Origin of the sequence: Aureimonas phyllosphaerae (assembly GCF_900113065.1) — a bacterium.
In the GTDB taxonomy this organism is placed as follows: domain Bacteria; phylum Pseudomonadota; class Alphaproteobacteria; order Rhizobiales; family Rhizobiaceae; genus Aureimonas; species Aureimonas phyllosphaerae.
This window is the reverse complement of record NZ_FOOA01000014.1, coordinates 53,743-108,825: the sequence shown is the minus strand read 5'-3', so window position 1 is coordinate 108,825 and position 55,083 is coordinate 53,743. Positions and strand designations below refer to the sequence as shown.

56 protein-coding genes and 2 pseudogenes (2 of these 58 cut by a window edge) are annotated in these 55,083 nt (G+C 67.7%); 33 read left to right on the top strand and 25 right to left on the bottom strand.

The window, feature by feature from the left end; translation table 11 throughout:
• Positions 1–370 carry the 5' end (the start) of an NAD(P)-dependent oxidoreductase gene (locus BM175_RS16170; protein WP_090964807.1) on the bottom strand. The gene continues 569 nt to the left of window position 1, outside the view, so only the first 370 of its 939 coding nucleotides appear in the window; the start codon lies at positions 368–370; its stop codon lies off the left edge, out of view.
• Positions 371–668: 298 nt separating this feature from the next.
• Here BM175_RS16170 and BM175_RS16165 point away from each other — a divergent pair, with 298 nt between their 5' ends.
• From BM175_RS16165 to BM175_RS16100, 14 genes are all read left to right on the top strand, one after another.
• Positions 669–1,805 carry an ABC transporter substrate-binding protein gene (locus BM175_RS16165; protein WP_090964805.1) on the top strand — a complete coding sequence of 379 codons (1,137 nt, stop codon included), beginning with the start codon at positions 669–671 and terminating at the stop codon, positions 1,803–1,805.
• Positions 1,806–1,870: 65 nt separating this feature from the next.
• Entirely contained in the window at positions 1,871–3,361 is a 1,491-nt protein-coding gene (locus BM175_RS16160; protein WP_090964803.1) for a sugar ABC transporter ATP-binding protein, read from the top strand.
• A 14-nt stretch (positions 3,362–3,375) separates the two neighbouring features.
• Positions 3,376–4,335 carry an ABC transporter permease gene (locus tag BM175_RS16155; protein WP_090964802.1) on the top strand — a complete coding sequence of 320 codons (960 nt, stop codon included), beginning with the start codon at positions 3,376–3,378 and terminating at the stop codon, positions 4,333–4,335.
• Positions 4,336–4,352: 17 nt separating this feature from the next.
• On the top strand, positions 4,353–5,312 hold the full coding sequence (locus BM175_RS16150; RefSeq protein WP_090964800.1) for an ABC transporter permease: 960 nt from the start codon (positions 4,353–4,355) through the stop codon (positions 5,310–5,312).
• Between the two features lie 14 nt (positions 5,313–5,326).
• Positions 5,327–6,115 carry an SDR family NAD(P)-dependent oxidoreductase gene (locus BM175_RS16145; RefSeq protein WP_090964799.1) on the top strand — a complete coding sequence of 263 codons (789 nt, stop codon included), beginning with the start codon at positions 5,327–5,329 and terminating at the stop codon, positions 6,113–6,115.
• 65 nt (positions 6,116–6,180) lie between these two features.
• On the top strand, positions 6,181–6,948 hold the full coding sequence (locus BM175_RS16140; RefSeq protein WP_090964797.1) for an SDR family NAD(P)-dependent oxidoreductase: 768 nt from the start codon (positions 6,181–6,183) through the stop codon (positions 6,946–6,948).
• Positions 6,949–6,961: 13 nt separating this feature from the next.
• A complete protein-coding gene (locus BM175_RS16135) occupies positions 6,962–8,044 on the top strand; it encodes a 2,3-butanediol dehydrogenase (RefSeq protein ID WP_090964795.1) in 1,083 nt (360 codons plus the stop codon).
• Positions 8,041–8,814, top strand: coding sequence for an SDR family NAD(P)-dependent oxidoreductase (locus tag BM175_RS16130; protein ID WP_090964793.1), 774 nt, complete (start codon positions 8,041–8,043; stop codon positions 8,812–8,814). The genes BM175_RS16135 and BM175_RS16130 overlap by 4 nt, the downstream gene beginning before the upstream one ends.
• Positions 8,815–8,842: 28 nt before the next feature.
• A complete protein-coding gene (locus BM175_RS16125) occupies positions 8,843–9,127 on the top strand; it encodes a YciI family protein (protein WP_090964791.1) in 285 nt (94 codons plus the stop codon).
• An 11-nt stretch (positions 9,128–9,138) separates the two neighbouring features.
• Entirely contained in the window at positions 9,139–10,140 is a 1,002-nt protein-coding gene (locus BM175_RS16120) for a Gfo/Idh/MocA family protein (protein ID WP_090964789.1), read from the top strand.
• A gap of 23 nt (positions 10,141–10,163) precedes the next feature.
• The gene (locus BM175_RS16115; protein ID WP_090964787.1) at positions 10,164–11,147 is read left to right on the top strand and encodes a zinc-dependent alcohol dehydrogenase; all 984 of its coding nucleotides are present in this window, start codon (positions 10,164–10,166) and stop codon (positions 11,145–11,147) included.
• Between the two features lie 73 nt (positions 11,148–11,220).
• On the top strand, positions 11,221–12,156 hold the full coding sequence (locus BM175_RS16110) for an intradiol ring-cleavage dioxygenase (RefSeq protein WP_090964832.1): 936 nt from the start codon (positions 11,221–11,223) through the stop codon (positions 12,154–12,156).
• Entirely contained in the window at positions 12,149–13,213 is a 1,065-nt protein-coding gene (locus BM175_RS16105) for a maleylacetate reductase (protein ID WP_090964785.1), read from the top strand. Before BM175_RS16110 ends, BM175_RS16105 begins: the two co-directional genes overlap by 8 nt.
• Before the next feature lie 8 nt (positions 13,214–13,221).
• The gene (locus BM175_RS16100; RefSeq protein ID WP_090964783.1) at positions 13,222–13,554 is read left to right on the top strand and encodes a hypothetical protein; all 333 of its coding nucleotides are present in this window, start codon (positions 13,222–13,224) and stop codon (positions 13,552–13,554) included.
• 931 nt (positions 13,555–14,485) lie between these two features.
• Here the strand turns inward: BM175_RS16100 and pcaQ are convergent.
• On the bottom strand, positions 14,486–15,406 hold the full coding sequence (pcaQ, locus tag BM175_RS16095; protein WP_090964830.1) for a pca operon transcription factor PcaQ: 921 nt from the start codon (positions 15,404–15,406) through the stop codon (positions 14,486–14,488).
• Between the two features lie 91 nt (positions 15,407–15,497).
• On the opposite strand from pcaQ, the gene pcaDC reads away from it, so the two are divergent.
• The 7 genes from pcaDC to BM175_RS16060 are packed head-to-tail and all read left to right on the top strand — an operon-like array spanning position 15,498 to position 21,661.
• Complete coding sequence (pcaDC, locus tag BM175_RS16090; protein ID WP_090964781.1) at positions 15,498–16,670, top strand: bifunctional 3-oxoadipate enol-lactonase/4-carboxymuconolactone decarboxylase PcaDC; 1,173 nt, start codon at positions 15,498–15,500, stop codon at positions 16,668–16,670.
• Positions 16,667–17,389, top strand: coding sequence for a protocatechuate 3,4-dioxygenase subunit beta (gene pcaH / locus BM175_RS16085; RefSeq protein WP_090964779.1), 723 nt, complete (start codon positions 16,667–16,669; stop codon positions 17,387–17,389). The genes pcaDC and pcaH overlap by 4 nt, the downstream gene beginning before the upstream one ends.
• A complete protein-coding gene (pcaG, locus tag BM175_RS16080; protein WP_090964777.1) occupies positions 17,389–18,015 on the top strand; it encodes a protocatechuate 3,4-dioxygenase subunit alpha in 627 nt (208 codons plus the stop codon). The genes pcaH and pcaG overlap by 1 nt, the downstream gene beginning before the upstream one ends.
• Positions 18,016–18,021: 6 nt before the next feature.
• On the top strand, positions 18,022–18,756 hold the full coding sequence (locus BM175_RS16075) for a 3-oxoacid CoA-transferase subunit A (protein ID WP_090964775.1): 735 nt from the start codon (positions 18,022–18,024) through the stop codon (positions 18,754–18,756).
• Positions 18,753–19,424 carry a 3-oxoacid CoA-transferase subunit B gene (locus BM175_RS16070; protein WP_090964773.1) on the top strand — a complete coding sequence of 224 codons (672 nt, stop codon included), beginning with the start codon at positions 18,753–18,755 and terminating at the stop codon, positions 19,422–19,424. Before BM175_RS16075 ends, BM175_RS16070 begins: the two co-directional genes overlap by 4 nt.
• Position 19,425: 1 nt before the next feature.
• Positions 19,426–20,628, top strand: coding sequence for a 3-oxoadipyl-CoA thiolase (gene pcaF, locus BM175_RS16065; RefSeq protein WP_090964771.1), 1,203 nt, complete (start codon positions 19,426–19,428; stop codon positions 20,626–20,628).
• 4 nt (positions 20,629–20,632) lie between these two features.
• Positions 20,633–21,661, top strand: coding sequence for a 3-carboxy-cis,cis-muconate cycloisomerase (locus BM175_RS16060; RefSeq protein ID WP_244546037.1), 1,029 nt, complete (start codon positions 20,633–20,635; stop codon positions 21,659–21,661).
• Between the two features lie 44 nt (positions 21,662–21,705).
• On the opposite strand, the gene BM175_RS16055 is transcribed toward BM175_RS16060, so the two are convergent.
• Genes BM175_RS16055 through BM175_RS16035 form a run of 5 tightly spaced genes read right to left on the bottom strand, consistent with a single transcriptional unit; the run spans position 21,706 to position 26,642 of the window.
• Positions 21,706–23,598, bottom strand: a complete 1,893-nt coding sequence (locus BM175_RS16055) for a bifunctional sugar phosphate isomerase/epimerase/4-hydroxyphenylpyruvate dioxygenase family protein (RefSeq protein WP_090964767.1) — start codon at positions 23,596–23,598, stop codon at positions 21,706–21,708.
• A gap of 57 nt (positions 23,599–23,655) precedes the next feature.
• Positions 23,656–24,408 (bottom strand): amino acid ABC transporter ATP-binding protein, encoded by a 753-nt coding sequence (locus BM175_RS16050; protein WP_090964765.1) that lies wholly within the window; start codon positions 24,406–24,408, stop codon positions 23,656–23,658.
• A gap of 54 nt (positions 24,409–24,462) precedes the next feature.
• Positions 24,463–25,278: a transporter substrate-binding domain-containing protein gene (locus BM175_RS16045; protein ID WP_090964762.1), complete on the bottom strand. Its 816-nt coding sequence runs from the start codon at positions 25,276–25,278 to the stop codon at positions 24,463–24,465.
• Between the two features lie 29 nt (positions 25,279–25,307).
• Positions 25,308–25,964 (bottom strand): amino acid ABC transporter permease, encoded by a 657-nt coding sequence (locus tag BM175_RS16040; protein WP_090964760.1) that lies wholly within the window; start codon positions 25,962–25,964, stop codon positions 25,308–25,310.
• 9 nt (positions 25,965–25,973) lie between these two features.
• Complete coding sequence (locus BM175_RS16035; protein ID WP_090964757.1) at positions 25,974–26,642, bottom strand: amino acid ABC transporter permease; 669 nt, start codon at positions 26,640–26,642, stop codon at positions 25,974–25,976.
• Positions 26,643–26,790: 148 nt separating this feature from the next.
• Between BM175_RS16035 and BM175_RS16030 the strand changes: the two genes are divergently transcribed.
• Positions 26,791–27,705 (top strand): LysR family transcriptional regulator, encoded by a 915-nt coding sequence (locus tag BM175_RS16030; protein ID WP_090964755.1) that lies wholly within the window; start codon positions 26,791–26,793, stop codon positions 27,703–27,705.
• Between the two features lie 11 nt (positions 27,706–27,716).
• Here BM175_RS16030 and BM175_RS16025 read toward each other — a convergent pair whose 3' ends face one another.
• From BM175_RS16025 to BM175_RS16010, 4 genes are read right to left on the bottom strand one after another with little or no spacing between them, the layout of a single operon-like run.
• Entirely contained in the window at positions 27,717–28,397 is a 681-nt protein-coding gene (locus tag BM175_RS16025; protein ID WP_090964753.1) for a type 2 periplasmic-binding domain-containing protein, read from the bottom strand.
• A complete protein-coding gene (gene hpaI / locus BM175_RS16020; RefSeq protein ID WP_090964751.1) occupies positions 28,394–29,167 on the bottom strand; it encodes a 4-hydroxy-2-oxoheptanedioate aldolase in 774 nt (257 codons plus the stop codon). Before hpaI ends, BM175_RS16025 begins: the two co-directional genes overlap by 4 nt.
• Positions 29,164–29,946 carry a 2-oxo-hept-4-ene-1,7-dioate hydratase gene (hpaH, locus tag BM175_RS16015; RefSeq protein ID WP_090964749.1) on the bottom strand — a complete coding sequence of 261 codons (783 nt, stop codon included), beginning with the start codon at positions 29,944–29,946 and terminating at the stop codon, positions 29,164–29,166. Before hpaH ends, hpaI begins: the two co-directional genes overlap by 4 nt.
• 10 nt (positions 29,947–29,956) lie before the next feature.
• Positions 29,957–30,850 (bottom strand): dioxygenase family protein, encoded by an 894-nt coding sequence (locus BM175_RS16010; protein ID WP_090964748.1) that lies wholly within the window; start codon positions 30,848–30,850, stop codon positions 29,957–29,959.
• A gap of 308 nt (positions 30,851–31,158) precedes the next feature.
• Here BM175_RS16010 and BM175_RS16005 point away from each other — a divergent pair, with 308 nt between their 5' ends.
• The 6 genes from BM175_RS16005 to BM175_RS15980 all read left to right on the top strand — a co-directional run bounded on the left by BM175_RS16005 (position 31,159) and on the right by BM175_RS15980 (position 36,149).
• Positions 31,159–31,869, top strand: coding sequence for a GntR family transcriptional regulator (locus BM175_RS16005; RefSeq protein WP_090964828.1), 711 nt, complete (start codon positions 31,159–31,161; stop codon positions 31,867–31,869).
• Positions 31,866–32,684, top strand: a complete 819-nt coding sequence (locus BM175_RS16000) for a sugar phosphate isomerase/epimerase family protein (protein WP_090964746.1) — start codon at positions 31,866–31,868, stop codon at positions 32,682–32,684. Before BM175_RS16005 ends, BM175_RS16000 begins: the two co-directional genes overlap by 4 nt.
• Positions 32,685–32,785: 101 nt before the next feature.
• The gene (locus BM175_RS15995; protein ID WP_090964744.1) at positions 32,786–33,625 is read left to right on the top strand and encodes a transporter substrate-binding domain-containing protein; all 840 of its coding nucleotides are present in this window, start codon (positions 32,786–32,788) and stop codon (positions 33,623–33,625) included.
• A 103-nt stretch (positions 33,626–33,728) separates the two neighbouring features.
• On the top strand, positions 33,729–34,601 hold the full coding sequence (locus BM175_RS15990) for a shikimate dehydrogenase (protein ID WP_090964742.1): 873 nt from the start codon (positions 33,729–33,731) through the stop codon (positions 34,599–34,601).
• A gap of 46 nt (positions 34,602–34,647) precedes the next feature.
• Positions 34,648–35,097, top strand: a complete 450-nt coding sequence (gene aroQ, locus BM175_RS15985; RefSeq protein WP_090964740.1) for a type II 3-dehydroquinate dehydratase — start codon at positions 34,648–34,650, stop codon at positions 35,095–35,097.
• A 35-nt stretch (positions 35,098–35,132) separates the two neighbouring features.
• Positions 35,133–36,149 carry a Gfo/Idh/MocA family protein gene (locus BM175_RS15980; RefSeq protein ID WP_090964738.1) on the top strand — a complete coding sequence of 339 codons (1,017 nt, stop codon included), beginning with the start codon at positions 35,133–35,135 and terminating at the stop codon, positions 36,147–36,149.
• Between the two features lie 230 nt (positions 36,150–36,379).
• Here the strand turns inward: BM175_RS15980 and BM175_RS15975 are convergent, their stop codons facing one another.
• The gene (locus BM175_RS15975; RefSeq protein ID WP_090964737.1) at positions 36,380–36,991 is read right to left on the bottom strand and encodes an FMN-dependent NADH-azoreductase; all 612 of its coding nucleotides are present in this window, start codon (positions 36,989–36,991) and stop codon (positions 36,380–36,382) included.
• An 85-nt stretch (positions 36,992–37,076) separates the two neighbouring features.
• On the opposite strand from BM175_RS15975, the gene BM175_RS15970 reads away from it, so the two are divergent.
• Entirely contained in the window at positions 37,077–37,466 is a 390-nt protein-coding gene (locus BM175_RS15970) for a winged helix-turn-helix transcriptional regulator (RefSeq protein WP_090964735.1), read from the top strand.
• A gap of 67 nt (positions 37,467–37,533) precedes the next feature.
• Here BM175_RS15970 and BM175_RS15965 read toward each other — a convergent pair whose 3' ends face one another.
• The 4 genes from BM175_RS15965 to BM175_RS15950 form a co-directional block, all read right to left on the bottom strand.
• Positions 37,534–37,965, bottom strand: a complete 432-nt coding sequence (locus BM175_RS15965) for a MarR family winged helix-turn-helix transcriptional regulator (protein ID WP_090964733.1) — start codon at positions 37,963–37,965, stop codon at positions 37,534–37,536.
• A gap of 33 nt (positions 37,966–37,998) precedes the next feature.
• Entirely contained in the window at positions 37,999–38,745 is a 747-nt protein-coding gene (locus BM175_RS15960; RefSeq protein WP_425285284.1) for an IS5 family transposase, read from the bottom strand.
• 268 nt (positions 38,746–39,013) lie between these two features.
• The gene (locus tag BM175_RS15955; RefSeq protein ID WP_090964731.1) at positions 39,014–41,524 is read right to left on the bottom strand and encodes a flagellin N-terminal helical domain-containing protein; all 2,511 of its coding nucleotides are present in this window, start codon (positions 41,522–41,524) and stop codon (positions 39,014–39,016) included.
• Between the two features lie 436 nt (positions 41,525–41,960).
• Positions 41,961–42,875: a magnesium transporter CorA family protein gene (locus BM175_RS15950; protein ID WP_210185802.1), complete on the bottom strand. Its 915-nt coding sequence runs from the start codon at positions 42,873–42,875 to the stop codon at positions 41,961–41,963.
• 99 nt (positions 42,876–42,974) lie between these two features.
• On the opposite strand from BM175_RS15950, the gene BM175_RS23245 reads away from it, so the two are divergent.
• The 4 genes from BM175_RS23245 to BM175_RS15935 all read left to right on the top strand — a co-directional run bounded on the left by BM175_RS23245 (position 42,975) and on the right by BM175_RS15935 (position 46,924).
• On the top strand, positions 42,975–43,106 hold the full coding sequence (locus BM175_RS23245; protein WP_280141120.1) for a hypothetical protein: 132 nt from the start codon (positions 42,975–42,977) through the stop codon (positions 43,104–43,106).
• Positions 43,107–43,317: 211 nt separating this feature from the next.
• Positions 43,318–44,268 carry a substrate-binding domain-containing protein gene (locus tag BM175_RS15945; RefSeq protein WP_090964729.1) on the top strand — a complete coding sequence of 317 codons (951 nt, stop codon included), beginning with the start codon at positions 43,318–43,320 and terminating at the stop codon, positions 44,266–44,268.
• Positions 44,269–44,324: 56 nt separating this feature from the next.
• Entirely contained in the window at positions 44,325–45,914 is a 1,590-nt protein-coding gene (locus BM175_RS15940) for a sugar ABC transporter ATP-binding protein (protein WP_244546036.1), read from the top strand.
• Positions 45,911–46,924 carry an ABC transporter permease gene (locus BM175_RS15935; protein WP_090964727.1) on the top strand — a complete coding sequence of 338 codons (1,014 nt, stop codon included), beginning with the start codon at positions 45,911–45,913 and terminating at the stop codon, positions 46,922–46,924. The genes BM175_RS15940 and BM175_RS15935 overlap by 4 nt, the downstream gene beginning before the upstream one ends.
• A 298-nt stretch (positions 46,925–47,222) precedes the next feature.
• Here the strand turns inward: BM175_RS15935 and BM175_RS15930 are convergent, their stop codons facing one another.
• The 9 genes and pseudogenes from BM175_RS15930 to BM175_RS15895 all read right to left on the bottom strand — a co-directional run.
• Positions 47,223–47,636, bottom strand: coding sequence for a DUF7282 domain-containing protein (locus tag BM175_RS15930; RefSeq protein WP_090964724.1), 414 nt, complete (start codon positions 47,634–47,636; stop codon positions 47,223–47,225).
• A 287-nt stretch (positions 47,637–47,923) separates the two neighbouring features.
• The gene (locus BM175_RS15925; protein WP_090964722.1) at positions 47,924–48,799 is read right to left on the bottom strand and encodes a PfkB family carbohydrate kinase; all 876 of its coding nucleotides are present in this window, start codon (positions 48,797–48,799) and stop codon (positions 47,924–47,926) included.
• Positions 48,796–49,665, bottom strand: coding sequence for a MurR/RpiR family transcriptional regulator (locus tag BM175_RS15920; protein WP_090964720.1), 870 nt, complete (start codon positions 49,663–49,665; stop codon positions 48,796–48,798). The genes BM175_RS15925 and BM175_RS15920 overlap by 4 nt, the downstream gene beginning before the upstream one ends.
• Positions 49,662–50,636 carry an ABC transporter permease gene (locus tag BM175_RS15915; RefSeq protein ID WP_090964718.1) on the bottom strand — a complete coding sequence of 325 codons (975 nt, stop codon included), beginning with the start codon at positions 50,634–50,636 and terminating at the stop codon, positions 49,662–49,664. The genes BM175_RS15920 and BM175_RS15915 overlap by 4 nt, the downstream gene beginning before the upstream one ends.
• A 5-nt stretch (positions 50,637–50,641) precedes the next feature.
• Positions 50,642–51,346 (bottom strand): annotated as a pseudogene (locus tag BM175_RS23430) (ATP-binding cassette domain-containing protein); the annotation flags it as partial.
• 318 nt (positions 51,347–51,664) lie between these two features.
• Positions 51,665–52,177, bottom strand: a pseudogene (locus BM175_RS23425) (ATP-binding cassette domain-containing protein); the annotation flags it as partial.
• A gap of 62 nt (positions 52,178–52,239) precedes the next feature.
• The gene (locus tag BM175_RS15905; protein WP_090964714.1) at positions 52,240–53,295 is read right to left on the bottom strand and encodes a sugar ABC transporter substrate-binding protein; all 1,056 of its coding nucleotides are present in this window, start codon (positions 53,293–53,295) and stop codon (positions 52,240–52,242) included.
• 65 nt (positions 53,296–53,360) lie between these two features.
• A complete protein-coding gene (locus BM175_RS15900; RefSeq protein WP_090964712.1) occupies positions 53,361–54,347 on the bottom strand; it encodes a sugar phosphate isomerase/epimerase family protein in 987 nt (328 codons plus the stop codon).
• A gap of 408 nt (positions 54,348–54,755) precedes the next feature.
• A protein-coding gene (locus BM175_RS15895) for a LysR substrate-binding domain-containing protein (protein ID WP_090964710.1) crosses the window boundary here: on the bottom strand, positions 54,756–55,083 show its 3' portion. Its footprint extends 485 nt past the window's final position; only the last 328 of its 813 coding nucleotides appear in the window; its start codon lies off the right edge, out of view — the gene reads right to left on this strand; it ends in the stop codon at positions 54,756–54,758.

The following is a 55,083-nucleotide window of genomic DNA, read 5'->3' as shown; positions in this document are numbered from 1 at the left end:
GGGCCCTGAGATAGGAGACGTCCCGCTGCGCGAAGCTCTCGGCAAGCCGGCGGGAGATCGCCGGCGACACCGTGCTCATCTCGAGGAGGATCTGGCCGGGCCGCATGGATTGCACGAGGCCGTCCGGCCCGAAGGCGAGGCTCTCCAGCACGGCGTCGTTCGGAATCGTCAGAGCCACGACGTCGGCGGCGGCCGCGAGATCGGGGAGCGAGATGGCCATGTCGGCGCCTTCCGCGACCACGCTCGCCCGGTTCTGCGCGAGCGGCTCGTAGACGGTGACGGGCATCCCGCTTTTCAGAACCCGGCGGCTCATGGGCTTGCCCATCTTGCCGATGCCGATCCAGCCCACATGCAGCGTTTTGCTCGTCATCGCGCCTTCCTCCAAAGATGCGGGGCAAGTCCGCGCGGCTCCCCGCCCACTCGCCCATTCCCAATTGCTTGTCCCAGACCCAGGCCGCGTTGTTTAGAGAAACGATGTCCATTTTGGACAAATCAGTATTTGAGTCGACGATTTGCGCTGTCTAACTAGGAATGCGGGTCGAGAACGGCTTGCAGGGAGAGTTTGGACAAAAGTCATCAGTATTGATGCGGCGCAATATGTTGCGGCTGCACAGTCCGACTTGTGTCCTCATCGGAAGACTTGGCGACGCTCTGGGAGGAGTTGCAGAATGAAATCTCGATTGCTGAAGATTGCCCTGTGTGCCGCCACCATGTTTGGCGCCGTAGGGTCCGCCTTTGCCGGGCCCTACGAAGGCGCGCCGCGCACCTTCCTGTTCAATCCGGCGCAGGAGATCTGTTTCAAGGATACCTCGCAGTACAAGAAGGAGGGGCCCTACGTCATCGGTTTCTCCAACGCTGGCCTCGGCGACAGCTGGCGCGTCGTGATGCAGCACTCGGTGATAAAGGCGGCGGCCGAGCACAAGGACAAGATCAAGCAGCTCATCGTCACGGACGCGGGCCATGACGACGCCAAGCAGGTCGCCGATATCCAGGACCTGATCTCGCGCCAGGTCGACCTGCTTCTCGTCAGTGCCAACACCGAGCAGGCGCTCGATCCCGCGATCAGCCGGGCGATGCAGCGCGGCATCCCGGTGGTCATGGTTGACCGGCGCATCGCCTCCGACAACTTCATCTCGTTCGTGACGGCCTCCGACACAATGATGGGCCGCCTCTTCGCCCAGTGGATCGTCGAGAAGCTGAACGGCCAGGGCAACGTCATCATGCTGGCGGGCCAGGCAGGCTCCAGCCCGAACGAAATCCGCACCCGCGCGGCCATGCAGGTGTTCAACCAGCATCCCGGCATCAAGATCCTCGACACGGTCTATTCCGACTGGAGCCCGGTGAAGGGCAAGCAGGTCATGCAGGCCGCAATCTCCAAGTACGGCAGAGAGATCAACGCCGTCTGGTCGGCGCACGGCCTGCAGACGCCGGGCTCGATCGAGGCCTTCATCGAGGCGGGCTGGAAGGACGGCGAGATCCCGCCGCACACGACGTCCGACGTCAACGGCCCGCTGCAGCTCGCGCTCCAGCACAAGGTGCCGATGCTCGAGGTCGGCTATCCCCCGGCCATGGGAGGCGTTGGCATCGACGTCGCGCTGAAGGTGCTCGACGGTCAGACCGTGCCCTGCATCTACGAGATCAACTCGCAGATCGCGACCACTGACGGCGACGAGACCGCCTCAATCCGCCGCGACCTGCCGATCTCGGAGATGGTGGTTCCGAACGGTCCTGCCGACATGCTGGTCACCGGCGGCATGGGCCCGGACTACAACCCGACGACCTACAGCGTCGACTACCCCCGCTGAAGTCGAACGGCGGCCCGGCTCCGGCCGGGTCGCCCATCCCCCTAGTCTGTCGCGGGAGACCGGCCATGCTGATGCTGAAAGGTATCGCCAAGGGCTTTCCGGGCGTGCGCGCCCTCAACGACGTCGACTTCGAAGCGCGATCGGGCGAGATCCATGCGCTGGTCGGCGAGAACGGGGCCGGCAAGTCGACGCTGACGCGCGTGATCGCGGGCGTCCACCAGCCGGATGCCGGCACGATCACCTTCGACGGACAGCCGACCGTTTGGAAGGGTCCGGGCGACGCCAAGCGGCACGGTGTCCACGTGATCTACCAGGAATTCGTGCTCTTCCCGCATCTCAGCGTCGCGGAGAACATCTTCATCGGCCACGAGCGCCGCAACCGGCTCGGCCTCATCGACCATCGCCGCACCCGCGCCGACGCCAAGGCGCTCCTGGAGCGCTTCGGCATCGACATCGATCCGCGCAGCCGCGTCCGCGACCTGTCGGTCGCCGACCAGCAGATGGTCGAGATCGCCAAGGCGCTGATCCACGACGTCAAGCTCCTGATCCTCGACGAGCCGACCGCCGTGATCTCGGGCCGCGAGGTCGACGTCCTGTTCGAGCGCCTCCGGCGCCTGCGCGATGCCGGCGTTGCCATCGTCTACATCTCCCACCGATTGGAAGAGATCTTCGCCCTCTGCGACCGCGTGACCGTCCTGAAGGACGGCGGGTTCGTCGCCAGCCGGCCAATCGGCGATGTGACGCGGGACCAACTGATCGCGCTGATGGTCGGTCGCAACCTCGCCGAGCTCTTTCCAACGCGCCGCGGGCCTAAGACGCCGGGGGCGGTCGTGGTCGAGGCGCGCGACATCGACGTGCCCGGACGCGTGCGCGGCGCATCGATCGCGCTGCGGGCCGGCGAGATTACGGGGCTCGCCGGCATGGTCGGCGCCGGGCGGTCGGAACTGGCTCTCGCCCTGTTCGGCGCCTTGAAGAAGACCGGCGGCGAGGTTTTTGTGGACGGCAGGCCGGTCGACATCGGCTCGCCGCGCCGCGCGATCGAACTTGGGATCGGGCTCGTGACGGAGGACCGCAAGGGTCAGGGCCTTGCGATGCTCCTCGATGTTGCGGCCAACGTCTCCGCCTCGACCCTGCCGGAGTTCACCCGCTCTGGCCTTTTCGACCACCGCCGCGAGGCGACCGTGGCCGACGAGGCCATCGCCTCCTTCCGCATCGCCTGCCGCGGTCCCGGCACGCCGGTCGCGGTGATGTCGGGTGGCAACCAGCAGAAGGTGATCGTCGCCCGCTGGGCGCGCACCTCGACACGGCTCCTGATCCTCGACGAGCCGACGCGCGGCGTCGACGTGGGCGCCAAGACCGAGATCTACCGCATCATGCAGGAACTCGCCGACCGCGGCGTCGCGATCCTGATGATCTCGTCGGAACTGCCCGAGATCGTCGGCATGTCGGAGCGCGTCGTCGTGATGCGCGAGGGTGTCGTCACGGGCGAGCTCGGGCCTGGCGAGATCACCGAGGAAGCCGTGGTCGAACTCGCCACGCGCCGCATGGCCGGCTGAAGGAGGGAGAACGCATGTCCGCCATCCTGTCGCGCGCCCTGACCGGAAGCCGAACCGGCCTTCTCGTGGTCCTCGCGCTCCTCGTCGCCCTGTTTGCCGTCGGCGCCTTCGTCTCCGACCGCTTCGCCACAACGGGCAATATCCTCAACGTCTACGAGCAGTCGACGGGTCTTGCGCTCGTCAGCCTCGGCCAGACGCTGACGGTGCTGACCGGCGGCATCGACCTGTCGGTCGGCTCGGTCGTCAGCCTCCTGTCGATGCTGACCTCCGGCCTCATCGACGGGCGCGCCGAGATGGTCGTGCCGGTGCTGGCCGGCGTGCTCGCCCTCGGCACCCTGATCGGCGCCCTCAACGGCGGCCTGATCGTCGCGACCGGCGTCCATCCCCTGATCGTCACGCTCGGTACGGGGGCCATCGTGCAGGGCATCGCCCTTCTCTACGGTCTCGGACCGGTCGGCGGCGTGCCGCTGGAGTTCGACGTCTTCGCCTACGGCACCTTCGCCGGTGGCCTGTCGATCGGCGCGACAATCGCGCTCACGCTGTTCCTCCTCGTGTCGTTCTTCCTGAACAACACCCGCACGGGCCGACGCATTTACGCCGTGGGCGACGACGCGCACGCGGCCGACCTGATGGGCCTGCCGCGCCGTCGCATCCTTGTCGGCGTCTATGCGGCCTCGGGCTTCTTCGCCGCTCTCACAGCGATCTACCTCGTCAGCCGCTTCAGCGCCGGCCAGCCTTATACGGGGGCCAACTACACGCTCGCCTCGATCACGCCGGTCGTCGTCGGCGGCACCATGCTGACGGGCGGGCGCGGCGGCGTGATCGGCACGCTGCTCGGCGTCTACCTCGTCTCGCTTCTCAACAACATGCTGAACTTCCTCGACATCTCGAGCCATTACCAGCTCGTCGTCCAGGGACTCGTCATCATCCTGGCCGTCTCGGTCTACGTGGAAAAGCAGCGGGGGCTGGCATGAGTGAGGCAAGGACCACTATGGCCAAGCCGCTCGACGCGGCGCTCGCGCCCGCCCCCTTCCGGCAGCACCTCTCGCGCTATGGCATCCTGATCTTCCTCCTGGCCGTCCTCGCGGTCGGCGGGCTGGCGGCTCCGGGCTTCCTGTCGGGCGCCAACGTCTCCAACATGCTGCTGCAGTTCGCCCCGCTTGGCATCGTGGTGATCGGCCAGACCTTCGTGATCCTGGTGCGCGGCCTCGACCTGTCGGTCGCCTCGGTCATGGCGACGGCCGCCGTCACCGCCACCGCCTTCAACGGCGTCAACGCCGACGTGCCCTTCGTCTTCGCCACGGCGATCGCGATCGGGATGGCGGTCGGCCTCGTCAACGGCCTTCTCGTGACGCGTCGCCGCGTGTCGCCGTTCCTTGCGACGCTCGCCACGATGATCGTCCTCCAGGGCGCGCGCACGGCGTGGACGCAGGGCGCCCCGTCGGGGAACGTGCCGCCCCTCTTCCGCACGATCGGCGCCGGCACCTTCAACGGCATCCCCTACAACATCGTCTTCCTCGTCGCGGTGGCGATCCTCGCGGCCGTCGCGCTCCACCGCAGCGCCTTCGGCCGGCGCGTCTTCATCACCGGCGGCAATCCCGTCACCGCCCACCTCGTCGGCATCCGCTCCGACCTCGTCACCCTCCTCGCTTACGTCGTCAGCGGGGCCTGCGCGGCGCTTGCGGGGCTGGTGCTCGCCGGCTTCGTCGGGGTCGTCGACAACTTCGTCGGCCGCGGCTTCGAACTCGACTCGATCGTGGCGGCCGTGGTCGGCGGCATCGCGCTATCGGGCGGCAAGGGGACGGTCGCCGGAGCCCTGACGGGGGCCGCGATCCTCGTCGCGATCTCCAACCTCGTCGTGATGCTCGGCCTGCCCGTGCAGATGCAGATCATCCTGAAGGGCGTCGTGATCATCGTGGCCGCCAGCTTCTACGTGAAGCGCGGGCGCTGAGCGGAGCAACGGACATGACACACTCACTCGACGGCCGCATCGTCATCGTCACCGGCGCAGGCCGGGGCATCGGCGAGGCCATCGCCCGCGATCTCGCCGCCAAGGGCGCAAAGGTCGCGATAGCCGATCTCGACGGCGCACGCGCGGAGGCGGTCGCGGACGCCATCCGGAGCGACGGCGGTACGGCGGTCGGCATCGGCGTTGACGTCTCGCGGCGCGACAGCGTACGCGCCATGGTGGAGCGGACGGTCGCCGAGTTCGGTCGGCTCGACGTCCTCTTCAACAATGCCGGCATCAGCCAGACCTGCCCCTTCATGGAGGTGAGCGAGGCCGACTTCGACCGCATCATGGCCGTGAACGGGCGCGGCGTCCTGATCGGGACCCAGGAAGCCGCGCGGCAGATGATCCTCCAGGGCGGCGGCGGCAAGATCGTCAACACCGCCTCGATCGCGGGCAAGCAGGGCTACCCGCTCTTCGCCCATTACTGCGCCTCGAAATTCGCGGTCGTGGCGCTCACGCAGGCGGCCGCCCGCGCCCTCGCCGAGCACCGCATCACGGTCAACGCATTCGCGCCGGGCGTCGTGGCGACCGAACTCTGGAAGCAGCTCGACCGCGAGTTCATGGACCACGGCCTGACCGAGACGCCATCGCAAGCCATCAACGAGTTCTCGCAGTCCATCCTCATCGGCCGGCCGTCGACGCCCGCCGACATCGTGGGGACCACGGCGTTTCTCGCCTCGTCCGCCTCCGACACCATGACCGGCCAGACGGTGATGATCGACGGCGGCATGGTTCTCACCTGACCCCGGAACGGGTCCGGCTCTCCGCGAGCCAACAAGACACAGACGCAATCGAATGGGAGGACATCATGGCACGGCTCGAAGGAAAGGTGGCGATCGTCACCGGCGGCGGCACCGGCATCGGTGAGGCGACGTGCCACCGCTTTGCCGAAGAGGGCGCACGCGTCGCCGTGTTCGACGTGGTCGAGGATGCCGGGCGCGAGACGGTGGAGGCGATCCGCCGGACGGGCGCCGACGCCGAGTTCCATCGCTGCGACGTCTCGAAGGAGAGCGACGTCGAGAGCGCTCTCAGTGCCGTCGTCTCGCAGTGGGGCACGCTCGACGTGCTGGTCAACAATGCGGCCATCACCGGTGTCAACAAGCTGGCGCACGAGGTCGCGGTCGAGGACTGGGACCGCATCTTCGCCGTCAACGTGCGCGGCGTCTTCCTCTGCACCAAGCACGCCGTGCGGGCGATGATGGACAAGAAGCGCGGCTCCATCGTCAACTTCTCGTCGATCTACGGCCTCATCGGCAACGACGACCTGCCGCCCTACCACGCCACCAAGGGCGCGGTGCTCGCGATGACCAAGACGGACGCGATCTGCTACGGCCAGCACGGCATCCGCGTCAACGCGGTGCATCCCGGCTCGACCAAGACCCCGCTCTTCATGAAGGCCGGGGAGACCTATCCGGGCGGTCTCGACCACTACCTCGAGATGATGTCCGCCAAGCACGTGCTGCCGCTGGCCGAGCCCGTCGACATCGCGAACTGCGTGCTCTTCCTCGCGTCCGACGAATCCCGCTTCGTGACGGGCGCAAGCCTCGTCTGCGACGGCGGCTACACGGCGCAGTGAAGGGGAGCGTGTCATGAAAGCTGTCCGCTACCACGCCCAGCGCGACATCCGGCTGGAGGACGTCCCGGCCCCGTCCGAAGAGCTCGCGCCCGACCAGGTCCTCGTCGAGCCGCTGGTGTGCGGCATCTGCGGGACGGACCTCCATGAATACGTGGCGGGGCCGATCGTGACCCCGATCGAGCCGCACGTCTATTCGGGCGCGACGCTTCCGCAGATCATCGGCCACGAGTTCTCGGCCCGCGTCCTGAAGGTGGGAAGCGAGATCAGCCATGTCGCGCCCGGCGACAAGGTCTCCATCCAGCCGCTGATCTCGCCGCGGGACGACTATTACGGTCGTCGCGGCCTCTACCATCTCAGCGAGAAGATGGCCTGCGTCGGCCTGTCCTGGGCATGGGGCGGGCTCGGCGAACGGGCCGTCCTCAATGGCTACAACGTCTTCAAGGTCTCGGAAGGCCTGACCGACGTCCAGGCCGCCATGATCGAGCCGGCCGCCGTCGCGCTCTACGGCGTCGACCGCGGCCGGGTGGAGGCGGGGTCGAGCGTCCTCGTCTCGGGGATCGGCCCCATCGGCGCGCTGACGCTGCTCGCCGTCAAGGCGGCGGGCGCCTCGCCGATCTTCGTCTCCGAGCCGAACCCGAACCGGCGGGCGCTGGCAAAGGAACTGGTGCCCGAGGCCATCGTCTTCGATCCGCGCTCCGACGACGACATTCCCGCCGCGATCCGTGCCCGGACGGAGGACAAGGTCGGCGTCGACGTCGCGCTCGAATGCGTCGGCGCCGAAGCCTCGCTCAATCTCTGCGTCGACGCCGTTCGCCGCCAGGGCACCGTCGTCCAGGTCGGGCTGCACACCAGGCGCGCCTCCGTCGACGCGATGCTCTGGGCGCTGAAGGACATCACGGTCGAGGCGACGTGGTGCTATCCGACCGACATCTGGCCGCGCGTCGCCGCGATGATCGAGGGCGGCAGCTTCCCGGTCGAGAAGATCGTCACCGCCACGATCCGCCCGGACGAGGTCGTCGACAAGGGCTTCGAGGCGCTGCTCGACCCGACGGGTCGCAACATGAAGATCCTCGTGGAGATGGGAGGCTCGGCGTGAGCGCGGTGGACAGGCTCCGCCTCGACGGGCGCGTCGTGGTCGTCACCGGCGGGGCCGGCGGCATCGGCCGTGCGACCTGCCGCGCGCTCGCCTCGCTCGGGGCGACCGTCGTCGCGGCCGATCGCGACGAGGCGGTGCGATCCGTCGCTGAGGACCTCGCGAGGGAGGGCCTCAGCGCCGACTGGATCGCCTTCGACGTGACGGATTCCCGGTCCATCGATGCTGCGCGCGACGAAATCCTGTCGCGTCACGGACGGGTCGATCTCCTCTTCGCCAATGCCGGCATGGCTTACGAGCGGCCCGGCGCCGATCACTCGGACGAGGACTGGCAGCGCGTCATGCGCATCAACCTCGACGGCGTCTACTTCACCATCCGCGCCTTCGCCGCGAACATGCTGGAGCGTGGACGGGGCGCGATCGTCGCGACGTCCTCGATCGCCGGCGTCAAGGTGGTCCGGCCGGAACTGCATGTCGGCTACGACGTGTCGAAGGCCGGCGTCGCGCACATGTGCCGCGTTCTCGGCGTCGAATGGGCGAAACGGGGCGTTCGCGTGAACGCCGTCGGTCCCGGCTACACCGATACGGTCATGCTGGCGGAGGTCGGCATCAAGCAGCCCGAGATCATGGCCCGCTGGATGGACGACCAGCCGATCGGACGCCTCGTCTCGCCGGACGAGATCGCCAGCGCCGTCGCCTTCCTGCTCTCGGACGCGGCGAGCGGCATCACCGCGCAACTTCTCATGGTCGACGGCGGCTACTCGGCCGCCTGATCTCCCCAGTCGCAAACGGACCCCTGCCATGCATTTCATCGTCCATTGCCTCGACCGGCCGAACGCCGTCCAGGACCGCCTCGCGCACTACGACGCGCATAAGGCCTATCTCGCGTCCGCCTCCGTCAAGAGCGTCATTTCGGGGCCGCTGGTGGCCGACGACAACGAGACCATGATCGGCTCGCTCTTCCTCCTCGAAGCCGACAGCAAGGACGAGGTCCTCGCCTTCAACGCCGCCGATCCGTTCAACCGGGCCGGCATCTGGGAAAAGGTGGAAATCCACCCGTTCCTGAAGCGCGTCGACAACCGCTAGGAGCCGCCACGATGGAACCCGTCAAGACAGCGATCGTGGGCCTTGGATGGTGGGGCCGCAAGATGACCCATCTGATGTCGGGCGGCGATGCCGGGCTGGAGCTCGTGCGCGCGGTCGACCCCGCGCCGGAGGCGGCGGAGTTCGCCGCACAATACGGCATGGCTTTTTCGGCCGATCTCGAGACCGCGCTCGACGACCCCGCGGTCGAAGCCGTGATCCTCGCGACCCCGCACGCCCTGCACGAGGCGCAGATCGAGGCCTGCGTGGCGGCCGGCAAGCACGTCTTCTGCGAGAAGCCGCTGGCGCTCACCAAGTCGGGCGCGGAAAAGGCCGTGCGGCTCTGCCACGACGCCGGCCTCGTACTCGGCATGGGTCATGAGCGCCGCTTCGAGCCGCCGATCGTCGAGATCCTGGATCTCGCGCGCGAGGACGGTCTCGGTCGCATCCTGCAGATCGAAGCCAATTTCAGCCACGACAAGTTCCTGTCCCTGCCGGCCGAGAACTGGCGGCTGAAGGCGGACCAGGCGCCGGCCGGCGGCATGACGGCGACCGGCATCCACCTGACGGATCTCGCCGTGAAGCTGATGGGCCCGGCGTCCGATGTCCGCGTGTCCTGCGAGAACCTTGCGTCCAGCATCCCGCAGGGCGACACGATGAGCGCTCACGTGCGCTTCCAGGGTGGGGGCTCGGCCTACGTCTCGGCGACGCTCGCCACGCCCTTCGTCTCGCGCTTTGCCGTGTTCGGCACGAAGGGCTGGATCGAGGTGCGCGACAAGACCCATGTCGAGGCGCCGAGCGGCTGGATCGTCACGCGCGCCTCGACGGGGACGCCGATCACGGTGGCCGAGGTCGGCGCCGCCGAGCCGGTGCGCGACAACCTGCGTGCCTTTGCCCGCGCGGTCCGGGGCGAGGCGCCCTATCCGATCACCGGCGAGGAGATGATCGCCAATATCGCGCTTCTGGAAGCCATCGTCCGCTCGGCGGAACATGGCGCCGTCGAAGCCGTCCACTAGCCGCGTCCCGGGAGAGACACGACATGAAAGCCCTGATCTTCGAAGCCCCCGAGAAGCCCGTCGTCGCCGACGTCGAGATGCCGCGGATCGCACCGACAGAGGTCCTGGTGAGGACGCGCGCCGTCGGCATCTGCCACTCCGACTACGAGCTCCTCGCCGGCCGCTACATCATCCCGATCTTCTATCCGGTGACGCCCGGCCACGAATGGGCGGGCGAGATCGTCGAGGTCGGCCGCGACGTGAAGGGCTTTGCGGTCGGCGACCGGGTGGTGGGCGAATGCGTGGTGCGCACGCCCGAACGGCTCCACCACTTCGGCTTCTCGCTCAGCGGCGCCGACCGCGAATACTTCAACGTCAACCCGGAATGGCTGCACAAGCTGCCCGACGCCGTCGACGACAAGAAGGCCTCGCTGATCGAACCGTTCACCTGCGGCTTCTACGCGGTCCAGCGTTCGGGCGGCACCAATGCCAGCGAGACGGTCGTGGTCTCGGGCGGCGGCACGATCGGCCTCGTCTCGGCGGCGGCGGCGATCGGCATGGGCGCACGGGTCATCGTGGTCGACCCGATCGCCAAGCGCCGCGAGGTGGCGCTCGCGCTCGGCGCCGATCAGGCCCTCGACCCGTCGGACGGCGGCGCGGTCGAGCGCGTGATGCAGCTGACCGGCGGCCGAGGTGCCGATCTCGTCATCGAGGCGGCCGGCCACGACGCATCGCTCGCCGCGACCTTCGAGTTCGCGCGCGAGGAAGGCCGCGTCTCGATGGTCGGCATCAACATCGGGCGCAAGGTATCGGTCAATCTCGGCCTGATCCAGATGAAGAACCTCGAGGTGAAGGGCTGCATCGGCTCGCCCGGCGTCTGGCCGGCCGCGATCCGCTTCCTGGAGCGCACGGGGCTCGACCTGTCGCCGATCCAGACCCACGAGTTCGCGCTGACGCAGGCCGTCGAGGCCTTCCGTCTCGGCGCCGACCCGCAGGCCTGCATCAAGGTCACGCTGCTCGCGGCCTGACCGTCTTCCACGAAGCTCGATGACGAAACGGGAGCCGCCCGGCCCGGCCGGCGGTCCCGTCGAAGGAGACGCGATGACCGACGCAACCGATCCGACCGCTGGCGACGGCTACTTCACGGAGGAGAACTCCGCCGAAGTCGTCATCGCGCGCAACCGGGATTGCCGGGACGAGCGGCTGAAGACCGTGATGGACAGCGCGGTGCGCCACCTCCATGCCTTCGTGAAGGAGGTCGAGCCGTCGAACGCCGAATGGATGCGGGTGATCGAGTTCCTCACCGCGACCGGCCACATCACGAGCGACTGGCGACAGGAATGGATCCTCCTGTCCGACATCCTCGGCGTCTCGATGCTGATCGATGCGATCGACAACCGCAAGCCGCGGGGCGCCACCGAGACGACGGTGCTCGGTCCGTTCCATGTCTCCAACGCCCCGCACTACGAGAACGGCCAGGACATCTGCCTCGACGGCAAGGGCGAGAAGCTGCTGGTGACCGGGCGGGTCGTCGACACGGACGGGCGTCCGATCGCGGGCGCGACGCTCGACGTCTGGCAGGCCAACGACGAGGGCTTCTACGACGTGCAGCAGCAGGGCGTGCAGCCGGACTTCAACCTGCGCGGGATCTTCACCTCGGGCCCCGACGGCGCGTTCTGGTTCCGCTCGGTCAAGCCGCGCTTCTACCCGATCCCGGCCGACGGCCCGGTCGGCCAGTTGCTGGGAGCGCTCGGCCGCCACCCCTACCGTCCGGCCCATATCCATTTCATCGTGGCCGCGCCGGGCTTCGAGGAGGTGACGACGCACCTCTTCACGCCGGACTGCCCGTATCTTCACACCGACGCCGTGTTCGGCGTGAAGGCCGACCTCATCGCCGACTTCCAGACGATCGACGACGCGGCAAGGGCAGCCGAACTCGGCTTCCCCAACCCGTTCACGGCGGTGGACTGGACCTTCGTGCTGGCCCGGTCCGAGGAAACGCCGGACGATGCCGGCCAGGGCGACCGCAATGCGTGATTTCGTCTACAACGCCCATCCCGCCCGCGTGATCTTCGGCTCCGGCACGCTCACGCGGCTGCCCGAAGAAATCGAGCGCCTCGGCCTGTCGCGCGTGCTCGTGGTCGCGACGCCCGAGCAGGACGCCGATGCGCGCCGCATCAAGGATCGCATCGGGGAGCGGGCAGCCGGCATCTTCGCCGGCGCCCGGATGCACACCCCGACCGACGTCACCGCCAAAGCCATGGAGGTCGTCACGGCCGAGCGCATCGACGGGCTGGTGGCGGTGGGCGGAGGGTCGACCACCGGGCTCGCCAAGGCGATCGCGCTGCGCACCGACCTGCCGCAGATCGTGGCTCCCACGACCTATGCCGGTTCCGAAATGACACCCATCCTCGGCGAGACCGAGAACGGACGTAAGGTCACGAAGTCCGATCCCCGCATCCTGCCCGAGGTCGTCATCTACGACGTCGACCTCACCCTGACGCTTCCCGTCGCCATGTCGGTGACGAGCGGCATGAATGCGATCGCCCATGCGGTGGAAGCCCTCTATGCCCGCGAGGCGAACCCCATTGTCTCGATGATGGCCGAGCGCGCTATCGCGGCCATCGCAGCAGCCCTGCCGATCATTCACGATCGGCCGGACGACCGGGACGCGCGCTCGGAAGCACTCTTCGGTGCCTGGCTTTGCGGGGTCTGCCTCGGCAGCGTCGGCATGGCTCTGCACCACAAGATCTGCCACACGCTGGGCGGCACCTACAATCTTCCCCACGCCGAAACGCACACGGCCGTTCTGCCCCATGCCCTGGCCTACAACGCCGACGCCGCGCCGGAAACGATGCAGGCGCTGCGCCGCGCGCTGTCGACCGAGGATCCGGCCGGAACGCTGTTCGACCTGTCACGGACACTCGGCGCGACGATGGCGCTGGAGCGCCTCGGGCTGCCTGAGCGGGCCGTGGACGAAGTGCCCGATCTCATCCTCGCCAACCCGTACTGGAACCCCGCGGCGCTCGACCGGTATGCCCTGAGGAGGCTGGTGGCGAACGCCTTTTCCGGGCATCGCCCGTCCGCCGGGTGAAAGGTGCGATGCCGAACCTCAAGATCTTTGTCGACGAGACGATCTTTCCGGACTGCCGGACCGCCTTGGCCAGGGAGCTTGAATCCATTCGGTCCATGCTATGCCGGGAGCTCGGCGTTGAGGTCGCCGCGTGCCAGTTTGCCGTCCTTCCCGTCATGGCGCTGCCCGACCAGCCCGGCGTGAACGTCGAGATGCAGATCATGCCGAAACCCGATCGCACCCGCGAACGGCTCGTCGGGCTCGCCGAGACGCTGCGCGACGCGGTCGGATATGCGACACACGCGCCCGTCGCCGTGCGGATCAGCACTCTCGATCCCAGCGGCTACGTCGCCCTCAAGTAACAGACCGAACCCCAAGGGTCGGTTCGTCGCCCGAAGCCCGCGCTGCCTCACGCGCCAACGTGCGGCTGCAGCACGCCGCGGACGCCGGGGTCGCAGGTTGAGGATGGTCTGTGTGGCGACGTCACAGGCTCAAGTGTCGTCGGTCCATGTGTTCGTAAAGGGAAGGGGCTGGTCGTTCGGCGCAAAGCAGGGGCGTCGGAGCAGATGATGTCGGGATCGACGTCATGGACCGAGACGTCCGGGTCGAGCCGGCAGAGCGCCAACGGGGCGCCTCCTTCATCGTGTCCATGGAACCGGCGAAGAGGCGGACGTGCCGGTCGACCCTGCCACGGTCGATCCGGTCGGTAAGGCAGTGGCCGGTTTCGGCTTGGTCGATCGTCACATCCTAGACGGCGGAGTAGAAGATCCCCAGCTCCCTTCGGCAGGCGGAGAAGTCAGCCGAGGCCGTGTACTCTATGGCAGCGAACGACCGTTTCCATTTTCGCCCGTACTGGACGGCATCCTCGTCCGCCTTGATCGGCATGATCGAGGTCCACCGGCTGGAGATCAGCGCAAATCTCCATCTCCTGCAGAGGTCCGGGAATTTCCCGCCTCGAACGATCGCGACCGGAAACTCTTCGTCGCGCTTGGGGTCTCCAGTGCCGACCGAGGCAGCCAGGCGCTGAGCGCCGACATCGAAGTTGCCCCAGCCGGGAGCCGACCAGGCGCAACCTTCAGGCCATTTTTGCGAGCGGAATGGGCTTCGACACTCTGACTCGAATTGTCTTGCGGCCTGATCGAGAGGGGGCCAACGGGAGCCGGTTCACCGGAGGGGATGACAGGCGCCAGCGTTGCTCCTTCTTGCGCGGCTGTCCGGTCGCGAGACTGGCAGCCTCCTCAGGCGCATCGGCGAGGCGTTCACCAAGGACCGGCGACGTGGATCCGGACCCGATCAGCCGCGCCGGATATCGGCCGCCACGTTGCGCAATTCCTGGAGGAGGATCGCGGCGGCGGGCGATGGCGTGTCGCCGGCGCGCATCGTGATGCCGACGGGTCCCTGCGTGCGCGAGGTGTCCACGGTGAGCCGATCGAGGACGCCGCGCTGGAGGTCTTCGAGGACGACGCCCTCGGAGATCAGCCAGATCGCGTCGGTCGCGAGGATGTAGGCGCGCGAGAAGGCGAGCGATACGGTCTCGACCACGCGGGGCGGCGCCGGAAGGTTGGCGGCGGCGAACAGCCGGTCGACGGTCGGGCGGATCACCGAGCCCGGCGGCGGCAGGAGCACATCGAAGGGCAGCACCGTCTCGGGGCGCAGCGTGCGGCCCGCGAGCGGATGCCCGGCACGCACGGCGAAGACGATCAGTTCCGAATAGAGATGCTCGAAGACGAGGCCGGTCATCGTCTCCGGCTCGCCCATGCGCCCGATGACGATGTCGAGCGCGCCCTCGCGCAGCTGCGCCGTGAGATAGGCCGTCGGGCCGGTGACGATGCGCGGTCTGGCGCCGAGATCGTGGGCGAGATAGCGGCGGATCGCCGCCGGCAGGAGCCGGGCGGAGACGGTGGGAAGCGCCCCGATGCGAACGGGCAGTGCGCTCGGCGAGGTCGCGTCGCCCACCGCCTCCAGCCCCCGGCGCAGGGCCGAGAGACTGGCCTCGGCATGGCGCAGGAACATTTCGCCGTAGGGTGAGAGCAGGGGCTTGCCCCGCTCGCGCGCGAGCAGCGGGGCGCCGAGGATCGCCTCGAGTTCCTTGATCGCCTTCGAGACGGCCGGCTGCGTGATCGCCAGCTCGTCCGCCGCACGCCCGACGCTGCCCTGCCGCGCCACGGCGACGAAGGTGCGTAGATGGCGCAGGCGCAGGGCGGACGACAGCATCGGCATAACCTCCCAGTTATCATCGAGGCACCAATCCTCATTTCACATGACGGTTCAAGTGGCCTAAACCCAAGGACGGGAGGACGGCCGCATGGCATTCGTGACCGCGAACGGCATCGAGATGCATTACCGCGTCGAAGGACGGACGGGCGCGCAGCGCCTCGTCTTCCTCAATTCGCTGGGTTCGGACCTCCGGATCTGGGTCGAGGTCGTCGAGAAATTGCGCGACCGCTTCGAGATCCTTCTGGTCGACAAGCGCGGCCACGGTTTGAGCGAGGCGACGCCCGCGCCCTACTCGATCCCGCTTCTCGCCGACGACCTGACGGCGCTTCTGGATGCGCTCGGCTGGGCGAGGGTTTCGATCGTCGGGCTGTCGATCGGCGGCCTCATCGCCCAGCATGTCGCGATCCATGCGCCGAAGCGTGTCGAAAGCCTCGTCCTGATGGACACGGCCGCCCGGATCGGCGACGCGCCGGCGTGGAACGAGCGCATTGCCACGGTGACGGACGCCGGCGTCGCAGCCATCGGCGAGGCCGTCGCCGCCCGCTGGTTCTCCGACGGGTTCGCCGCCGCGCATCCCGCCCGCTTCGCCGCGTGGCGCGCCATGCTGGAGGGGACGCCGCGCGAGGGCTATGCGGGTGCCTGCGCGGCCGTACGCGATGCGGACTATCGCGCCGACGCGGCGCGCATTGCGGCGCCTGTCCTTGCGATCGCCGGCGATGCCGACAAGGCAACCCCGCCCGATCTCGTGAAGGCGACCGCCGACCTCATTCCCGGTGCGCGCTTCGCGCTCGTTGCCGGCGCGGGTCATCTGCCGTGCCTCGAGAGGCCGGCGGAGGTCGCCGAGCTGATCACGGGCCATCTCTTGCAAAGCGGTGAGACCACCAGCCTGTTCGACGCCGGCATGGCGGTGCGCCTGGAGGTGCTCGGCAGCGCCCATGTCGAACGCGCAACGCAAGCGATCACGCCCTTCGACGCGCCGTTCCAGCGCTTCATCACGGAAGGGGCCTGGGGTTCGGTCTGGTCGCGCCCGCATTTCACGCGGCGCGAGCGCTCGATCGTCACCATCGCGCTTTTGGCCGCGCTCGGCCAGGACGGGGAACTCGGCCTCCACATGCGCGCCACCGCCAACACCGGCGCGTCCGCGGAAGATATTGCTGAGGCACTGATGCACGTCGCGGTCTACGCCGGGGTCCCGGCGGCCAACCACGCCATCAAGATCGCCAAGACGATCCTGGCCGAGCGGGAGGACACGGTTCGATGAGCGGTTCCTATTTCCAGCGCGACCGCGGCCGGCACCCGCAGGCCCTCACGCCGTCCTACAAGACTTCGATCCTCCGCTCGCCCCGGCAGGCGCTCCTGTCGCTGCCGACCAGCCATTCGGAGGAGACCGGGCCGGTGTTCGGCCACGACATCCTGGGTCCGCTCGACAACGACCTGATCCGCAACTTCGCCAAGGACGGCGCCGAGGCGATCGGTCAGCGGATCGTCGTCTACGGTCGGGTGCTGGACGAGGCCGGGCGCCCCGTGCGCGGCGCCCTCCTCGAGTTCTGGCAGGCCAATGCCGGCGGACGATACCGCCACAAGCGGGAAAGCTATCTTGCCGCGCTCGACCCGAACTTCGGCGGATGCGGGCGCGCGATCACCGACGACGAGGGCCGCTACTCGTTTCGAACGGTGAAGCCGGGCGCCTATCCCTGGCCGAACGGCGTCAACGACTGGCGTCCCGCCCACATCCACTTCTCGGTCTTCGGCCACGCCTTCGCGCAGCGACTGATCACCCAGATGTATTTCGAAGGGGATCCGATGATCTGGCAGTGCCCGATCGTGCGAACCATCCCGGACCCGGCCGCCGTCGAGCAACTCGTCGCCGCTCTCGACCGCCAGGCCACGATCCCGATGGACAGCCTCGCCTACAAGTTCGACATCGTCCTGCGCGGACGCCGCTCGACGATGTTCGAGAACCGCATGGAGGGCAACTGATGGTTCAGCGGCTCGACTACCTGAAGGAAAGCCCGTCGCAGACCGCCGGTCCCTATGTCCATATCGGCACCAATCCGAACTGGGTGGAGATATCAGGCGTCTGGCAGGACGACCTCGGGCTCGTGCTGGTCGGCCCCGAGACGAAGGGCGAGCGGGTGATCCTGGAAGGCCGCGTCCTCGACGGAGCGGGCAATCCCGTGCGCGATGCGCTGATCGAGATCTGGCAGGCGGACGCCGACGGGCTCCACAACGCGCCGGCCGAGACGCGCGGCGTGGCGGATCCCGCCTTTGCCGGCTGGGGCCGTCAGCCCGTGTCGGAGGCGGACGGCACGTTCCGCTTCGAGACGATCCGCCCGGGGCGGGTGCCCTGGCCGGACGGTCGGCTCCAGGCGCCGCACGTCACGGTCTGGATCGTGGCGCGCGGCATCAACCTCGGCCTGCACACGCGGCTCTACTTCGGAGACGAGCAGCAAGCCAACGCGGCCGACCCCCTCCTCAACCGCATTCCCGAGCCCGCGCGGCGCGCGACGCTGGTCGCGCCCCGGACGAGCCGCGACGGGCTTCCCGTCTTCACCTTCGACATCCGCCTTCAGGGCGAGGCCGAAACCGTCTTTCTGGATATGTGACGCACGATGGACAAGACCCTTCCCAATCTGGCAGAGGCCGTATCCGGCATCGCGGACGGCGCGGTGGTGATGATCGGCGGCTTCGGCGGTTCCGGGGCGCCGATCGAGCTGATCCACGCGCTGATCGACCGGTTCCTGGCGACGGGCTCGCCGAAAAATCTGACGGTGGTCAACAACAATGCGGGCAACGGCCACGTGGGCTTGGCCGCGCTGATCGAGCAGGGCATGGTCGCCAAGCTCATCTGCTCCTTCCCGCGCTCGGCCGACCCGCGCGTCTTCACCGAACGGTATCTTGCCGGCCAGATCGAACTGGAACTCGTGCCGCAGGGCACGCTCGCCGAGCGCATCCGGGCCGGGGGGGCAGGCATTCCGGCCTTCTACACGCCGACGAGCTACGGCACGGATCTCGCCAGGGGCAAACCCGTCGAGGAGTTCGACGGACGGCCGTACGTGCGCGAGCTGTGGCTGAAGGCCGATGTCGCGCTCATCAAGGCGCATCGCGGCGACCGGCTCGGCAACCTCGTCTTCAACAAGGCCGCGCGCAACTTCAACCCGCTGATGGCGATGGCCGCCGCGGTGACGATCGCGCAGGTGTCGCAGATCGTCGAACCCGGCACGATCGATCCCGAGAGCGTCGTGACGCCCGGCATCTTCGTGCAAGGCGTGGTCGAGGTTTCGAACCCTGCGCAGGAGGAAGATCTCAACCGCGCGAACGCGGTCTACCCGGAGCGGGCCGCATGAGTGCCAAGCTGTCTTCCACCCAGATCGCCTGGCGCGCCGCGCAGGACATCACTGATGGCGCCTACGTCAATCTCGGCATCGGCTTTCCGGAGATGGTGGCGAGATTCCAGCCGCCCGGTCGCGAGGCCATCTTCCACACGGAGAACGGCATCCTCGGCTTCGGCGAAGCGCCGAAGGCGGGCGAGGAGGACTGGGACCTCATCAATGCCGGCAAGAAGGCCGTGACCCTGAAGCCCGGCACCGCCTTCTTCCACCATGCCGACAGCTTCGCCATGGTGCGCGGCGGGCATCTCGATGTCGCGATCCTCGGCGCCTACGAGGTGGCCGAAACGGGGGACCTCGCCAACTGGTCGACGGGGCCGAAGGGCGTGCCGGCCGTCGGTGGGGCGATGGACCTCGTGCATGGCGCCAAGCGCGTCGCCGTCATCACCGAGCACGTGACCAAGGACGGCAAGCCGAAGCTCGTGAAGCGCTGCGCGCTGCCGCTGACGGGCGTCGGGTGCGTGACCCGCGTCTATACGAGCCTGGCCGTCATCGACATCGAGGACGGGCACTTCGTCCTTCGCGAGAAGCTGCCGTCCCTGTCGGTCGACGAACTCCAGGCGATGACGGGCGCCGCACTCGTGGTGCCCGGCACCGTCGCCGACCTCGTCGTTCCGGAGCTGTGAGATGAGCGAAGCCTTCATCTGCGCCTATGTCCGCACGCCCATCGGCCGCTTCGGCGGGGCGCTCTCGTCCGTGCGCGCCGACGACCTCGGCGCCGTGCCCCTCAGGGCGCTGATGGAGCGCCATCCGTCCGTCGATTTTGCCGCCGTGGACGAGGTGATCTACGGCTGCGCCAACCATGCGGGCGAGGACAACCGCAACGTCGCGCGCATGTCGCTGCTGCTCGCGGGCCTGCCGGAGACCGTTCCCGGCACGACGATGAACCGCCTCTGCGGCTCGGGCATGGACGCCGTGATCACGGCCGCGCGCGCCATCAAGGCGGGCGAGGCGGAACTGGTGATCGCGGGCGGCGTCGAGTCCATGTCCCGCGCGCCCTTCGTCATGCCGAAGGCGGAAACGGCCTTTTCGCGTCACGCCGAGATCCACGACACGACGATCGGCTGGCGCTTCGTCAACCCGCTCATGAAGCAGCAGTACGGCGTCGATTCAATGCCCGAGACCGGCGAGAACGTCGCCGAGGACTTCCGGGTCAGCCGCGAGGATCAGGACGCCTTCGCCGTCCGCTCGCAGAACAAGGCGGCCGCGGCTCAAGGCAACGGGCGTCTGGCGAAAGAGATCGTTCCGGTGACGATCCCCCAGCGCAAGGGCGATCCGAAGGTGGTGGACACCGACGAGCATCCGCGCGCGACGACGATCGAGGCGCTCGCCAAGTTGCCGACGCCCTTTCGCAAGGGCGGCACGGTGACGGCGGGCAACGCGTCGGGCGTCAACGACGGGGCGGCGGCGCTGATCGTGGCATCGGAAGCGGCGGCCAAGCGCCATGGGCTGACGCCGATCGCCCGCGTGCTCGGCGGTGCGACGGCGGGCGTGGCGCCCCGCATCATGGGTTTCGGCCCGGCCCCGGCATCGAAGAAGTTGATGGCGCGGCTGGGGCTGACGCAGGCCGATTTCGACGTGATCGAGCTGAACGAGGCCTTCGCTTCCCAGGGGCTCGCGACGCTGCGCGACCTCGGCATCGCCGACGACGACGCGCGGGTGAACCCGAACGGCGGGGCGATCGCGCTCGGCCACCCGCTCGGCATGTCGGGTGCGCGCATCGCCGGCACGGCGGCGCTGGAATTGCAGCTCAACGGCGGCCGACATGCGCTCGCCACCATGTGCATCGGCGTCGGGCAGGGCATCGCCGTCGCGTTGGAACGGGTCTGACCGCTTGACGTCCCTCCTCGACGCCCTGACCGGCGACCCCGAGATCACCGCCTTGTTCTCGCCGGACGCCGAGATCGCGGCGCTCCTGCGGGTGGAGGTGGCACTCGCGCGGGCGCAGGGTGCGATCGGCGCGATCGAACCGGCCGACGCGGAGCGCATTCGCTCGGTGGTGAGGGACTTCACGCCGGACGAGCGGGCGCTGCGGCAAGGCCTCGCGCGCGACGGCGTCGTCATCCCCGAACTCGTGCGACAGTTGCGGGCCGCAACGGGCGAGGCCGGGCGAAGCCTTCATCTCGGCGCGACCAGCCAGGATATCATCGACACCGGCCTCATGCTGCGCCTCCGCGCCCTCCTTGTAATTCTCGAGTCCCGAACGGGCGCGGTGCTCGCCGAGATCGCGCGGCTCGATGCGGAGGAGGGCGGGCGGACCCTGATGGCACAGACGCGGATGCAGGCCGCGCTCGCCTTCACCGTCGCCGACAAGCTGGCGACCTGGACGCGCCCGCTGCAGGGCCACCGCAAGCGTCTGCACGACCTTGCCCGGTCGCTTCCTCTCCAGCTTGGCGGTCCCGTCGGCAACGGCGCGAGCTTCGGCGCCGCGTATGAGCGCCTGCGCGCCGACATGGCCCGCCACCTGGACCTTCGAGACGCCGCCCCCTGGCACTCCGACCGCACGCCGATCCTCGACGTCGCCCAGGGGCTGGCGCTCCTGACCGGCACGCTCGGCAAGATCGGGCAGGACCTGGCGCTTCTCGCGCAGACCGAGGTCGGAGCGATCAAGCTGTCCGGTGGTGGAGGGTCGTCTGCCATGGCGCACAAGCAGAACCCGGTCGGCGCCGAGGTGCTCGTCGCGCTCGCACGGTTCAACGCGGGGCTCCTCGGCACGCTGTCCCAGTCCATGGTCCACGAGAACGAACGCTCGGGTGCGGCCTGGACGCTGGAATGGCTGGTGCTTCCGCAGATGGCCGAGGCCACCGGCCGCGCCCTGACCGGGGCCACCGATCTCCTGCGCGGCGCCCGGTTCACGGGCTGAATCCGCCGACCGCCGTCCCGCCGCGCTCGGCCCGGAGCTGGACGTCAGATCGCCGGCAGGCCCGCCGGCTTCAGCCGGGCCTGCGTCGCGAGCCGGATCGGAGCGTTCGCCGCCCCGAGTCCGCGATAGCCGCGTCGCTCGACGATCTCGATGAAGAAGCCGCCTTCCAGCGCGCCGAGATAGACCTGGAAATACTCGCCCGCCTCGTCGCGGTCGTAGAGGATGCCGTTCTCGCGCATGGCGTCGAGAACCTGCGGCTCGAGATCGAACTTGGCATCGAGATCGTCGTGGTAGTTCCGCGGAATGGGCAGGAGGGATACGCCGTTCGCCCGCAGCGCCCCGACGGTGCGGAAGATGTCCGCCGTCCGGAAGGCAACGTGCTGCACGCCGGGGCCGACGAACTGCGACACGAAGCGCGACGACTGCGTGCGGTTCGACTGCGAGCCGTTGAGGACGATGCGAAGGCTTGCGTCCTCGTTCTCCAGCACCTGGCTGAGGACGAGTCCGCCAGGGTCCGGCACCTCCAGCGGGGGGAGGGGGCGGAGGTCGAAGATCGACCGGTAGAACAGGGTCCAGGACAGGATGTCCTCGTAGCGCGCCGTCTGGGCGATGTGATCGACCATCTCCAGCCCGGCGCCGGGATGGGCGTCCCAGCCGGGCTCGAGGTCGAAGTCCACCTCCCACTGCCGGCCGAGCGCGTCGCCCTGCGGAACGAGGTAGAGGAGGCTGCCGCCGAGACCCCGGAGCGCCGGCAGCTCCAGTTCTCCCGGCCCGACGGGCTGGCGGAAGCTCGTCGCGATCAATCCTTCGGCACGCCTCAGCGTGGCGTCCGCATCCTCCATCCGAAGACCCAAAGCGGCGACGTTGGTGCCGTGGACGATGTAGGAGGAGTGGGCAAAGCCTTCCGTGTCGGTGTTGACGGCAACACGCAGATCCCCCTGCACGAAAAGCTCGACGTCCTTGGAGCGGTGCCGGCCGGCATGGCGGAAGCCGATCGTTGTCAGGAGCTGCGACAGAGCGACGGCCGAGGCGTTGTCGGTCGCGAACTCGATGAAGGACACGCCGCGGGTGCGCGCGGGCGGCGGCAGCGGGTTCGGCTCGGACGGTCCCTTGACCGCGCGCCCTTCGGCCTTCAACCGGTCCATCATGTAGATCAGCGAGCGGCGGCCATCGACGGCCGTCTGGCGGGCCGAGCCGGCGCGGAACTGGTCGTTGAAGATCTCGAGCGAGTAGTAGCCGTCGTAGCCCGTCGCCTCGACAGCGGCCATGAAGTCGGCGACGGGAAGTTCGCCCTGGCCGGGCATGTTGCGGTAGTGCCGGCTCCACGAGAGGAGATCGAGATCGAGCTTCGGCGCGTCGGCCATCTGGACGATGAAGATCTTGTCGCGCGGGATCGAGCGGATCGAGGCCGGATCGATACCGCGCGACAGGGTGTGGAAGCTGTCGAGGATCAGGCCGACCTCGTTATGGTCCGCCCGGCGCACGATCTCCCAGGCGTCGCGATGGTCGTTTACGAAGCGGCCCCAGGCCAGCGCCTCGTAGCCGATGCGAACGCCGTGCTCGCGCGCGATGTCGCCAAGCGCACGAAGATCCTCGGCCGCCCGGTCGATGCCGCCCTGCGCCAGCGGCGACACGTTGGAGCAGATCAGGATGAGGTCGGTGCCGAGCTCGTTCATCGTCTCGAACTTGCGCCGTGCCCGCTCGAAGGCTCGTCCGCGCTGGGGCTCAGGCAGGCCCTCGAAGTCCCGGAAGGGCTGGAACAGCGAGATCTTAAGGCCGGCGTCGCGCACCATGCGGCCGACCTCGCGTGGCCCCTGGTCGAAGGCGAGGAAGTCGTTCTCGAAGATCTCGACCGCGCCGAAGCCCGCCTGCGAGATGGCGGCGAGCTTCTCCGACAGGTCGCCGGACAGGGAGACGGTAGCGATCGAGGTCTTCATCGGGATGGCCCTTGAACGGGGACGGGGACACCCGCCGCTGGCAGGTGTTTGCGGCGCCTAGTGGTGCAGGATCTCGCCGAGGAAGGCGCGGGCGCGCTCGTGCCGTGGGGCCTGGAAGAAGGCCTCCGGCGTGTTCTCCTCGATGATCTCGCCGTCCGCCATGAAGATCACGCGATCGGCGACCTGCCGGGCGAAACCCATCTCGTGCGTCACGCAGATCATGGTCATGCCGTCGCGCGCGAGGCCCACCATCGTGTCGAGGACTTCCTTGACCATCTCCGGATCGAGCGCCGAGGTCGGCTCGTCGAACAGCATGGCGATCGGCTCCATGCAGAGCGCGCGGGCGATGGCCACGCGCTGCTGCTGGCCGCCGGACAGCTGGGCCGGATACTTGTCCGCCTGGTTGCCGATGCGGACCCGCTCCAGGAAGCGGCGGGCGGTGGCCTCCGCTTCCTCGCGCTTCACGCCGCGCACGCGCATCGGCGCCAGCATGCAGTTCTCCAGAACCGTCATGTGCGGGAAGAGGTTGAACTGCTGGAACACCATGCCGACCTCGCGGCGCACGATGTCGATCGACTTCTGCCCGTCGCTGAGCTCTGTGCCGTCGACCACGATCCGGCCCGACTTGATCGGCTCCAGATGGTTGATGCAGCGGATCAGGGTCGACTTGCCGGAGCCCGAAGGCCCGCAGAGGACGATCTTCTCGCCGCGCTGGACCGTCAGGTTCACGTTCTTCAGGGCATGGAAGGAGCCGTAGTACTTCTCCACGTTGTCCATGCGGATCAGGATGTCGGCGCTGGTGGCGGTCATCGTTGGCTCCCGGGCCCTGCGGGAGCCCTGACGGACGCCCGCGCATGGGTTTCGTTACTGGCTGACGGTGAAGCTGACGCCGTCGATCGTCGCCGGCAGATCGGTGGTCGGCACCTGAAGCCATTCGGCATGGGAGGCATTGTAGCCCTCGCTGCCGATGTAGCTCTTCAGGAAGCCGTTGAGGGCCGTGTTCCAGTCGCTTTCGCCGAGGCGCGTGGCGACGCCCTGGTAGAGCTGGCCGATCTTGAACTTGTTTTCGTAGGTGCCCGCCGAGGCCTTATCCAGGCGCTGGATGTAGAACTGGTTGGAGCCGACGGCCTGGACCTGACCTGAAAGCAGGGCCTGGATGTTGGCCGCATCGTCGTCGAAGCGACGAATGTCGGCCGAAGGCGCTTCCTTGGTGAGGATCGTATCCATCGGCGCGGACCGCGGCACGCCGACGCTGACGCCGGCGAGCGCCGCTGCATCGGGCAGGTCGGCGGTCTTGGCGGCGGTCACGTAGAGCGTATTGGCGGCATAGGGGTGGCTGAACTGCACGGATTTGGCGCGTTCGGCGGTGATGCCGACCGAGGCGATCAGCATGTCCACCCGGTTGGCGGTGAGTGCCGGGATGCGGTTGGCGACGGCGAGCGGCACGAACTCGGCTTCGAGCCCGAGGCTCTTAGCAAAGGCGCGACCGACCGCGGCGTCGAAGCCCTGCGCTTCGCCCGTCGTCGAGAGACAGCCCCAGGGGCAGTTGTCGGCCTGGATGCCGATGCGCACCTTGCCGGCGGCCTTGGCCTCGTCGAGCGTCATCGCGCCGGCGGGCAGCGCGGCGCCCATCAGGGCGACGGCGGCAACGGCCAGGCCGAGCGTGGTCTGACTGATCATCGGGTTCCTCCTCCTTTGTTGGTCTCGTGTCAGCGCGCGGCCTGCGCGAGCCGGCGTTCCATGCGGCTGCCCCAGAGCGACAGGGGCCAGCACAGCAGGAAGTAGAAGATGCCGACGATCCCGAAGACCAGAAGCGGCTGGAAGGTCTGGTTGGAGACGATCTGACCGGCGCGCGACAGCTCGATGAAGCCGACGATCGCGGCGAGCGACGTGCCCTTGAGAAGCTGGACCAGGAAGCCGATCGTGGCGGGCAGCGACAGGCGGAAGGCCTGCGGCATGATGATGTCGCGCATCAGGCTCGGATATTTCAGGCCGAGCGCATGGGCCGCCTCGCTCTGGCCGAGCGGCACGGCCTCGATCGCGCCGCGCCAGATTTCGCCGAGAAACGCCGAGGCATGCGCCGTCAGCGCCACGGCGACCGCGAGCCAGGGGGCGACGTCGAGGCCGAAGAGCGGCAGGCCGAAGAACACCACGAAGAGCTGCATCAGGAGCGGGGTGCCCTGGAACACCACGATCCAGGCCTTGGCCGGCCAGCGGAGAAGGCGGCGCCGGGAGACGCGGGCCAGCGCCACGACGAGGCCGAACAGGATGCCGCCGACGAAGCCGAAGCCGGTGAGGATCAGCGTCCAGCCGAGGCCGCGCAGCAGGAAGTAGAGTTCCGGAAGGCCGACATTGCTCGTTCCCATGTCCCGGCCTCACTTCGTCGGATAGTTGAAGGACAGGCGCGCGATGGCCGCCAGCCCGGTCATCAGGAGCCAGGACAGGACGAGGTAGATGCCCGTGATCGTGAAATAGACCTCGAAGGACCGGAACGTGTCGCCGTCGATGCGCTGGGCGACGCTGGTCAACTCGAAGGCCGAGATGGAGGTCGCGATCGAGGTCATCAGGGTCAGGAGCACGAACTGGCTGGCGAGCGAGGGGAAGATCGCGCGCAGGGCCGGCTTCAGGATGATGAGCCGGAAGATGTCGGCACGCGACAGGCCAAGCGCGAAGCCCGCCTCGCTCTGCCCCTTGGGAATGCTCTCGACGCCGCCCCGGATGATCTCGATCGCATAGGCGCCGCCGTTGAGGCCGAGGGCCACGATCGCCGTCGTCGTCGGATCGAGGCGCACGCCGGCGAGCGGCAGCGCGAAGAAGATGAAGAAGATCTGCACCAGGAACGGCGTGTTGCGCACGATCTCCACGAAGGCGATGACGAATGCCGCGCCGATCCGCGAATGGGACCGACGGACGGCGACGCCCAGAACGCCGATGATCATCGCGAGGATCATGCCGCAGAGCGCCAGCCACAGCGTGCCGAGCGTGCCCCAGGCGAGCTCCGGCCAGCGCGCCAGGACGGCGCCGAAGTCGAGTTCGACGTTCAAGCCTGTCCTCCCATCCAGCCGCTTCCCGACCTCTCCCGAGCGGCTTTTTCGTTAGCCTTCGCAAGCGGCCGGCGAGCCGTCAAATACCGATTTCGCGAGTTGTGGAACATGATGTTAATCTGACCGCTGTCGGGACGGGAGAACGCGCGTGACCAAGCCCCTCACGCTGCGCCAGATCGAGGTCATCCGCGCCGTCATGGTCGCGGGGACGATCCAGGGCGCCGCAAAGCTCATGGGCGTCTCGGCGCCCGGCGTCAGCCGGCTTCTGAAGTACACGGAGGACACGGTCGGCATCCGGTTGTTCGAGCGCAAGGGCGGTGTGTTCCTGCCGGCTTCCGAAGCGCGGATGATCTTCGCGGTGGTAGAGCAGGTCCACCGCGAGGTCGGCAACCTCAACGAGGCCGTGGCGCTGCTGCGCCGGGGCGACGGCTCGGTCCTCAGCTTCGCCTCGGCCCCGTCGATCGCGCAGTTCATCGCCGCGCGCGTGATCCGGTCGCTGCGCCAGACGTTCCCGCATCTCGGCATCGACCTCAACGTCCTGAAGATCGAGGAGACGGCCGACTACCTCCTTCTGGAGCGGGGCGAATTCGTCGTCATGAGTTCGCCGAGCACCAACCCGGCGCTGGTCTCGCGCCCGCTGGCAAAAGGTCGCCTCGTGGTGATCGTACCGGAGGGGCATGCTCTGGCGGCCCGGGAGGCGATCTCCATCCACGAGCTCGCCCGCGAGGCGGTGATCGGCGTCGACCCGGAGGACCCCTACGGCGCGGTGCTGGCGCAACCCTTCATCGACGCCGGCCTGACGCCTCATTTCTCGATGCGCGGCCGCTTCGCCCAGACCGTCGTATCGCTGGTGCGCCACGGTCTCGGGGTCGCTCTCATCGACGAGTTCTCCGTGGCCGAGGTCTACATGCCCGGCCTCGTGCAGCGCCCGCTTCGGGAGCCGAGCACCATCGTGCCCTATGCCCTGATGAAGCGCGGTCGGGTCCTGTCGAGCTTTGCCGAGGATGCGATCGAGCGCTTTCGGGCCGAACTCGTCGGGGCTTCGGGCGCGCCCGCTGGGTAACGAATGCGCGATCACGAGGCGGCAGCCTCGATGCCCGTGCCCTGGAACCATGCCTCCAACACAGCCTGTGCGTGCGGCCTGCCGAGCGGGATGGCCAGCGCCTGAGGGACGCGAAGGATGTCGTCCTCCATCAGGCGCACATCCGGATGCTCGCGTGCGAAAACCTTGAGGGTCGAGCGGATGCCTGCCACGAATTGACAATCCCCCGAAAGCATGGCGGCCCGAGCCGCCTTCGGACTGTCGAAGGCGACGAGTTCGCCGTGCGCGAACGTGTGTTCGAGATGCGCGGTATAGGCCGCACCCCTGACCACCGCGATCCGAACGCCGTCGGCATCGGCGTCCCCGCAGCGTGCGATCGACGGGTGCGTGAGGGTTGCCAGCGTCGCGTCGACGGTGGCGAAGGCGGGCAGGAAATGGAGGCGGTCGAGACGCGACGGTTCGACGGCGAGGATCGCGGCGTCCCAGGCGGCCATGTCGTCCAGGATCGCGCCGCCCGATGCGAAGGGCACGATCTCGACCGCGATGCGCCAGTCGGCTTCGAGCCGGCGCGCGAGATCGATCGCCTTGCCCTCGAGGGTACCGGGGCTGCGCTCCGACGCCATCTCGGCGTTGGCGACGTTCACGCCAAGCCGCAGCCGGCCCGTCGGCAGGAGTTCGCGCCGGGCCGCCTCGGACAGGCCCGGCTCGCTCACGGCGCGAACTCGCGGGCGAGGGCTTCCGTCTGGCGGGCGAGGAGCCCGATATCCACGCCCACCGCCGTGAAGTTCGTCCCGAGCGCGATGCAGCGCTTGGCGAAGGTCTTGTCGGGCGTCAGGATGCCGGCCGGCTTGCCGGCACCGCGGATGCGGCCGATGGCGTCAACGACGGCTACGACGACGTCCGGGTGTCCGGCCTCACCGACATGGCCGAGGCTGGCGGCAAGATCCGCCGGGCCGATGAAGACGCCGTCGACGCCCTCGACGGCGGCGATCTCCTCCAGCCGATCCAACGCCTCGCGTGTCTCGACCTGCACGAGAAGGCAAAGCTCGCGCTCGGCGTCCCGCGCATAGTCCGGCACCCGCCCGAAGCGGGTGGCGCGGGTGAGGGCAGAGACGCCGCGGATGCCACGCGGCGGATAGCGCATGGCCGCCACCGCCGCACGGGCCTCGTCGGCCGACTGGACATAGGGGATCAGCAGCGTCTGCGCCCCGATGTCGAGAAAGCGCTTGATGAGGACGGGATCGTTCACCGCTGGCCGTACGACGGGCGACACGTCGTAGGGTGCGAGCGCCTGGAGCTGCGGCAGGACGGTGAGGACGTCGCCCGGCGAATGCTCGGTGTCGAGGAGGATCCAGTCGAAGCCGGCGCCGGCCAGCGCCTCCGTCACGAAGGCGTCGGGGATCGCCGACCAGAGGCCGATCTGCGACCGGCCCTCCGCGAGCCCGGCCTTGAAGGCATTGCGGGGCAGGGTGAAGGCGGTCATGTGAAGGACACGCCGATCGCGCCGCAGGGGCCGTAGTCGGCGTGGATCACGTCGCCGGGCGCGATGTCCACCGGCCGCGTGAACGAGCCGCCGAGCACGATCTGCCCCTTCTTCAGGCCGGCGCCGACCGCGGCCAGCTTGTTGACGAGCCAGGCGATGCCGGCCGCCGGATGGCCCATGATTGCGGCCGAGACGCCCGATTCCTCGATGATGCCGTTCTTCGACAAGGTCGCGCCGATCCAGCGCACGTCGACGTCGAAGGGGCGGAACACCCGGCCGCCGACGACGATCGCCCCGAAGGCGGCGTTGTCGGCGATCGTGTCGGTGATCGCGCGGGGCACTTCGGTGCGATAGTCGATGATCTCGAGCGCCGGCACGACATATTCGGTCGCCCGCATCACGTCGTGAATGCGCGTGCCCGCCCCTTCGAGATCCTCCCCCATGACGAAGGCGAGCTCGACCTCAAGACGCGGCTTGATGAAGCGGGTCGCTGGGATCTGCGCGCCGTCGTTGAAGAGGGCGTCGTCGAGGATGCGGCCGTAGTCGGGCTCGGTCATCTTGGAGGCCATCTGCATGGCGCGCGAGGTCAGGCCGATCTTGTGGCCGGCGAGGCGGGCGCCCTTGGCGATGCGCTGCTCGGCCCACAGGTCCTGGATGCGATAGGCGTCCTCGATCTCCATCTCCGGATAGGTGCGGCTCAGCTGCACCATGGGCACGCGGGTTTCCTCGACGCGAAGGATCGAGGCAGCCGCCTCGCGGCGTTGGTCGTCGGTCAGCATCGGCTGGTCCTTACTTGATCGGCGGGCGCGGCAGCACGGCCTCGCCGGGCTCCATGACGTAGGTGTAGTCGAGCTGCACCCAGGGGCTCGCGAGATCGGGGCGATCGAGGTGGGGCTCGGTGTGTTCCACGAAATCGCCGGTGAGCGCCTTGGTGACGCCGAACTGCACATCGCTGTCGATCCACGGACAGGACGGATCGAAGACCTGACTGATCAGCGTCTTGTAGCCCGGCTTGAAGATCAACGCGTGGAGATGCGCGGGGCGATACGGATGACGGTCCTGCGCCTCGAGAAGCCGACCCACCACGCCGTCGGTCGGGATGGGATAGCCGACCATGCGCACCGACCAGAAGGAGAAGCGGCCGTCCGCATCGGTGGTGAACTTGCCGCGCAGGTTCATCTCGGCCTGCTCGGGATCCTGGTTCTCGTAGAGGCCGACCGGCGACGCATGCCAGACGTCGACCTCGGCGCCTGCGATCGGCCGGCCCTGCGCGTCCTCGACGCGGGCGGTGACAAAAAGCGGCGTGCCCGGCGTGTCCGAACGGATGATCGAGCCGCCGTTCGGTACGCGCGGCGAGTTGAGCCGCCAGAAGGGGCCGAGCAGTGACTGTGAGGTTTCGGTCTGGCCGCCGTCCCCGTTGTTGAGGAGGCAGACCAGCGTCGAGACGCCGAGCGACCCGGACATCAGGACGAACTCGTTATGCGTGTCGCTGGCGAGCGCGCCGATCTCGTTGAGGATCGCGGTCGCCTCGCGGAACTCGGGTTCCGTCAGGCGGACGTCGCGAACGAACGCATGAAGATGGGTCACCAGGGAGGTCAGGATCTCCCGCAGCCGCGGATCCCGCGTGCGCGCCATCACGGCCAGAACCGCGGGCGTGACGTCCTCTTGGGTGCGAACAGGCATGACCGGGCCTCCCTCCCTTGAGCGAAGGACTGAACGATCATCGATTATTCGTCAAGACCTGTTGGTGGCGGAACTGCGCAGAGAAACGTATGTGATCCAGAGTCAACGCCCGTTCGTCGACAATTGGGCTTCGTGCAGGCGAGTTTTTTCCCCCGTGAAACGCGCGCCCGCTTCCGCTAATGAGTTGGAAGCAGCAGAACTGTTGACAGAAATAATCGTTTTTCGTAGCCATCGTCGATACAAGTGAGGCGTGAGACGGGACATTGGCGGCTTTGTCGATCGATCGGGAGAACGAGACGGGCCGCGCCGTGCCGGAAGGGCAGGTCGCCGCTGCCGTGCGCCCTCTCCTCGACGACGGCAAGAACACGATCGCCAGCCAACTCGTGCACCGGCTGCGCGAGGCCATCGTCTCCGGCCAGCTGGAGGCCGGCGCCAAGATCAACCTCGACCGCGCGCGACAGAACTTCAACGTCAGCCTCAGCCCCTTGCGCGAGGCGCTGGCGCGGCTGATCGCCGATGGTCTCGTCGAGTTCGAGGACAACCGCGGCTACCGGGTGACCGCCCTGTCGCTCGCCAATCTCGAGGAGATCACCAGCCTTCGCATCGAGATGGAGACCTTTGCGCTGCGCGAGGCGATGCGGGTCGGCGATGTCGAATGGGAGGGCAACGTCATGCGCTCGCTCCACCGTGTCAACCGCGCCGAGCGCGATCCGGCCCGGCCCGAGACGCTCGAGAACTGGGAGGCCGCCCATCGCGACTTTCACCTCACCCTCATCTCGGGGTGCCGGATGCCGCTTCTTCTCAACTTCTGCGGCATTCTCCTGAATCTCAACGACCGCTATCGCCGCGCCTTCCTGACGCGCACCTCTGGCGACCGGAACGTGGCGGCAGAGCACAGCGAGATCGGCCAGGGCGCCGTCGCGCGGGACGTCGACTACGCCTGCGCCAAGCTCGGCGACCACATCCGGCGCACCGGCGCCAATCTCGTGCGACATCTGGCGGAAAAGGGGATCGCATGACGAGGCCCGTCGTGCCGCTCGGCGTCGCGCATTTCTCGGCCATCACTCTCGCTCCGGTCGATTTCGTTCGGGCTGCCGCCGCCGCCGGTTTTCAGCGAGTGGGCCTGCGCCTCCACCCGGCCTTTCCGGGCGCGCCGTTCTACGAACTGCCGGCGGGAAGCCCGGCCGCACGCGACGTGCGCGCCGCCCTCGACGATCACGGCGTCGCGCTGCACGACATCGAGTTCGTGGTCCTGTCGCCGGAATTTCGGCCGGAAACTCTGACCGCGATGCTCGAAGGTGCCGCGGCGCTCGGCGCCCGGCGCCTCAGCGTGTGTGGCGACGACCCGGAGGAGGGCCGTCTTGTCGAGACTTTCGGTGCCGTGTGCGACCTGTGCGCGGGCTTCGGCATGAGCGTCGATCTGGAGAACATGGGCTGGCGGCCCGTCGCCACATTCGATTCTGCCCTGCGCGTCGTCGAGGCGTCGGGCCGCGCGAATGCCGGCGTTCTCGTCGATGCCCTGCATTTCTTCCGCAACGGGGCCCGAGCGGAGGACGTGGCGAGGGCGCCAGCGGGCCGCATCGCTGCGCTGCAGCTCTGCGACGTCGGCGGACCGCCACCAACGCAGGCCGAAGCCATGGTGGCCGAGGCACGGGGCGGGCGCTTTGCGCCGGGCGAGGGCGAGCTGCCGCTGGCCGATCTCGTCGCGGCCGCGCCTCGAAGTGCGGCGATTTCCGTCGAGGTTCCGATCACCGACGGTCGGGACGTTGCCGATCATCTAGCGAATCTGGCACGTTGCGCCCGACGGGTGATGGACGGGAATCTGGAACCATAGAAACCGCACATCGCGCGAGGCCGGCCGGGAGGGCGGGACTTGCGGAACTTCATCGCCGCCGCTGCGCGGCGACCTCATCGTCAACACAAGGGAGGACTTACATGATCGGAATTCTTGCAGGCGGACGCGCGCTTGCGCGCCGGGCCGCCGTCGCGACCCTGACCCTCGCCGCCGTGTTCGGCGCGCTCGACGCCCACGCAGCGTCGCTGGAGGAGGCCAAGGCCCGCGGTCGCATCATCGTCGGCATCCAGGGCGACAACCAGCCCTGGGGCTTCGTGAACTCCAGCGGCCAGCAGGACGGCTTCGACGCCGACATCGCCCGGCTCTTCGCCAAGGATCTCGGCGTCGAGGTGGAGTTCACCCCGCTTGCCGTCTCCAACCGTATCCCGGCGCTGACGACCGGCAAGGTCGACGTCCTCTTCGCCACCATGGCGATGACCGAGGAGCGGGCGAAGGCGATCCAGTATTCCAAGCCCTATGCCGGCAACGTCATCTCGCTCTACGGCCCGAAGGACAAGACCATCGCCAAGCCGGAAGACGCGACGGGCATCGCCATCGGCGTGCCGCGGTCGAGCGCGCAGGACAAGGCCGCCACCGACATGATGGGCACGGTCGCCACCATCCGGCGTTTCGACGACGACGCCGCCTCGATCCAGGCGCTTCTGTCCGGCCAAGTCGATGCCGTCGGCGGCAACCAGTTCTACCTCCAGCGTCTCGACGCTGCGGCCCCCGGACGATTCGAGCGCAAGATCGACTTCCTGACCGTCTACAACGGCGCGGGTACGCGTCAGGGCGAGAAGGACTGGAACGAGGCGATCAACGCCTTCATCGACAAGATCAAGTCCAACGGCGAGCATGCCGCCGTCTACGCCAAGTGGATGAAGGTGCCGGTTCCCGAGTTCCCGGCGTCGATTCCGAACATCCCGTTCACGGTGCAATAACGGGTGAGGGGAGACGGGCGTCGGCGACGCCCGCTCTCTCCATGCCGTCCCAGCGCGGGGCACCCTGCCTCGCGACATCCATCCGCGCCACGAGGACGCCAGCATGACCACCGAGGGTGACACCGCGCAGACCGTCCGGGTCGGCCTGATCGGCTCCGACATCCAGCTCTCCAAGTCGCCGGCTCTCCACGAGACCGAAGGGCGCGCCCTGGGCTTGGACTATCGCTACAGCCTCTTCGACACGCTGCGCCCGCCCTTCGACGCGATGAGCCTTCCCGACCTCCTCGCGCATGCGGAGGGTCAGGGCTTCGCGGGCGTCAACATCACGCATCCCTACAAGCAGGCCGTGCTGCCGCACCTGACGAGCCTTTCCGACGATGCGGCGATGCTTGGCGCGGTCAACACCGTGGTGTTCCGCGACGGGACCCGCACCGGCCACAACACCGACTGGTTCGGTTTCTTTCAGAGCTTTCGCACGGGGTTGCCCGACGTCGCGCTGGGATCGGCGGTTCTCCTCGGCGCCGGCGGGGCGGGCGTCGCCGTCGCCCATGCGGCGTTGAAGCTCGGGATCGGCCGTCTCTTCGTCTTCGATCAGGACGCGGCGCGCGCCGGCGCGCTCGCCGAGACCCTGAACGGGCGCTTCGGCGCAGGGCGCGCGCAGGCCATTGGCGACGTCGGCAAGGCGCTCGCTACCGCGGACGGCCTGATCCACGCGACCCCGACCGGCATGCCCGCCCATCCCGGCCTGCCGATCGAGCCGGAATGGCTGGACGGCAGACACTGGGTCGCCGATATCGTCTACATGCCGCTCGTCACCGAGCTTCTGGCGCTGGCCGAGCGTCGGGGATGCCGGACGCTGCCCGGCGGTGGCATGACCGTGCATCAGGCAGCGGCGGCCTTCGAGCTCTTCTGCGGCCGGACGCCCGATCCCGACCGCATGACCCGCCATTTCGCGGACCTCTGCCGCGCCGCCTGACGGCTCGTTCCATCCTGCTCCATCAAGACACCCGGAAAGCCCTCCGATGAGCCTGATCTTCGTCCTCAATGGACCCAATCTCAATCTCCTCGGCAAGCGTCAGCCCCACATCTACGGCACGGAGACGCTCGCCGACGTCGAGCGCGACTGCCGCGCGCTGGCGACGGAGCTCGGACACGAGATCCGCTTCCACCAGTCCAATCGCGAATACGAGATCATCGACTGGATCCACGAGGCGCGGGAGGCGGCGATCGGCATCGTCGTCAATCCGGCCGCCTTCACCCATACCTCGGTCGCGATCCTCGACGCGCTCAACACGTTCGAGCCGCCGGTGATCGAGGTCCATATTTCCAACGTCCACAAGCGCGAGGCTTTCCGCCACCATTCCTACGTATCCTTGCGGGCGGATGGCGTGATCGCGGGGCTGGGAACGCAGGGCTACCAACTGGCGATCCGCCGCGTTGCCGCGCTCCATGCGGCTGCCGCCCCGCAATGAGCGGGCTCGAGGCTCGGCCCGTAAGACTGGCCGTCATGGGCGCGGGGCTGATCGGCCGCCGCCACATCCAGCATGTCCGCGCCGAGCCCGACGCCGAACTCGTGGCCGTCGTGGACCCGACGGATGCCGGGCGTCAGGTCGCGGCCGAGAACGGCGTGCGGTGGCATGCGAGCTTCAGCGACGTGTTGGCGACCGAGCGACCGGACGGGGTGATCGTCGCGACGCCGAACCAGGTCCATGTCGAGAACGGCCTGGAAGCGGTGGCGGCCGGTATCCCGCTTCTGGTGGAGAAGCCGATCGCCGACGACCTTGCGGAAGGCGAGCGTCTCGTCGCCGCAGCGGAAAGAGCCGGCGTCCCGCTCCTCGTCGGTCATCACCGCCGCCACAACCCGATTATGCGCGCGGCACGGGAGATCGTCTCGTCCGGTCGGTTGGGCCGCATCGTCGCGGTCAATGCCCTGTTCTGGCTCTATAAGCCCGACGACTATTTCGACCTTTCCTGGCGGCGCGAGGCGGGAGCCGGCCCTGTCTTCCTCAACCTCATCCACGACGTCGACAACCTGCGATACCTCATCGGCGAGGTCGTCGCGGTGCAGGCCGTCGAGTCCAACGCGGTGCGCGGGAACGCGGTCGAGGAAACCTCTGCGATCATCCTCGAATTCGCCTCCGGAGCGCTTGCGACCGTCTCGGTCTGCGACACGGTCGTCGCGCCCTGGAGTTGGGAAATGACCACCGGCGAGAACCCCGCCTATCCCGTCGCCGACGAGGCCTGCTATCTCCTCGCCGGCACTGCGGGCTCGCTGTCGCTTCCCAAGCTCGAGGTCTGGTTCAACGATGCAAGACCCGGCTGGTGGGAGCCTCTCCAGCGGTCAAGGCTCGGGGTGGTCGCCAGGGATCCGCTGGCGCTGCAGATCCGCCATTTCGCCGCGGTGATCCGGGGTCAGGAGGCCCCGCTCGTCGATGGCCGCGAGGGCCTGCGGACCCTCGAAGTCATCACCGCCATCAAGCAGGCGGCCCGAACCGGGCAGCGCGTCAGCCTGCCCCCGAGATGAGGCACGGGGCTTCCGCAACCTGACTTGCATCGGTCATTCGCACGAGCGATCGAGGGGCGAACGCCGCGGCATACTGGATAGAAGGCCTGGAGAGACCGCCGATCGTCCGCTCCCCACATGATACGAGGAGAGTGGGCTTTCGTGGACCACTACCCATTCCTCCCGTGCTGCGGCGCGTGCCGGATGGGCGACGTGTCGCGCGGCAATCGGGATCCGAGGGCTGAAAGGCGCTATGCGACCTTGAGTTCGGCAATCTCCGTCAGGGCCTTTGCGATCGAGGCCTGTCGTTGATCTGGACCGATCGCGATGCCCTCGGCCACGATAACCTCTGGATCCGTGATGCCGATGAAGCCGAGTACCGTGCGCATGTAGGTTTCGGCATGCTCGAAGGACTGGTGCGGTGTGCCCTCGCCGTAGAAACCGCCGCGGGAGACAGCCAGGACGACGCGCTTGCCGCCTGCCAGTCCTTCGGCACCGTTCGGGCCGTAGCGAAACGTCTTGCCGGCGACGAGGATGCGGTCGATCCAGGCCTTCAACTGGCTTGCCACGGTGAAGTTGTAGAGAGCGACGCCGATCACCACCGTATCGGCGACGAGAAACTCCTCCAGAACGCGGCCGCCAAGCGCCAGATCCTCCTGCAAGGCCTGGTCGTGCTGGACGTCGGAGTTCTGACCCGCAAGATATCGACCCGTCAGGTGTCCGATCGGATCGGCGACGAGATCGCGGTAGGTGACGTCGATTTGGGGCGCGGCTGAACGGAGCCGCTCGACGACCGCGGACGAGAGGGTTCGGCTGACCGAGTTGTCGCCGAGAATGCTGGAGTCGAGGTGGAGTAGCTTCATCCTGGGCGCCTTTGCGATAGCGGTATCGATTTGATACTGGCGCCCATTAGATGACCGTCTCGGCACGCCGCAAGAAGGCACATTTTTGGAACCCGCGCACACGGATGTCACCAGACTGCAACTGCACGAGCCCAGCCGCTGCCAGACCGTCAGCGGCGTGCTGGCGCGGATCGGCGACAAATGGTCGGTTCTCGTGGTGATGCAGCTTGGTTCTGGACCGCGCCGCTTCAGCGAGCTCAAGCGCTCGATCGGCAGCATTTCGCAGCGGATGCTGACGTTGACGCTGCGCGGGCTGGAGCGCGATGGCCTGGTCACGCGAACGGTCACGCCCTCCATCCCGCCAAGGGTCGATTACGAGCTGACCGGGCTCGGCCGCTCCCTCCTCGATCCCGTGCAGGCGATCGGCGCCTGGGCTGTCGACAACCACGAGCGGATCACCCGGGCACGACAGGCATTCGACGACCGCAGTGCCTGAAACGACGAAGCCGGATCCGTGACGCGTCCGCCAGCGAAGGCATGACGGCTCGAAGCGCTCGTTCGGCTCAAGCCGTGTCGGTTGTCGTGTCCGATACCGACCACTCGCCGATATGATCGTAGACTGCAGCGCGAAGCTGGCTGATTTCGCCGTTGAGCCGTGCCAGCACAGCGGGCGTCTGCCCCGAGGCCTCGAGCAGCGTGTCGCCGAAACACCCCGCTCGAGATCGCAGAGCCTTTCCCTCGTCGGTGAGGGCAATGATGACCTGCCGCCCGTTCGCCGGATCCACCGTCCTGTGCACCAGACTTGCGGCCGCCAGCCTTTTGAGGATCGGGGTCAGGGTGCTCGACTCCAGGGCGAGTTTCTGTGCGATGGCCCCGACGGTCTGGGAGTCCCGCCGCCACAGGACGTTCAGGACGAGATACTGCGGATAGGTGAGCCCCAGCTCGTCGAGAAGGGGTTTATAGGCACGTTGGATCGCGATCCCCGCCGAGTAGATGGCGAAGCAGAGCTAAGGATCAGGACTCGTTGATCAGAGCCAGAAGATGACGGCGGCCGCGATGCAGATGGCTGAGAAGAAGATGTGGGCGCATCGGTCGTAGCGGGTTGCGATGCTTCGCCAGTCCTCGAGGCGGCCGAACATGATCTCGATCCTGTGGCGCTGCCTGTAGAGGGTGGCGTCGTGCGGGACCGGGCTTTTTCGCTTGGTTCGTGACGGTATGCAGGCGGCGATGCCGCGCTCGGCCAGTTCTTTGCGCAGCCAGTCGGCATCATAGCCCTTGTCGGCCGGCATCTCCCTGGCGGGCGGCAAGTGCGCCAGCATCAGGCGGGCGCCACGATAGTCGCTGGTCTGGCCCTCGGTGAGCGTCGTGACGAGGGGACGCCCCTGTCCGTCGCAGACGGCGTGCAGCTTGGAGTTCAGGGCCGCCCTTGGTGCGTCCGATACCTCGGGGAACATCCCCCCTTTGAACAGGCTCGCCGCCGTTTGGTGCGCTTTCAGATGCGTGGCATCGATCATGATGCGCTCCAGCCTTGATCCTTCACCCGCAAGAGCGGCGAAGATACGGTTGAAGACGCCAAGCCGCGACCAGCGGATGAAGCGGTTGTACAACGTCTTGTGCGGCCTGTAGTCCGCCAGCACGTCCTTCCATTGCAAGCCGTTGCGGATCACGTAGACGACGCCGCTCACCACACGCCGGTCGTCGACGCGCGGCACCCCGTGGGACAACGGGAAGTGCGGCGATATCCGCGCCATCTGGCGCTCGCTCAACAGAAACAGCTGGCCATCGGAAATCGCTCCGATGCCCAACGGAATCAGGCCTCCAAGCAAATTGATAGGTCCTGACTTTAAACTTTATATGCCGACGGAGCACTCCTGACTGAGGGGTTGTCGGCCCAACTGCGGCGGTTGGATCGCGTGACGGGAGCGCAGCCGCGGGTTTGCGTTCCCCGATCCGCCACTGGAAGCCGCTACACGTCCTCCGGACGTTGGGGACTTCGACGAGCTGGGGCAGACCAGTGTCGCGCTCGACACCATCGCTGCGGCCCTATTCCGTCCGACTGGAAGGGCTCCAGTCCTGGAACAGCAGCAGCAAATTCTGCCTCGATGCGTTCATGATCGCCATGGAGCGCTTCAGCAGCTCGCGCCTCGCTTCCAGCGCTTTCAGCTTCGCCTGCTCGGCATTCAGGTCGATCTCGGCGATGTCTTTGAAGGCATCTCGATAGATGCCCTCCAGTCGAGCGCTGAAGCTTGACTGGGTTTGGAGTTGAAAGGCGACAACCCCCACGTAGTCTTCGGCCTCGGAAACCCGCCTGACGAGCGCGTCGATATTGGACGCGATAGCGCCGATGTGCTCGCGGAAATGCTCTCGCTCCAACGTGCCGAGTGCGCCCACTGTTCGATCGAGCGTCAGGAGGCTGGTGCCGTCGGGAAACGCCGGTCCCGAGCGAAGGGTGACGTTGGTAATGGCAAGGCTTCCAAGCCCGGCAACCGTTTTCGTGAACTGAAGGCGGCTTGCAGACGAGGCGACGTTCACTCCCCCGACTCCGGCATCGATAAACGCCTGCTGCACCACGCGGGCAAGCTGGTCGGCGTTCTCGATGCGTCCAGGGGAGTTTCCGCTGTCCTCGCCGAGAACCGCCTCGATCGTGCTGCGATCGAGCGTGATCAAGGGTCCTTGTTGCCCGTCGATCGAGAGTTCGAACGCGATCGACTGGCTCGCATCCAGAACCACGGGGCCCGAGAAATCGCTTCCGGTGGTGAGAGTGGCTCGTCTCGCCGCAACGACCGGCGATTGAACGTTCGCGATCTCCAAGGTGTCGCCGTCGGCTGAAGGGTCCGTCGATGTGAGCCGCAGTCTTTGCCCGGATGTGGCCACCGAAACGTCGCTGATACCGGCGCGCTGGATGGCCCTCGAGACGACACGGGAGAACGCGTTCGCATCGGCGATCGTGCCGCTCGATGGAACGTAACCGGCATCCGAACCCAGAGCGTCGTCGACGTCCACCTTCGTGATACTGACCGTGGCGGCACTGCCGTTGCGGATCAGATCGAAGTGAAGCGTTCCACCGTCTTCAATGGTGAGCGGCCCTTCGAAATCCGATCCGGTGGTGATGGCCGCGTTCGTCCCGCTCACTCCAGCCGTTCCACTCGATGAGCCCGTACGAAGACGGGTATCGGCGACGGCCGTACCATCGCCATCGATGCCGGTGATGGACGACACCCGGATGTTGCCGTTGATCTTGAGATACACGGCGACTTCGCCGTTGACGACGGCGGCGCCGACATACGCGCCATAGGTCGGATCGCGACTGATGGCAGCGTCGATGGCGGCAGCCATGGACGCCGTGTCCGTCACCCCGACCAGCTTGACTTCGATGGTGCCGGAGCCGGTCTGCCCACCTGAGAGCGCGTCGATCTGAAGGCGGAGCCGATCCGTCGTATCGACGTTCGACAGGCTGAAGCTGCCCAGGCCATCATATGTTCGAACTTGCCCGCCGATGGTTGCCTGGGTCGAACTGTAGGCCGATTGGGGGCTCAGGCCACCGCTTTCGGTGACCCTTCCGTTTCCGTCCAGCATCGCAACGTTTGCCACGCCGAGGCTGGCGCTCGCGCCCGTACTGGTCGTGGTCAAGGTCATCGAGCCGTCAGTCTCCGTCGAGACGCGCACTTTTCCCCCTCCCATCGCAGTATCGATGGCTGCCTGCATAGCCGAGGCAAGGGAACCTGGATCGCCGGCCGCCGGCAGAACCAGCGTCACCGCCCGGCGTACGCCGTCCACCGTCAGTTCGAACTGGACCCGGTCGCCGCTTCCAAGCGCTGCCGCATTCAGGACTCCGAGACTGAAAGAGGCGCTGGTCGCCGCGCGAGCGCGGACGCCAGTCGTCGCATTGACGTTCGCGCCCGCCAGGCCATTCGCGGGCACGGAGAATGCGTCAGCACCCGGGTTGGTCGTCGCAGTTCCGGAAAGGCCGAGCAGGGCCGGACTCGCACTCGAAACGGCGGAGAGCCCGGAGAGATCGAAAGGGGTCTCGAGGATGGCCCCTCCGGATCCTGTGCCAAGGAGAACGGTTCGGCTCTTGTCCAACTCGATCGTATAGCGCGTGGCCTCGCCCGGCATCGAAGCCGGAAACCTCAGTACATCGGCCGATCCGGTGAGGATGCTGGTCCCGGACAGTGTGGACTGCTGGGCTATCACGCGCAGATTCTCGACCGCCGATCTCAATTGGGCGCGGAGGGTAGAGGAATCGGCGGGACTGCTTTTCGCCCTCGCCAAGAGCAATTGAATGGCCTGCAGCGCTTCCCGCGTACGGCTCAATCCATTCGCGCCGCGGGCGGTGAGGGCATGGGCTCGGTCGAGATCGACACGAAGCCCCGAAAGAGCGGACGCTCGCGATCGAAACTCTGTCGAAACCCGCCAGAGCGATGGATCGGTCGATGGGCCAGTCACGCGTAGACCCGTTGCCAGACGGGCCTTGGAAAGGGCGATCTGCTGGTTGATGCTTCTCATCGATCGAAGCGCAGACAACTCGCTGCCGGACAACGCCGTGATCATCATTCCGCATCCACCGCCATGTGAGTCGAGACTCGATGCTGGTGGAGTGCCGGAATCTTATCGCTCCCGACTGAATCGCAGAAGGCAGATTTTAACCGGATTTTATGACACGTTAACGGAATACGACGGCAGTCTCCACGGATGTCGAAAGCCCGGCGTTTCTTGGGTCGAGATCACGAATGGAAGATGTTCACCGTTGCGTCGTGGGATTGGCGGTTTTCGAACAAGAGCGGTTGCGGCGGCTTCCTGAAAAATCGCCGCGACAACTGCGCCAGAGATGATCCAGCAAACGGTGCCGCTGGTTCGGTCTGCGGACTTCGCTTCTCGATGAAGGCCGCTTCGCCGCGACCGATCCGGGGTGGTGCGACCTCGAAACCCGTCGTTGGCTGCAGGCTGTCCGCCAGCGTTGCGAAATCTCGCGCCTGTTCCCGCCTGCCGGTTACAGCCAGCCCTTGCGCCGGAACCACCAGTAGGGGACGACGGCCGAGACGACCATCATGACGAGCGCCATCGGATAGCCGATCCGCCACGACAGTTCGGGCATATGTTCGAAGTTCATGCCGTAGATCGTGCCGACCAGCGTCGGCGGCAGGAACAGGACGGCGGCGATCGAGAAGACCTTGATGATCGTGTTCTGCTCGATGTTGATGAGCCCGAGCGTCGCGTCCTGAAGATAGGCGATCTCGGCTTCCGTACGCGCCTCGTATTCCGATAGCGAGCGGATGTCGCGCTCGACCGACTCGAGCCGCTGGAGCGCTGCGTCCTGGATCCAGGGGGCCCCCGGCCGCGCGAACAGGACGAGCCGGTTGAGGCTGAGAAGACTCTCGCGGATGATCGCCAGCAGACGGTTCTTCCGGCCGAGGCGCACCAGGAGATAGCGGAGGACCGTCGAGCGCTCCTCCGCCTTGCGCACGTCCTCGTCGCCGTAGAAGATCGCGGTCGACACCTCGCCGATCTCCGTCTCCGTGGCTTCGAGAAGATCGGCGATGCGCTCCAGCACGCTCTCGAGAAGGGCGCCGAACACCGTCTCGGACGAAAGATGCGCATCCGACGATTTCGCCTGCCTCGCTTCGAAGGCGCGGAACGGCAGGGGATCGGCATAGCGAACCGTGACGAGGCACCGCCTCGTCAGAACGAATGTCACCTGCGTGCGGCCCGGCTGGGTCCGTCCCGTCGCCTGGACGAGGACAGCCGTCATGACGAGTGCTCCATCCTCCTCGTAAAGCCGGGACGACTCCTCGATCTCCGCCATCTCGTCCTTGGTCGGGACTTCGATGCCGAGCATCCGCTCGACGGCCTGTTCTTCGTCTCGCGTCGGATCGTGGAGGTCGATCCAGACCAGACCGTCAGGCATGTGCGAGCAGTCGCTGCCCGAAGGCTTCAGCCTTCCGCCATCGATCGTGTGAAGCGTCAGCATCGGGTTGCCGCGCTCGCCGGGTCTCCGGCTCCATCCATGCGGATCCTGTTCGACCCGGATGAGTTCATCGTCTGGTTCCTCCGGGTCGTCGCGCAATCGGCCGATGGCGAAGCATGCCTGCACACTCGAGGCAACGTTCAGGACCAACGCCGCTATCGTGCGACATGATCGCGGGAATGGTGAAATGCGCCATCCGGAAAATCGTCTCGGACCCAGCCGTCCACAGGCAGCCTTCCAACTGGCCTAGGCGTCTCAAGGCAGCCTTTAACGATCAATGAAGTCCACTTGCACCGACACGTGTGCGTGATACCGTGAGGTGTCCCCGGACCGACCCGACGAAGAGCGGGAGGCCGGCGGCGCAAACGGGAGGGTTCACATCATGAACAGGCGTTCGTTCCTGTTGTCGTCGGCTGCCTTGGGTGTGGTCGCCCTATCGGCCGGAAGAAGCTGGGCGCAGGCCGCGCCCCTGACCATTCTCGGCTCCGTGCCGAGCCTCAGCTTTCCGTTCTTCGTCCACATGCTGAACCAGATCAAGGCGCAGGCGCAGGAGATCGGCGGCATCACGCTGATCGAGAGCGACGGCCAGAACTCGGCGCCCAAGCAGACGGGCGACGTCGAGGCCGCAGTGGTCCAGAAGGTCAACGCGATCGTCATCTCTCCGCTTGACGTCAATTCGCTGGCGCCCGCCGTGGAGCAGGCCGTTCAGGCCGGAATCCCGGTGGTGACGATCGACCGGCGCGTCGACGGCGTGGACGGGATCCTCGCCCATGTCGGCGCCGACAACGCCAAGGGCGGCGAGGCGCAGGCCAACGCCATCATCGCGGCGAGGCCCGACGGCGCCAAGATCTTCCACCTGCAGGGTCAGCCAGGCGCAGGACCCGCAATCGACCGCAACAAGGGCGTCCATGCCATCCTCGACGGCAAGGACAAGTATCAGATCGTCTTCGAGCAGACCGCCAACTTCGCGCGGGCCGAGGCCCTTTCGGTCACGGAAGCCGGTCTCACCGCCCACGGCAAGCCGGACGTCATCGTCTGCGCCAACGACGACATGGCGCTCGGCGCGATGGAGGCGTGCGAGGCGGCAGGCCACACGGACGTCCTGATCTACGGCTTCGACGCGCTGCCGGAAGCGCTGGCGGCCGTGCGCGACGGCAAGCTCGCTGGCACCGTTGAGCAGTTTCCGGGCGAGCAGTCCCGGACCGCGGTCCGCATCGCGGTGGATTTCGCCCGCAACCAGACGAAGCCCGCACAGTCCCAGGTTCTCCTGACGCCGATCGTCATCGGCAAGGACAATCTCGACAAGGCCGAACGACTGGGCGAGGCCGGCTGAGCGAAGGCTCCAGCCTCGGCCGGCGGCCTCCGGGGCGCCGGCCAGGATTGGACCGCATGCCGATGCTCGCGCCATCCGCTCCCATTCCGGCCGCACCGCCGCCGGTTCCGCTGCTCGAGATGCACGGCATCTCGAAGGACTTCTCGGGCGTGCGCGCGCTCAACGACGTCTCCCTGCGCCTGCACGCCGGCGAGATCCTTGGTCTGATGGGCGAAAACGGCGCCGGCAAATCGACGCTCCTGAAGATCCTGTCCGGCGTCCAGCCGCCCTCGCGCGGGGAAATCCGCCTCGACGGCCGGCCGGTCGCCTTCGCCAATCCGGACGAGGCGATGCGGGCCGGCATCGTGACGATCTACCAGGAACTCTCTTTGATCCCGACCCTGTCGGTGGCCGAGAACATCTTCGTCGGCCGCGCGCCGGTGAACCGCCTGAAGCTCGTCGACTGGCGCGCCATGCGCGAGGCCGCGTCGAAGGCGATCGCGCGGGTCGGTCTGCGGCTCGATGTGCGAACGCCCGTCTCGGCGCTGTCGGTCGCCGAGCAGCAGATGGTGGAGATCGCGCGCGCGCTCTCGCTTCGCTCGCGCGTCATCGTGATGGATGAGCCGACATCCGCTCTTTCGGAAGCCGAGGTCAGCCGCCTTCTCGGCATCATGCGCCAGCTCCGCTCGGCCGGGGTCTCCATCATGTTCGTCACCCATCGTCTGGAGGAGGCCTCAGAGGTCTGCGACCGCATGACCGTCCTGCGCGACGGGCGGCTGGCGGGCGAACTGGAGCGCGGGACGGATCCCATTCCCGTCCCGGCCGTGATCGAACGGATGGTCGGGCGCGCCGCCTCCGAGCTCTATGCCCGGCCGGCCGAGCGGGCGAAGGCCGGCGAGGTGCGCCTGTCGGTGCGGGGCCTCACCACGCTCCGCAATCCCGAGGCGCCGCACGCGATCGTCCTCAAGGGCGTCGATCTCGATCTTCGAGCCGGCGAAATCCTCGGAATCGCCGGTCTCGTCGGGTCGGGTCGCACCGAACTGGCGCGGGCCATCTTCGGCGCCGACCGGCGCGCGGCCGGCGAAATCCGGCTCGACGGGCGGCCGATCGCCCCCGCCGCGCCGTCCGATGCCATCGCTCTGGGGATCGGTCTCGTGCCGGAGGATCGCAAGCATCAGGCGATCTTCCCGGCGCTCGGCATCCAGCCGAACTTTTCCGTCGCGTCGCTGAAGACCTATGCCCGGGCGCTGGGCTTCATGGCCGAGGGGCGGGAGCGCCGCGATCTCGCCGACTACAGGAAGATGCTGAACATCCGCATGGCCGGCCCGGATCAGCTGATCGCCGGCCTTTCCGGCGGCAACCAGCAGAAGGTGATCCTCGCCCGCTGGCTGGCGCGCGATCCGAAGGTGCTGATCGTCGACGAGCCGACGCGCGGCGTCGATGTCGGAGCCAAGGCGGAGGTCCATCAGATCCTCGTGGGGCTGGCCGCGCGCGGTATCGCCGTGCTCGTCATCTCGTCCGAACTGCCGGAGATCCTGGCGGTCAGCGACCGCATCGTGACCATGCGCGAGGGCCGCATCACCGGCGAGATGCCGGCATCGGAGGCCAGCGAAGAATCCCTCATGGCGCTGATGGCGCTCGGAACCCGGACGGAGCCCCGCCCATGACCGCAGCCAACGAGCCGGCGACACGCCCCCGCGTCAATCTCTTCCGCGTCCTCAAGACCTTCGGGCCGTTGCTCTTCCTCGTCGTGCTGATGGCCGTCTTCGCCCTCGTCAACCCGAACTTCCTGAACCCCACCAATCTCTTCAATGTGCTGCGCCAGATTTCGATCACCGGCCTGATCGCGCTCGGCATGACCTTCGTGATCCTGACGGCGGGCATCGATCTGTCCGTGGGATCGCTGGTGGCGCTGTCGGGCATGGTGGCGGCCATCGTGTTCAAGGGCGGGGCGGCCAACACCTTGTCCCTTGGGGGGGCGGCGGCGGGCGGCTACGGCTGGTTCGCCGCGCTCCTCGCAGCCCTTGCCGTCGGCACGCTCTGCGGCGCGATCCAGGGCCTCGCCATCACCCGGCTGAAGGTGCCGCCCTTCGTGGTGACGCTCGGTGGGCTGACGATCTTCCGCGGGCTGACGCTGACGCTCTCCAACGGCGGCCCGATCTCAGGGTTCGACGCGTCCATGCGTTGGTTCGGCGCCGGGCTGATCGGGCCGGTGCCGGTGCCGGTCATCATCTTCGCGGTGGCCGCGATCCTCTGCCATGTCGTCCTGCGCTACACGCGCTACGGGCGGGCGGTCTATGCGGTAGGCGGCAATGCCGAGGCGGCGCGCCTGTCCGGTCTGAAGGTCGATGCGATCCTCGTCTCGGTCTACCTCATCGTCGGCTTCTTCTGCGGACTGGCCGCCTTCGTCCTCTCGGCGCGCCTCAACTCGGCCGAGGCCGTGGCGGGTATCGGCTACGAGCTGACGGTCATCTCGGCCGTCGTGATCGGCGGCACCAGCCTTTTCGGTGGCGTCGGCACCGTCGGCGGCACGGTGATCGGGGCAGCGCTGATCGGCGTCCTCGTCAACGGCCTCGTGCTCAACAACGTCTCGTCCTACACGCAGCAGGTGGTGATCGGCCTGATCCTGATCCTTGCCGTCGCCTTCGACCGCTGGTTGAAGGCGCGGGCTCGGTGAGGGCGTCGTTCCGCTGGCCCGTGAAAGGGGCTTCATAAGCGGCTGATCGTCGTGCATCTGCCGACCGTGGCGCCCTGTGGCGTTTTCTCGGCGAAGCCTGTCGGCAAATCCCGCAAGTAGGATCGCACTCGGCGCATCAAGGCTGATCGGGATCGGCGTCGCGTTCCGACTGCCGACATCGAGCGTCTGCCTCAACGCGCAGTTTTCCGGCGAAGCCGCCGATGGCAGCGGCGCAACTCGCGACAATGCGGTCGCTGGACGAAGAGCCCGCCGCCGGATGCCGGCGGGCCCCAGAGGACTACTGGGCCTTGATCATCGTCATGACGAGCTTGTCGTCAACGCGGACCGGTCCGTCCTCCTTGGCACCCAGCGTGTACTCGAACACGCCCTTCTTCGTGCCGCCGTCCTCCGAGTGAACCATCAGCATCAGCATGTCGCCGGGCTTCACGTCCTCGGTCAGGATCGCCGCGACGTCGTTCGTGGTGCCGGCCCGGATCGGGGCATGCCCGACAACCGGACCCGGCTTCATCGCAGCGTCCGTGCGGTGGACGACGAGCCAACCGTTCTTCGCGGCCATGACGGTGTCGGCGCTGACGATGCCGTTCGAAACATCCTGATCGACGGCCTTCACGCCCTGCATGGTCTGCTGGGCAAAGGCGGACGACGCCATCAGGCACAGCGTTCCGGCGATGAGGATCGCGCTCTTCTTCATGTCCCACTCCCGTGTTCGGTTTCGAAAACACAGAAAGATACGAACGGGCTTCGACGTCGGCTTCGGCGATCACCACCACGTGACTGCCCCGGACGAACGCCCCGTGCGCTGTTCATTCGTGTTCGCGACCGGCGCAAGGCTCGTGTCGGGCATTCGTTTCCGGGGCGCCGATCGGTAGGATCAGGCGATCAACCAACAGGGCGAGGGCTCGGTCGCTCGCCATCAGATGTGCGATCGCAGCCGATCAGGCGGATTCCGGCGTGGCCGGCATCGATGGTCCCGAACCGTCATGGACGTGCGGAAACATGCCGGGCTGCCGCCTCGTTTGCGGCAGACAGGCTTTCCCCGAACGGCGAGCCGGTGGCGAGCGAACCGACGAGGGCGCCGACGAAAGCGTCGCCGGCCCCATGCGTACTGACGAGACGCACGGGCAGGGCTCCCAGCGAAACCGGTGCCTCGCCGGTGCGAACGCCTGCAACGCCGTCTCCCCCGGCCGTGACGATCACGCTGGGAAAGCGCTTCGCAAGCTCCGTCGCCGCGGCGGCTGCCGAAGTCAGATCGGTGACGCGACATCCGCAAAGCTGCTCCGCCTCGATCGCGTTCACGATCAGGACATCCACCAGGGCGGCCAGTTCGTCCGGAAGCGGACGGAACGGGGCCGCGTTGAGGCAGACGATCGCTTTCGCCTCGCGGGCGGCTGCGGCGGCTGCCAGATTCACGGCGTCCGGCACCTCGTTTTGGAGGATCAGGGCTTTTGTACCCTTCCAGAGATCGGCCTGCCGGAGCGCAGCCGTATCGATCTCCAGGTTGGCGCCCGACACGATCACGGCGCCGTAGTCGCCTTCGGCGTCGGAGATCGCGACGCTCATGCCCGAGCCGATCCCCGGCAGCCTGGCGACCCGGGTGGCATCGACGTCCGAGGCATCCAGCGCGGCGATCAGGAAACGGCCGAACTCGTCATCGCCGACGGCGCCTGCCATCCGGACCTCCGCGCCCGCCCGAGATGCGCTCACCGACTGGTTGCCGCCCTTGCCGCCGAACTTCGGCGCCCAGGCGTGCCCCGTCACCGTCTCGCCCTTGCGCGGCCTGTCGGGCGCATCGACCATGATGTCGTAGTGCAGGCTGCCGACGACCACGATCACGGGCTTGGCGGGAGTGTTCATGTGTTTCGTCGCTTGGTTTTGACGGCTCCCATCGTAGCCGCGAGATTGCGTTCGGCGGCCTTCAGATCGCGCTGCGCGACCGCTGCGAAGACGGCGTCGAGGATGATCAGCTGGGCGACGCGCGCGGCCGCGTTTTCGCCGAGCAGCGGCGATCCCTGCGCGGTCGAGCAGAGCACGACATCGGCGATCTCCGCGATCGGGGAGGTGGCGTAGTTGGTCAGCGCGATCGTGCGCGCCCCTCGTTTGCGGGCGAGTTCGAGCGGCTCGAGGACCGCCGTGGTCTGGCCGGAATGCGAGAAGGCGATCGCGACGTCGCCTTCCGACAGGAGGGCGGCCGACATCAGCATCATGTGCGCGTCGTCGAAGACGTTGGTGCGCACCCCGATGCGCAGGAACTTGTGGGCGACGTCGCGCGCGATCTGGGCCGAGCCACCGATGCCGTAGAGGTCGCGCTGACGCGCGGCGAAGATCAGGTCCGCGGCGCGCTCGAAGGCGTCCGGATCGAGAATCGAGAGGGTCTCCTCGAGCGCGTGGATCGAGGTGCGGAAGACCTTCTGGGCGATCTGGGCGCCGCTGTCGTCGGGCGAGAGTTCCTGATGCAGGTCGGCGGTCGGCAGGCGATTGTAGTCCGCGATGCCGGCCCGGAACTCCTTGAAGCCCGAGAAGCCGAGCTTCTTGGCGATCTTGACGAGCATCGCGTCGGACACGCCGGCATCCTCGGCAACGGTGCGCAGTGCCGTGGTCTCGTCGAAGTCGCGCCGCCCGAGGATCATCTCGACGACGCGCGCCTCGAGCGGCGTCAGCTGCGGCATCATCATGCGGATCCGAGGTCCGATGGTCCTCGGATCGCTGAAGGTGATGTTCATCCCCGTCCCCTCGTCGCGCGGTCGATCAGCATGGCGACGAGGATGATAAGGCCGGTGGCGAGCAGTTGGTAGAAGGCCTGGACGTTGAGGAGGGTAAGGCCGTTGCGCAGGGAGCCGAGGATGATGGCGCCGAGGATCGTGCCGACCACCGAGCCCTTGCCGCCCATCAGCGAGGCGCCGCCGATCGCCGCCGCCGCTATCGCGTCGAGCTCCCAGAGGTTGCCGAGCGTCGGGTCGGCGGCGCCCAGCCGCCCGACAAGGATCAGGCCGGCGATGGAGGCGAGGCCGCCGGAGATCACGTAGGCCGAGATCTTCGTCATGGCGACCGGCACGCCCGCGATATGCGACGCTTCCTCGTTGCCGCCGACCGCGAGGAAGTATTCGCCGAGCGGGGTCTTGTTGAGAACGACCCAGACCGCGAAGGCGAGAACCGCCACGAGCACGACCGGCGTTGGTACGCCGAGGATGTCGCCGTTAAAGAGGGCGCGAAACTCAGGCGGAATGCCGAAGATTGGGTTGCCGCCGGTGTAGATGAGGGCCGAGGCGCGGTAGAGCGACAGGGTGCCGAGCGTCACGATGAAGGGTTGCAGGCCGCCATAGGCGACGAGCGCCCCGTTCACCGCGCCCGCCGCCATGCCGAAGAGGATCGCGGCGGGAATGGCGAGGACGATCGGCGCGCCGCCGACCATCATGGCGGCCGCCGCCACGGCGGCGATCGCCGCGGTCGGGCCGACCGACAGGTCGATGCCGCCCGAGATGATGACGAGCGTCATGCCGAGCGCGACGCAGGCGTTGATCGACGACTGCTGAAGGATGTTGAGAAGGTTGCGCTCGGTCAGGAAATTCGGGCTGAGCGCGGCGAAGACGCCGGCGATCACCAGGAGGCCGATGAGCGTTCCGGCGTCGCGCAGGCCGAAACCGAGCTTCAGGCCGCGCTTCGGCGTTGCGGAAAGGCTGTCGGTCGAGGTCATGGGCGTCAGTGTCCCGATCGGGAGGAATGGGAGGGGGCGCTGGCGGACTGCGGCACGGCGAGGGCGACGATCGCCTCCTCGCTGATCGCGTCCCGCTCCAGGATGCCGGCGACGGCGCCCTCGCGCATGACGAGGACGCGGTCGGAGACGCGCAGGATCTCCGGCAGCTCGGAGGACACGACGATCATCGAGCGCCCTTCGGCGGCCAGCCGCTCGATCAGCGCGTAGATCTCCGCCTTGGCGCCGACGTCGATGCCGCGCGTCGGCTCGTCGAACAGGAGGATGCGCGCGCCCGCCGCGATCCAGCGGCCGATGATGGCCTTCTGCTGGTTGCCGCCGGAGAACTGGCCGATCGGGCGCTCGACGTCGAGGGGGCGCAGGTTCATGTCGCGCATCAGCTTGAGGCTTTCGGCCGCGAGCGCGCGGCGGCGTACGAAGCCGGCGCGCGAGAAGCGCTTCATCGACGACAGGGCGATGTTGGAGCGGATGGAGCGGCGGGCGACGATGCCGTCGCGCTTGCGCTCCTCGGGCAGGAGGCCGAGCCCGGCGCGGATGGCCTTGCGCGGATTGCCGAGGGCGAGCGGCCTGCCATCGACGCGGATCGTGCCGCCGTCGGGGCGGTCGACGCCCGCGACGAGCCGCAGGAGTTCGGTCCGGCCGGCGCCGACCAGCCCGGAGATGCCGAGAACCTCGCCGCGCCGCAGCTGGAAACTCGCCCCGCGCACGGCCGTGCCGCGAGAGAGGTTCTCGACGTCGAGCGCCACCGCGTCCGTCGCAAAACCCTTGTGCTCGGCCTGCGCGAGTTCGCGCCCGACCATGCGCGAGACGACCTCGGCCTCGGTGGTCTCAGCCAAGGCGACGTCGGCGACCTTGCGCCCGTCGCGCAGGATCGTCGCCCGGTCGCAGACGCGGAATACCTCGTCCATCTTGTGGCTGACGTAGATGATCGAGACGCCGCGTGCGGCGAGGTCGCGGATCAGGATGGCGAGCCGATCGAACTCGGCCGGCGTCAGGCTGGACGTCGGCTCATCCATGGCGATGATCCGCGCATCCTCCATCAGGGCGCGTGCGATCTCGACGATCTGGCGCTGCGCGACCTTGAGGGTGTTGATGCGGGCGGCGGGGTCGATCGACGCGTCGAGTGGGGCAAGGGCCGCGCGGGCGGCGCGCTCCTGCGCCCGGCGGTCGACGAGGAGGCCTCCTGCCATGCGGAGCGGGCGGCCGAGAAACATGTTCTGCGCCACGGTAAGCTCGGGAACGTGCTGGAGCTCCTGGTGGATCATCGCGATGCCAGCGCGCCGCGCGCCGAGCGGCCCGTGGCCGGCGACGCGCACGCCGTCGACCGAGACGATGCCGCCGGTCGGCTCCATCACCCCCGACAGGATGCGCAGGAGCGTCGACTTGCCCGCCCCGTTCTCGCCGAGGAGGCCATGGACCGATCCGCGCGCGACGTCCATCGAGACGCCGTCGAGGGCGCGCAGCGTCCCGAAGATCTTGCCGATGCCGTCGAGGCTGAGGCGTGGGGCGGACGAGGTGGTCATGGCGCTCCCTCCCGGAGACGTCGCGGTCAGCCGGGACCGCAGGTGCGGCCCCGGCCGGACGATCACTTGGCGGCTTCTTTCAGGAGAACCGCGCGCAGGGCGTCGCCCTTCACGGCATAGGCCTCGACATTGTCCTTGGTGATCAGCGCCTGGGGCGTCGAGACGACGCGCGGCAGCGCCTGCTTGCCGACGAGGCGCAGAGCCGCCTCCATCGCGACCTCACCAGTGAGGACCGGGAAGGAGTCGACCGTGCCGGTCAGCTCGCCCGCACGGATCGACGCATAGGCGTCCGAGATGCCGTCGGTGCCGAAGACCACGACCTTATCCTGCAGGCCCGCCGCCTTGACGGCCTCGACGACGCCGAGCGCCATGCCGTCGTTGTTGGCGTAGAAGCCGACGAGATCGGGGTTCTGCTGGAGGATCGTGGCGGCCGCGTCGTAGGCGACCTGGCGGTCCCAGTTGCCCGGAACGCTCGCGACGACCTGGAACTTGCCGCCCTCGACCACGGTCTCGGAGAAGCCCTTGGTGCGCTGGCCGGCGGCGAAGACGCCCGCCTGGCCCTCGATCACCGCGACCTTGCCGCCCTCGGGCCGGTTCTGGAGGAACCACTTGGCGACGCGCACGCCGTTGTCGCGCTGCACGTTGCCGACATAATGCTTCACGCTCGGGATCACGGCGTCGTTGACGTTGACGACCGGAATCCCCTGCGCCTCGGCGCTTTCCAGCGCGGGCTGCAGGTTGTTGTCGGTCTGCGGCGACAGGAGGAGCGCGGCGAAGCCCTGGCTGATGAGGTTCTCGGCGATCGAGAGCTGGCCGAGCTGGTCGCCCTCCGACTGCGCCGCCTGGTAGACGACCTCGACGCCGGCCTTCTTGGCATAGGCCTCGTAGCCCTCGCCGAGAGAGCGCCAGTATTCGTTCGTCAGCGTCTTCGACACGCCGCCGATGCGGGTGTCAGCGGGGGCGGCCGGAACCGCGCCGAACTTGGCGTCGAGCTGCGACCACTCGATGCGGTCGGTCTCGGTGTCGGAGTTGAGGGGCGCGAGCGTCTGGGCGAAGGCGCTGGCGCCGAGGAGCGACAGGGCGCAGCCGGCCACGAGGGCCTTCAGTCGGATCGTCATGGGGTTGGTTCCTCCCGTTGGACAAATGCCGGGCTGGCCTCGCGGCCCGGCGCGCGGTCTGGCGGTCAGGCCGCTGCGATCATCGCGGCGTTGACGATGCTCTGGCTGGCGACGCCGTCCTGGCGGCTCTGGGCCTCGCCGAGGCGGTTGTCGGCGTCGAGACGGTCGGCGACGCCGAGAAGCCGCTGCACGGTCTCGATGTTGGTCTCGCACTCGGCGACCGGATCGAGGCCGGATGCGTCGGGGAAGGTGTCGAAGTAGAGGGCGCCGCGGTAGCCGTCGCGGCGGATCTGGCGCAGGAGCTCCAGCGTCGAGCGAAGATGCACCGCGCCGACCATCAGCCCGTCGTCGCGCTTGGCGTAGCCGTCGTTGAGGTGGACGCCGAGGAGCTTCGAGCGGCGGTGGATGAGGGCGGCGGCATAGGCGGGCTGCTCGCCGGCGTAGAGCGCATGGGCAAAATCGAGCGTCACGCCGAGGTTCGGCGCCCCGATCTCGCCGATCGCCAGCAGCGTCGTCGCGCAGTCGCGCAGGAGCGCATGGGCGCGCGGCTCGTCGGGCTTGTACTCGATCGAGATCTGGCAGGCCGGATCGTGCTCGGCGATCTCGCGGATGCCGGCGATCTCGAGGTCCCAGGCTTCCGCATAGTCGAGCTGGAAGTTGTAGTCGAAGCCGTCCTGGCCGAGCCAGAGCGTCATCAGGTCGGCGCTCATGGCGCGCGCGGCATCGACGCCGCGCTTGGTCATGTCGATCGCCTCCCGCCTCACGGCTTTGTCGGGATTCGTGAAGGCGCCGAGCTTGAAAGCCGGGTTGGTGTAGTAGCGCATCGCAAGGCCGTTGACCGACAGGCCGAGGTCCCTGATGCGCCGGCCGACGCTTGCCGGATCGTCCTTCACGTGGTCCGGGAAGTTCAGATCGACGTCCGTCAAACCCTTTGCAGTCGCCGCACGCTCTGCCATCTGCATGAAGGTCGGCTTGCCCGACAGGTCGGGCCAGTAGAGGTGCGGTGCGGAGCCAAAGGAGTTCAGACGGGTGGCGAATCGGGAAAGGGACATGGAAGCTCCGCTCGGTTGACTTAACTTTACGAATATTCGTGAACTCGTCAAGTTTTGGCTCGTCGGCCTTTCGTGGGCGACTCGGTGCGTGGTGCGGAGGGCATGACGGCGGCGCCCCGGAGAGGAGGCGAAGAAGGGATCCGCACGAAGCGTCGCTCCGACCATGACAGCTCTAACGCCGACCCCAAGGCTGCCCCGACGTTCCGCCGTGGCGCATCGAGTGATGATCGGACGATGCGAGCATCCAAGGCGTCACGTTCCGCCGGATCGGCGATCTTGGGCGTTTGCGAATGGCCCACTTTCCGACGTTCGCTCGCACGGCTGTCCGAGGCCGGACGAGGTGCTGCCGGACTGTCCGGTTTCGCAGGGCCTTGTTTGGTAAAGGTCGACCAGCCTTCTGTCGGGCCGTCAGGCGCATTTCGGTCTCGGATCGGGGCGCGACGGGCGGTTAGAGGGAAAGCCGACCATGACGGTCTCTCCTGGCGGCTCTTTCAAGTGTCCAGTGATGCGCGTTCCTGGAGGACGTGGTTCAGCGCTTCGATAAAAAAGGGCGACCGAAGCCTCACTGTCCCGATCCCTCCGCGTCAGCGCGGTGTAAGGTCCCATCGACGGACGGAAGTCGACGAGGAGCGCGTCGATCGTCGGGCGCCCGAAGGGGCTGGCGAGCATGTCGCGGGGCAGAAGCGAGATCGCTTCGCTCTCGGCGAGGAGGGAGATCACCATCAGGAACGAGGCC

What these genes read in the sequence shown, in the direction of transcription:
- BM175_RS15935 (WP_090964727.1), top strand. Translation starts at nt 45,911, where the DNA reads ATGACCGCAGCCAACGAGCCGGCGACACGCCCCCGCGTCAATCTCTTC.
- pcaQ (WP_090964830.1), bottom strand. Translation starts at nt 15,406, where the DNA reads ATGCTGTCGTCCGCCCTGCGCCTGCGCCATCTACGCACCTTCGTCGCC.
- BM175_RS16165 (WP_090964805.1), top strand. Translation starts at nt 669, where the DNA reads ATGAAATCTCGATTGCTGAAGATTGCCCTGTGTGCCGCCACCATGTTT.
- BM175_RS16120 (WP_090964789.1), top strand. Translation starts at nt 9,139, where the DNA reads ATGGAACCCGTCAAGACAGCGATCGTGGGCCTTGGATGGTGGGGCCGC.
- BM175_RS15900 (WP_090964712.1), bottom strand. Translation starts at nt 54,347, where the DNA reads ATGTCCCTTTCCCGATTCGCCACCCGTCTGAACTCCTTTGGCTCCGCA.
- BM175_RS16135 (WP_090964795.1), top strand. Translation starts at nt 6,962, where the DNA reads ATGAAAGCTGTCCGCTACCACGCCCAGCGCGACATCCGGCTGGAGGAC.
- BM175_RS16100 (WP_090964783.1), top strand. Translation starts at nt 13,222, where the DNA reads ATGCCGAACCTCAAGATCTTTGTCGACGAGACGATCTTTCCGGACTGC.
- BM175_RS23245 (WP_280141120.1), top strand. Translation starts at nt 42,975, where the DNA reads ATGCGGATCCTGTTCGACCCGGATGAGTTCATCGTCTGGTTCCTCCGG.
- BM175_RS16115 (WP_090964787.1), top strand. Translation starts at nt 10,164, where the DNA reads ATGAAAGCCCTGATCTTCGAAGCCCCCGAGAAGCCCGTCGTCGCCGAC.
- BM175_RS15925 (WP_090964722.1), bottom strand. Translation starts at nt 48,799, where the DNA reads ATGAACACTCCCGCCAAGCCCGTGATCGTGGTCGTCGGCAGCCTGCAC.
- BM175_RS16045 (WP_090964762.1), bottom strand. Translation starts at nt 25,278, where the DNA reads ATGATCAGTCAGACCACGCTCGGCCTGGCCGTTGCCGCCGTCGCCCTG.
- BM175_RS16055 (WP_090964767.1), bottom strand. Translation starts at nt 23,598, where the DNA reads ATGAAGACCTCGATCGCTACCGTCTCCCTGTCCGGCGACCTGTCGGAG.
- BM175_RS15995 (WP_090964744.1), top strand. Translation starts at nt 32,786, where the DNA reads ATGATCGGAATTCTTGCAGGCGGACGCGCGCTTGCGCGCCGGGCCGCC.
- aroQ (WP_090964740.1), top strand. Translation starts at nt 34,648, where the DNA reads ATGAGCCTGATCTTCGTCCTCAATGGACCCAATCTCAATCTCCTCGGC.
- pcaH (WP_090964779.1), top strand. Translation starts at nt 16,667, where the DNA reads ATGAGCGGTTCCTATTTCCAGCGCGACCGCGGCCGGCACCCGCAGGCC.
- BM175_RS16105 (WP_090964785.1), top strand. Translation starts at nt 12,149, where the DNA reads ATGCGTGATTTCGTCTACAACGCCCATCCCGCCCGCGTGATCTTCGGC.
- pcaF (WP_090964771.1), top strand. Translation starts at nt 19,426, where the DNA reads ATGAGCGAAGCCTTCATCTGCGCCTATGTCCGCACGCCCATCGGCCGC.
- hpaH (WP_090964749.1), bottom strand. Translation starts at nt 29,946, where the DNA reads ATGCTGACCGACGACCAACGCCGCGAGGCGGCTGCCTCGATCCTTCGC.
- BM175_RS16140 (WP_090964797.1), top strand. Translation starts at nt 6,181, where the DNA reads ATGGCACGGCTCGAAGGAAAGGTGGCGATCGTCACCGGCGGCGGCACC.
- BM175_RS15915 (WP_090964718.1), bottom strand. Translation starts at nt 50,636, where the DNA reads ATGACCTCGACCGACAGCCTTTCCGCAACGCCGAAGCGCGGCCTGAAG.
- BM175_RS15980 (WP_090964738.1), top strand. Translation starts at nt 35,133, where the DNA reads ATGGGCGCGGGGCTGATCGGCCGCCGCCACATCCAGCATGTCCGCGCC.
- BM175_RS16075 (WP_090964775.1), top strand. Translation starts at nt 18,022, where the DNA reads ATGGACAAGACCCTTCCCAATCTGGCAGAGGCCGTATCCGGCATCGCG.
- BM175_RS15990 (WP_090964742.1), top strand. Translation starts at nt 33,729, where the DNA reads ATGACCACCGAGGGTGACACCGCGCAGACCGTCCGGGTCGGCCTGATC.
- BM175_RS16150 (WP_090964800.1), top strand. Translation starts at nt 4,353, where the DNA reads ATGGCCAAGCCGCTCGACGCGGCGCTCGCGCCCGCCCCCTTCCGGCAG.
- BM175_RS15905 (WP_090964714.1), bottom strand. Translation starts at nt 53,295, where the DNA reads ATGACGATCCGACTGAAGGCCCTCGTGGCCGGCTGCGCCCTGTCGCTC.
- BM175_RS16010 (WP_090964748.1), bottom strand. Translation starts at nt 30,850, where the DNA reads ATGCCTGTTCGCACCCAAGAGGACGTCACGCCCGCGGTTCTGGCCGTG.
- BM175_RS16145 (WP_090964799.1), top strand. Translation starts at nt 5,327, where the DNA reads ATGACACACTCACTCGACGGCCGCATCGTCATCGTCACCGGCGCAGGC.
- BM175_RS16160 (WP_090964803.1), top strand. Translation starts at nt 1,871, where the DNA reads ATGCTGATGCTGAAAGGTATCGCCAAGGGCTTTCCGGGCGTGCGCGCC.
- pcaDC (WP_090964781.1), top strand. Translation starts at nt 15,498, where the DNA reads ATGGCATTCGTGACCGCGAACGGCATCGAGATGCATTACCGCGTCGAA.
- hpaI (WP_090964751.1), bottom strand. Translation starts at nt 29,167, where the DNA reads ATGACCGCCTTCACCCTGCCCCGCAATGCCTTCAAGGCCGGGCTCGCG.
- BM175_RS16155 (WP_090964802.1), top strand. Translation starts at nt 3,376, where the DNA reads ATGTCCGCCATCCTGTCGCGCGCCCTGACCGGAAGCCGAACCGGCCTT.
- pcaG (WP_090964777.1), top strand. Translation starts at nt 17,389, where the DNA reads ATGGTTCAGCGGCTCGACTACCTGAAGGAAAGCCCGTCGCAGACCGCC.
- BM175_RS16040 (WP_090964760.1), bottom strand. Translation starts at nt 25,964, where the DNA reads ATGGGAACGAGCAATGTCGGCCTTCCGGAACTCTACTTCCTGCTGCGC.
- BM175_RS15975 (WP_090964737.1), bottom strand. Translation starts at nt 36,991, where the DNA reads ATGAAGCTACTCCACCTCGACTCCAGCATTCTCGGCGACAACTCGGTC.
- BM175_RS15950 (WP_210185802.1), bottom strand. Translation starts at nt 42,875, where the DNA reads ATGCCTGACGGTCTGGTCTGGATCGACCTCCACGATCCGACGCGAGAC.
- BM175_RS16070 (WP_090964773.1), top strand. Translation starts at nt 18,753, where the DNA reads ATGAGTGCCAAGCTGTCTTCCACCCAGATCGCCTGGCGCGCCGCGCAG.
- BM175_RS15955 (WP_090964731.1), bottom strand. Translation starts at nt 41,524, where the DNA reads ATGATGATCACGGCGTTGTCCGGCAGCGAGTTGTCTGCGCTTCGATCG.
- BM175_RS15940 (WP_244546036.1), top strand. Translation starts at nt 44,325, where the DNA reads ATGCCGATGCTCGCGCCATCCGCTCCCATTCCGGCCGCACCGCCGCCG.
- BM175_RS16050 (WP_090964765.1), bottom strand. Translation starts at nt 24,408, where the DNA reads ATGACCGCCACCAGCGCCGACATCCTGATCCGCATGGACAACGTGGAG.
- BM175_RS15920 (WP_090964720.1), bottom strand. Translation starts at nt 49,665, where the DNA reads ATGAACATCACCTTCAGCGATCCGAGGACCATCGGACCTCGGATCCGC.
- BM175_RS16110 (WP_090964832.1), top strand. Translation starts at nt 11,221, where the DNA reads ATGACCGACGCAACCGATCCGACCGCTGGCGACGGCTACTTCACGGAG.
- BM175_RS15930 (WP_090964724.1), bottom strand. Translation starts at nt 47,636, where the DNA reads ATGAAGAAGAGCGCGATCCTCATCGCCGGAACGCTGTGCCTGATGGCG.
- BM175_RS16000 (WP_090964746.1), top strand. Translation starts at nt 31,866, where the DNA reads ATGACGAGGCCCGTCGTGCCGCTCGGCGTCGCGCATTTCTCGGCCATC.
- BM175_RS15945 (WP_090964729.1), top strand. Translation starts at nt 43,318, where the DNA reads ATGAACAGGCGTTCGTTCCTGTTGTCGTCGGCTGCCTTGGGTGTGGTC.
- BM175_RS16125 (WP_090964791.1), top strand. Translation starts at nt 8,843, where the DNA reads ATGCATTTCATCGTCCATTGCCTCGACCGGCCGAACGCCGTCCAGGAC.